Origin of the sequence: Streptomyces fildesensis (genome assembly GCF_016107395.1) — a bacterium.
Lineage (GTDB): Bacteria > Actinomycetota > Actinomycetes > Streptomycetales > Streptomycetaceae > Actinacidiphila > Actinacidiphila fildesensis.
Genome location: NZ_JAAIKO010000033.1, coordinates 1 through 57,671 on the forward strand (window position 1 = coordinate 1; position 57,671 = coordinate 57,671).

General features: G+C 71.8%; 46 protein-coding genes (1 of these 46 running past the window's edge). 16 read left to right on the plus strand and 30 right to left on the minus strand.

Features of this window, described 5'->3' with window-relative positions; all coding sequences use genetic code 11:
- Positions 1 to 188 precede the first annotated feature (188 nt).
- The 3 genes from C6N31_RS30640 to thyX form a co-directional block, all read right to left on the minus strand.
- Entirely contained in the window at positions 189 to 1,874 is a 1,686-nt protein-coding gene (locus C6N31_RS30640; RefSeq protein WP_138357431.1) for a ribonuclease J, read from the minus strand.
- A gap of 157 nt (positions 1,875 to 2,031) precedes the next feature.
- On the minus strand, positions 2,032 to 2,931 hold the full coding sequence (gene dapA, locus C6N31_RS30645) for a 4-hydroxy-tetrahydrodipicolinate synthase (RefSeq protein WP_138357430.1): 900 nt from the start codon (positions 2,929 to 2,931) through the stop codon (positions 2,032 to 2,034).
- Positions 2,932 to 3,104: 173 nt separating this feature from the next.
- Positions 3,105 to 3,842, minus strand: a complete 738-nt coding sequence (gene thyX, locus C6N31_RS30650; RefSeq protein WP_138357429.1) for an FAD-dependent thymidylate synthase — start codon at positions 3,840 to 3,842, stop codon at positions 3,105 to 3,107.
- 157 nt (positions 3,843 to 3,999) lie between these two features.
- On the opposite strand from thyX, the gene C6N31_RS30655 reads away from it, so the two are divergent.
- Both C6N31_RS30655 and C6N31_RS30660 read left to right on the plus strand, forming a co-directional pair.
- Entirely contained in the window at positions 4,000 to 4,242 is a 243-nt protein-coding gene (locus C6N31_RS30655) for a hypothetical protein (protein ID WP_138357428.1), read from the plus strand.
- Positions 4,243 to 4,315: 73 nt separating this feature from the next.
- The gene (locus tag C6N31_RS30660) at positions 4,316 to 4,861 is read left to right on the plus strand and encodes an SCO5741 family PH domain-containing membrane protein (RefSeq protein ID WP_138357427.1); all 546 of its coding nucleotides are present in this window, start codon (positions 4,316 to 4,318) and stop codon (positions 4,859 to 4,861) included.
- Positions 4,862 to 4,892: 31 nt separating this feature from the next.
- Here C6N31_RS30660 and C6N31_RS30665 read toward each other — a convergent pair whose 3' ends face one another.
- From C6N31_RS30665 to rpsO, 5 genes are all read right to left on the minus strand, one after another.
- Positions 4,893 to 5,348, minus strand: coding sequence for a tetratricopeptide repeat protein (locus C6N31_RS30665; RefSeq protein WP_138357426.1), 456 nt, complete (start codon positions 5,346 to 5,348; stop codon positions 4,893 to 4,895).
- A 5-nt stretch (positions 5,349 to 5,353) separates the two neighbouring features.
- The gene (gene dapB / locus C6N31_RS30670; protein WP_138357425.1) at positions 5,354 to 6,124 is read right to left on the minus strand and encodes a 4-hydroxy-tetrahydrodipicolinate reductase; all 771 of its coding nucleotides are present in this window, start codon (positions 6,122 to 6,124) and stop codon (positions 5,354 to 5,356) included.
- A 77-nt stretch (positions 6,125 to 6,201) separates the two neighbouring features.
- The gene (locus C6N31_RS30675) at positions 6,202 to 7,578 is read right to left on the minus strand and encodes a M16 family metallopeptidase (RefSeq protein WP_164298664.1); all 1,377 of its coding nucleotides are present in this window, start codon (positions 7,576 to 7,578) and stop codon (positions 6,202 to 6,204) included.
- Entirely contained in the window at positions 7,575 to 9,791 is a 2,217-nt protein-coding gene (locus tag C6N31_RS30680; protein WP_138357423.1) for a polyribonucleotide nucleotidyltransferase, read from the minus strand. The genes C6N31_RS30675 and C6N31_RS30680 overlap by 4 nt, the downstream gene beginning before the upstream one ends.
- 267 nt (positions 9,792 to 10,058) lie before the next feature.
- Positions 10,059 to 10,346: a 30S ribosomal protein S15 gene (gene rpsO / locus C6N31_RS30685; RefSeq protein WP_138357422.1), complete on the minus strand. Its 288-nt coding sequence runs from the start codon at positions 10,344 to 10,346 to the stop codon at positions 10,059 to 10,061.
- A gap of 506 nt (positions 10,347 to 10,852) precedes the next feature.
- Between rpsO and C6N31_RS30690 the strand changes: the two genes are divergently transcribed.
- The 5 genes from C6N31_RS30690 (at position 10,853) to C6N31_RS30710 (ending at position 18,152) form a co-directional block, all read left to right on the plus strand.
- The gene (locus C6N31_RS30690) at positions 10,853 to 14,251 is read left to right on the plus strand and encodes an SCO5717 family growth-regulating ATPase (protein ID WP_198358627.1); all 3,399 of its coding nucleotides are present in this window, start codon (positions 10,853 to 10,855) and stop codon (positions 14,249 to 14,251) included.
- A gap of 242 nt (positions 14,252 to 14,493) precedes the next feature.
- On the plus strand, positions 14,494 to 15,426 hold the full coding sequence (locus C6N31_RS30695; RefSeq protein ID WP_138357404.1) for an ATP-binding cassette domain-containing protein: 933 nt from the start codon (positions 14,494 to 14,496) through the stop codon (positions 15,424 to 15,426).
- Positions 15,423 to 16,247, plus strand: coding sequence for an ABC transporter permease subunit (locus C6N31_RS30700; RefSeq protein WP_138357403.1), 825 nt, complete (start codon positions 15,423 to 15,425; stop codon positions 16,245 to 16,247). Before C6N31_RS30695 ends, C6N31_RS30700 begins: the two co-directional genes overlap by 4 nt.
- Before the next feature lie 4 nt (positions 16,248 to 16,251).
- Positions 16,252 to 17,490 carry a sensor histidine kinase gene (locus C6N31_RS30705; protein ID WP_417792612.1) on the plus strand — a complete coding sequence of 413 codons (1,239 nt, stop codon included), beginning with the start codon at positions 16,252 to 16,254 and terminating at the stop codon, positions 17,488 to 17,490.
- The gene (locus C6N31_RS30710) at positions 17,487 to 18,152 is read left to right on the plus strand and encodes a response regulator (RefSeq protein ID WP_138357402.1); all 666 of its coding nucleotides are present in this window, start codon (positions 17,487 to 17,489) and stop codon (positions 18,150 to 18,152) included. The genes C6N31_RS30705 and C6N31_RS30710 overlap by 4 nt, the downstream gene beginning before the upstream one ends.
- Before the next feature lie 10 nt (positions 18,153 to 18,162).
- Here C6N31_RS30710 and C6N31_RS30715 read toward each other — a convergent pair whose 3' ends face one another.
- The 9 genes from C6N31_RS30715 to rimP form a co-directional block, all read right to left on the minus strand.
- Positions 18,163 to 19,119: a bifunctional riboflavin kinase/FAD synthetase gene (locus tag C6N31_RS30715; RefSeq protein WP_138357432.1), complete on the minus strand. Its 957-nt coding sequence runs from the start codon at positions 19,117 to 19,119 to the stop codon at positions 18,163 to 18,165.
- A gap of 131 nt (positions 19,120 to 19,250) precedes the next feature.
- Positions 19,251 to 23,255, minus strand: coding sequence for a S1 family serine peptidase (locus tag C6N31_RS30720; RefSeq protein WP_198358628.1), 4,005 nt, complete (start codon positions 23,253 to 23,255; stop codon positions 19,251 to 19,253).
- A 331-nt stretch (positions 23,256 to 23,586) separates the two neighbouring features.
- Complete coding sequence (gene truB / locus C6N31_RS30725) at positions 23,587 to 24,510, minus strand: tRNA pseudouridine(55) synthase TruB (RefSeq protein WP_138356687.1); 924 nt, start codon at positions 24,508 to 24,510, stop codon at positions 23,587 to 23,589.
- Positions 24,507 to 25,007 (minus strand): 30S ribosome-binding factor RbfA, encoded by a 501-nt coding sequence (gene rbfA / locus C6N31_RS30730; RefSeq protein WP_138356688.1) that lies wholly within the window; start codon positions 25,005 to 25,007, stop codon positions 24,507 to 24,509. Before rbfA ends, truB begins: the two co-directional genes overlap by 4 nt.
- A gap of 61 nt (positions 25,008 to 25,068) precedes the next feature.
- Positions 25,069 to 25,362: a DUF503 domain-containing protein gene (locus tag C6N31_RS30735; protein WP_138356689.1), complete on the minus strand. Its 294-nt coding sequence runs from the start codon at positions 25,360 to 25,362 to the stop codon at positions 25,069 to 25,071.
- Positions 25,363 to 25,555: 193 nt separating this feature from the next.
- Positions 25,556 to 28,720 (minus strand): translation initiation factor IF-2, encoded by a 3,165-nt coding sequence (gene infB / locus C6N31_RS30740; protein WP_138356690.1) that lies wholly within the window; start codon positions 28,718 to 28,720, stop codon positions 25,556 to 25,558.
- 152 nt (positions 28,721 to 28,872) lie between these two features.
- Positions 28,873 to 29,172: a YlxR family protein gene (locus C6N31_RS30745; RefSeq protein ID WP_138356691.1), complete on the minus strand. Its 300-nt coding sequence runs from the start codon at positions 29,170 to 29,172 to the stop codon at positions 28,873 to 28,875.
- Positions 29,173 to 29,253: 81 nt separating this feature from the next.
- Complete coding sequence (nusA, locus tag C6N31_RS30750) at positions 29,254 to 30,273, minus strand: transcription termination factor NusA (RefSeq protein ID WP_138356692.1); 1,020 nt, start codon at positions 30,271 to 30,273, stop codon at positions 29,254 to 29,256.
- 2 nt (positions 30,274 to 30,275) lie between these two features.
- Entirely contained in the window at positions 30,276 to 30,827 is a 552-nt protein-coding gene (rimP, locus tag C6N31_RS30755) for a ribosome maturation factor RimP (protein WP_138356693.1), read from the minus strand.
- Positions 30,828 to 31,031: 204 nt separating this feature from the next.
- On the opposite strand from rimP, the gene C6N31_RS30760 reads away from it, so the two are divergent.
- The 3 genes from C6N31_RS30760 (at position 31,032) to C6N31_RS30770 (ending at position 33,056) form a co-directional block, all read left to right on the plus strand.
- Entirely contained in the window at positions 31,032 to 31,568 is a 537-nt protein-coding gene (locus tag C6N31_RS30760) for a hypothetical protein (RefSeq protein ID WP_138356739.1), read from the plus strand.
- Between the two features lie 4 nt (positions 31,569 to 31,572).
- Positions 31,573 to 32,001, plus strand: coding sequence for a ferritin-like domain-containing protein (locus C6N31_RS30765; protein WP_138356694.1), 429 nt, complete (start codon positions 31,573 to 31,575; stop codon positions 31,999 to 32,001).
- Positions 32,002 to 32,111: 110 nt separating this feature from the next.
- On the plus strand, positions 32,112 to 33,056 hold the full coding sequence (locus C6N31_RS30770) for an aminoglycoside phosphotransferase family protein (protein ID WP_138356695.1): 945 nt from the start codon (positions 32,112 to 32,114) through the stop codon (positions 33,054 to 33,056).
- A 13-nt stretch (positions 33,057 to 33,069) separates the two neighbouring features.
- On the opposite strand, the gene C6N31_RS30775 is transcribed toward C6N31_RS30770, so the two are convergent.
- From C6N31_RS30775 to C6N31_RS30805, 7 genes are all read right to left on the minus strand, one after another.
- Complete coding sequence (locus tag C6N31_RS30775; RefSeq protein WP_138356696.1) at positions 33,070 to 34,755, minus strand: proline--tRNA ligase; 1,686 nt, start codon at positions 34,753 to 34,755, stop codon at positions 33,070 to 33,072.
- Positions 34,756 to 34,825: 70 nt separating this feature from the next.
- Positions 34,826 to 35,383, minus strand: coding sequence for a GNAT family N-acetyltransferase (locus C6N31_RS30780; protein WP_138356697.1), 558 nt, complete (start codon positions 35,381 to 35,383; stop codon positions 34,826 to 34,828).
- A 16-nt stretch (positions 35,384 to 35,399) separates the two neighbouring features.
- Entirely contained in the window at positions 35,400 to 36,245 is an 846-nt protein-coding gene (locus C6N31_RS30785) for a GNAT family N-acetyltransferase (protein WP_198358629.1), read from the minus strand.
- A 125-nt stretch (positions 36,246 to 36,370) separates the two neighbouring features.
- Complete coding sequence (gene ispG / locus C6N31_RS30790; protein ID WP_138356699.1) at positions 36,371 to 37,525, minus strand: flavodoxin-dependent (E)-4-hydroxy-3-methylbut-2-enyl-diphosphate synthase; 1,155 nt, start codon at positions 37,523 to 37,525, stop codon at positions 36,371 to 36,373.
- 95 nt (positions 37,526 to 37,620) lie between these two features.
- Positions 37,621 to 38,940 (minus strand): M50 family metallopeptidase, encoded by a 1,320-nt coding sequence (locus tag C6N31_RS30795; RefSeq protein ID WP_138356700.1) that lies wholly within the window; start codon positions 38,938 to 38,940, stop codon positions 37,621 to 37,623.
- Positions 38,937 to 40,184 carry a 1-deoxy-D-xylulose-5-phosphate reductoisomerase gene (gene dxr / locus C6N31_RS30800; protein WP_198358630.1) on the minus strand — a complete coding sequence of 416 codons (1,248 nt, stop codon included), beginning with the start codon at positions 40,182 to 40,184 and terminating at the stop codon, positions 38,937 to 38,939. The genes C6N31_RS30795 and dxr overlap by 4 nt, the downstream gene beginning before the upstream one ends.
- Before the next feature lie 110 nt (positions 40,185 to 40,294).
- A complete protein-coding gene (locus C6N31_RS30805; RefSeq protein ID WP_198358631.1) occupies positions 40,295 to 42,235 on the minus strand; it encodes an acyl-CoA dehydrogenase family protein in 1,941 nt (646 codons plus the stop codon).
- A 225-nt stretch (positions 42,236 to 42,460) separates the two neighbouring features.
- On the opposite strand from C6N31_RS30805, the gene C6N31_RS30810 reads away from it, so the two are divergent.
- The 4 genes from C6N31_RS30810 to C6N31_RS30825 all read left to right on the plus strand — a co-directional run bounded on the left by C6N31_RS30810 (position 42,461) and on the right by C6N31_RS30825 (position 46,198).
- Positions 42,461 to 44,050 carry a molybdopterin-dependent oxidoreductase gene (locus tag C6N31_RS30810; protein ID WP_138356703.1) on the plus strand — a complete coding sequence of 530 codons (1,590 nt, stop codon included), beginning with the start codon at positions 42,461 to 42,463 and terminating at the stop codon, positions 44,048 to 44,050.
- A 77-nt stretch (positions 44,051 to 44,127) separates the two neighbouring features.
- Positions 44,128 to 44,787 (plus strand): fasciclin domain-containing protein, encoded by a 660-nt coding sequence (locus C6N31_RS30815; protein WP_138356704.1) that lies wholly within the window; start codon positions 44,128 to 44,130, stop codon positions 44,785 to 44,787.
- A 68-nt stretch (positions 44,788 to 44,855) separates the two neighbouring features.
- The gene (locus tag C6N31_RS30820) at positions 44,856 to 45,443 is read left to right on the plus strand and encodes a sigma-70 family RNA polymerase sigma factor (RefSeq protein WP_138356705.1); all 588 of its coding nucleotides are present in this window, start codon (positions 44,856 to 44,858) and stop codon (positions 45,441 to 45,443) included.
- Complete coding sequence (locus C6N31_RS30825) at positions 45,440 to 46,198, plus strand: anti-sigma factor (protein ID WP_138356706.1); 759 nt, start codon at positions 45,440 to 45,442, stop codon at positions 46,196 to 46,198. The genes C6N31_RS30820 and C6N31_RS30825 overlap by 4 nt, the downstream gene beginning before the upstream one ends.
- A 101-nt stretch (positions 46,199 to 46,299) precedes the next feature.
- Here the strand turns inward: C6N31_RS30825 and C6N31_RS30830 are convergent, their stop codons facing one another.
- The 3 genes from C6N31_RS30830 to C6N31_RS30840 form a co-directional block, all read right to left on the minus strand.
- Positions 46,300 to 47,745, minus strand: coding sequence for an aldehyde dehydrogenase family protein (locus tag C6N31_RS30830; RefSeq protein ID WP_138356707.1), 1,446 nt, complete (start codon positions 47,743 to 47,745; stop codon positions 46,300 to 46,302).
- A 134-nt stretch (positions 47,746 to 47,879) separates the two neighbouring features.
- Positions 47,880 to 49,478 (minus strand): PucR family transcriptional regulator, encoded by a 1,599-nt coding sequence (locus tag C6N31_RS30835; RefSeq protein WP_138356708.1) that lies wholly within the window; start codon positions 49,476 to 49,478, stop codon positions 47,880 to 47,882.
- Positions 49,479 to 49,697: 219 nt separating this feature from the next.
- On the minus strand, positions 49,698 to 51,719 hold the full coding sequence (locus tag C6N31_RS30840; protein WP_232485857.1) for a type IV secretory system conjugative DNA transfer family protein: 2,022 nt from the start codon (positions 51,717 to 51,719) through the stop codon (positions 49,698 to 49,700).
- Between the two features lie 335 nt (positions 51,720 to 52,054).
- Between C6N31_RS30840 and gabT the strand changes: the two genes are divergently transcribed.
- Complete coding sequence (gene gabT, locus C6N31_RS30845; protein ID WP_138356710.1) at positions 52,055 to 53,386, plus strand: 4-aminobutyrate--2-oxoglutarate transaminase; 1,332 nt, start codon at positions 52,055 to 52,057, stop codon at positions 53,384 to 53,386.
- Positions 53,387 to 53,532: 146 nt separating this feature from the next.
- Positions 53,533 to 54,411, plus strand: coding sequence for a phosphatase PAP2 family protein (locus C6N31_RS30850; protein ID WP_138356711.1), 879 nt, complete (start codon positions 53,533 to 53,535; stop codon positions 54,409 to 54,411).
- 8 nt (positions 54,412 to 54,419) lie between these two features.
- Here C6N31_RS30850 and C6N31_RS30855 read toward each other — a convergent pair whose 3' ends face one another.
- From C6N31_RS30855 to C6N31_RS30865, 3 genes are all read right to left on the minus strand, one after another.
- Positions 54,420 to 55,925 carry a CoA-acylating methylmalonate-semialdehyde dehydrogenase gene (locus tag C6N31_RS30855; protein WP_138356712.1) on the minus strand — a complete coding sequence of 502 codons (1,506 nt, stop codon included), beginning with the start codon at positions 55,923 to 55,925 and terminating at the stop codon, positions 54,420 to 54,422.
- A gap of 204 nt (positions 55,926 to 56,129) precedes the next feature.
- A complete protein-coding gene (locus C6N31_RS30860; RefSeq protein WP_138356713.1) occupies positions 56,130 to 56,582 on the minus strand; it encodes a hypothetical protein in 453 nt (150 codons plus the stop codon).
- A gap of 210 nt (positions 56,583 to 56,792) precedes the next feature.
- Positions 56,793 to 57,671 carry the 3' portion of an NAD(P)/FAD-dependent oxidoreductase gene (locus C6N31_RS30865; RefSeq protein WP_138356714.1) on the minus strand. It continues 516 nt past the right edge of the window, so the window shows 879 of its 1,395 coding nt (coding positions 517-1,395); its start codon lies off the right edge, out of view — the gene reads right to left on this strand; it ends in the stop codon at positions 56,793 to 56,795.

Below are 57,671 nucleotides of genomic sequence, written 5' to 3' on the forward strand. Positions count from 1 at the left end.
CTTTCGGCTTTCCCGCTGCACCCGACTTTACCAGAAGGTTTCTGTCGGATTTCCCAGCCAATTCGAGTCTGCTCTGGAAACACACGTTTCCGCGGCACTCGTCGAGGCGGTTGTGACAACGTACTGGAGCGGGGCACCCGGATGCAAATCGGTTGCCCCGCTCCGGTGACTGTGCATCAGGTCTGTGCTCAGACCTCGACGACGACCGGAAGGATCATGGGCCGGCGGCGGTAGGTGTCGGACACCCACTTGCCGATCGCACGGCGGATGAGCTGCTGCAACTGCCGTACTTCCACGACGCCGTCGGAGGCCGACCTGGCCATCGCTTCCTCGATCTTCGGGATGACCGCGGAGAACGCCTCGTCGTCGATCCCGGAGCCCCGGGCATGGATGTACGGCCCGCCGACGAGCTTGCCGGTGTTGCTGTCCATGACGACGGTCACGGAGACGATGCCCTCTTCGCCGAGGATCCGGCGGTCCTTGAGGGAGGACTCGGTGACATCGCCGACCGAGAGGCCGTCGACGTACACATAGCCGGCCTGCACCTTGCCCGCGATCTTGGCGACACCGTCGATGAGGTCGACGACGACGCCGTCCTCGGCGATGACGCAGCGGCTCTTGGGAATACCGGTGAGCTGTCCCAGCTCGGCGTTGGCGCGCAGGTGGCGCCATTCGCCGTGGACCGGCATCAGGTTCTTCGGCTTGCAGATGTTGTAGAAGTACAACAGCTCGCCGGCCGAGGCGTGGCCCGAGACGTGGACCTTGGCGTTGCCCTTGTGGACGACGTTGGCGCCCCAGCGGGTCAGACCGTTGATGACGCGGTAGATCGCGGTCTCGTTGCCCGGGATGAGCGACGAGGCCAGGACGACGGTGTCGCCCTCGACGATCCGGATCTGGTGGTCGCGGTTGGCCATCCGGGACAGGGCGGCCATCGGCTCGCCCTGCGAGCCCGTGCAGACCAGGACGACCTTGTTGTCCGGCAGGTCGTCGAGCTGCTTGACGTCCACGATCAGGCCCTGCGGCACCTTGAGGTAGCCGAGGTCACGGGCGATGCCCATGTTGCGGACCATGGAGCGGCCCACGAAGGCGACCTTGCGGCCGCGCTGCTGGGCGCAGTCCAGCACCTGCTGGATGCGGTGGATGTGGCTGGCGAAGCTCGCCAGGATGATCCGCTTCTCCGCCTTGGCGAAGACCTGCTCCAGCGCCTGCGAGATGTCGCGCTCCGGCGGGATGAAGCCGGGGACCTCCGCGTTGGTGGAGTCGGAGAGCAGCAGGTCGATGCCCTCGTCCGCCAGCCGCGCGAAGGCGTGCAGGTCGGTCAGCCGGCCGTCGAGCGGCAGCTGGTCCATCTTGAAGTCGCCGGTGTGCACGACCATGCCCGCGGGGGTGCGGATGGCGACCGCGAGGGCGTCCGGGATGGAGTGGTTGACCGCGATGAACTCGCAGTCGAAGGGGCCGATGCGCTCGCGCTGGCCTTCGGCCACTTCGAGGATGTACGGCCGGATGCGGTGTTCCTGGAGCTTCGCCTCGATGAACGCGATCGTCAGCTTGGAGCCGATCAGCGGGATGTCGTCCCGCTCGCGGAGCAGGAACGGGACGGCGCCGATGTGGTCCTCGTGGCCGTGGGTCAGCACGATGCCGACGATGTCGTCCAGGCGGTCCCGGATCGACGAGAAGTCGGGCAGGATCAGGTCGATACCGGGCTGCTCGTCCTCGGGGAAGAGCACTCCACAGTCGACGATCAGCAGCTTCCCGCCGAATTCGAAGACCGTCATGTTGCGGCCGATTTCGCCGAGGCCGCCGAGCGGTGTGATGCGCAGGCCGCCTTCGGGCAGTGCACGGGGCGGGCCGAGCTCGGGGTGCGGGTGGCTCAAAGTTTCTCCTCACCACGCGCGCCGGGGTCCCGTGTGGACCGCTGGTGCGCGTGACATTGCGTTGTGTCGTCGGTTTGCGTGTACGTGCGTATTCAGTTGTGAAGTCTGTGGTGGTGAAGTCTGCGACCCGCGAGCCCGGGGCTGCGGAAGTCTGTGACTACAGGTGTACCCCGCCTGCGGCGAGATCCTGCTTCAGCTGCTCCGTCTCGCTCCCGGACAGCTCCACGAGCGGCAGCCGCAGCGGCCCCGCGGGAAGTCCCAGGAGTTCGAGGGCGGCCTTGGTGGTCATGACGCCCTGTGTCCTGAACATGCCCGTGAAAATGGGCAGCAGGCGCTGGTGGATCTCGATGGCCTTGGCGGTGTCTCCGGCCAGGTGGGCCTGGAGCAGTGCGCGCAGCTCGGGTGAGACGACATGGCCGACGACGGAGACGAAGCCGACCGCGCCGATCGAGAGCAGCGGCAGGTTGAGCATGTCGTCGCCGGAGTACCAGGCGAGTCCGCTGCGGGCGATGGCCCAGCTCGCCGCGCCGAGGTCGCCCTTGGCGTCCTTGTTGGCGACGATGCGGGGGTGCTCGGCCAGCCGGACGAGGGTCTCCGTGTCGATCGGGACACCGCTGCGGCCGGGGATGTCGTAGAGCATCACCGGCAGGCCGGTGGCATCGGCGATGACCGTGAAGTTCTGGTACAGCCCCTCCTGGGAGGGCTTGCTGTAGTACGGCGTCACGGTGAGCAGGCCGTGCGCGCCGGCCTGCTCGGCCTGGCGCGCGAGCTCGACGCTGTGCCGGGTGTCGTTGGTGCCGACTCCGGCGATGACGAAGGCGCGGTCCCCCACGGCTTCCAGGACGGCCCGTACGAGCTGCCCTTTCTCCACGTTGCTGGTGGTCGGCGACTCGCCGGTGGTGCCGTTGACGACCAGGCCGTCATTGCCTGCGTCGACCAGGTGGGCGGCCAGTCGCTGTGCGCCGTCGAGGTCGAGCGCGCCGTCCGCGGTGAACGGCGTGACCATTGCGGTCAGGACCCGCCCGAAGGGGGTCGTCGGTGTGGAGGTCGGAGCCATGGGTCCAACGCTACTCGTTGTATCTCGGCGCGTGTCGCCTCGGGACCTGCGGAAAGGACTCCGGCGGTGCCTGCTCGGGGGTCCAAGCACTGCCGGAGTCCGTTTCAGCAGCCTAGATGAACTTCGCGAATGCCTGCAATCGGAACACTTCGGACAAATGGCTGTGACGAGCGCTACGGAGCGATACGCCCGTTGCCGTTGAAGGCCGCGTGGGTCAGCGGCATGAGCTTCGCCCACTCGGCTTCCATCTTCTCGCCGACCATCTCGATCTCCCGCTGCGGGAAGGACGGAACGGCCGCCAGCTCGTGCTGCGTACGGAGTCCGAGGAAGTGCATGAGCGAGCGCGCGTTGCAAGTCGCGTACATCGACGAGAACAGCCCCACCGGGAGGACCGCACGGGCCACCTCACGGGCGATGCCGGCGGCCAGCATCTCCTGGTACGCCTCGTACGCCTGGCGGTACGAGGCCTCCATGGCCTCGGTCGTCGCCCGGTGCTGGGCGTCCGTACCGTCCACGAACTCGTACTTGCCCGGACGGCCCTGCTGGACGAGCTTCCGCTCCTGCGCGGGAACGTAGAACACCGGCTGCAGCTCGCGGTAGCGGCCGGACTCCTCGTTGTACGACCAACCGACGCGGTGCCGCATGAACTCGCGGAAGACGAAGATCGGGGCGCTGATGAAGAACGTCATCGAATTGTGCTCGAACGGGCTGCCGTGCCGGTCGCGCATCAAGTAGTTGATCAGGCCCTTGGACCGCTCGGGGTCCTTGGTCAGCTCTTCCAGGGACTGCTCTCCCGCGGTGGACACGCGCGCCGCCCACAGCACGTCCGAGTCCGCGGCGCTGTGCTTGACCAGGTCGACGGTTACCTCACCGCGGAACTGGACGGCGGTCTCGGTGGAGGTGTCGCTCACCGTGGGTCCTTCCTGTCGTCTCAAGGGGCGCGCCCAGCCTAGACGCTGGCGCTGACAGCCCTGGTCATCGCCACAAACCCCACCCCGCCCACCGAATGGCGGACGAGGGTTGTTAGATTGGGAGACTTCCAGCAATTCGGACACAGGAGTGTGCTGCATGTTCCGCCGGGGAGAGCCTGTTCCGTTCGCCTTCATAGCCGAGGCGGAGAGCTTCCAGAGCAACGTCGCTCCTCCGCCCAGAACGCGACCGAGCAGGCTCCGGATCGCGGGACGCGCACTGGGAACGGTGCTGGTGCTCGCCGGACTGGTCGCCGCCGCGCTGCTCGGCGCTCCCGCGCTCGATCCGCACCAGCAGGGCTCGGTCGGCTCGCAACACGAAGAGGCGGCCCGGACGCCCTGAGCTGGTCACCGCGTCGGACGGCAGATAACCTCACCGGTCAGAGCCCCACCTCTGCCGGTAAAGGACCACGCACGTGCCCCTGCCTTTCCTCGCCTCCGACAGCGTCCACGACCAGCGCGAGGCGCCCGCGGCGCTGCCGCACACCCCGCAGGACCGGTGGATGCGCCCGTACCGTCCCGGTCCGTGGCGGGTGGCTACGGCCGCGCTGCTGCTGGTGCTCTCCTCGTACGTGCTCTTCGCCGCGATGATCATCGCCGCCACGGGCGCGCTGCCCGGCGCCGGGCTCTGCCTGGGCGGGGGCGTCCTGGTGATCGTCAGCGCGCTGCGGCTGCTGCGGGTCGGGTTCTGGGTCAGCGGACGCGGGCTGCGGCAGTCCGGGCTCTTCTACACGATCACCGTGCCGTGGGACGGCGTCGGCAGTGTGCGCACCGTGCAGCAGCCGGTGAAGGTGCTGGGGCTGCCGCGCACCGTCCAGGGGCAGGCGCTCGTCGTCACCCGCCGGAACGGCCAGGCGCTGCGGCCGCTGATGACCGACCACAACGCCGACTTCCTCGGGCGCACCGAGGCGTTCGACATGGCGGCCGACGCCATAGAGGGCTGGGCCACCGAACTCCGCTGACGCCCTTCCACGGGCAGCCCGGCGAACCGATTCAGCTCGTGCGTACCGGCTTGCCGTCGCGTAGCGCGATGGCGCGCTGCATGGCCTTGCGGGCCCGCGGGGTGTCGCGGGCGTCGAAGTAGGCGATGGCGAGCCGGAACCAGCTGCGCCAGTCGTCCGGGGAAGCTTCCGTCTCGGCCTGGCGCTTCGCGAAGACCGCGTCGGCCGAGTCACGGTCGATCCGGCCGCTGGGGGTGCGGACGAGCTCGTCGACGGGGAGGCCGCCCTCGGCGTCCAGTTCCCGGGAGAGCCGGTTCGCGTGCCGGGCGAACTGGGTGGTCTGCCACAGGAACCAGGCCCCGATGAACGGCAGCACCAGGACGGCGATGCCGAAGGGCACGGTGATCCACGTGCCCTCCTCCAGGAGCAGCACACCCCGGCTGCCGACCAGGACGAAGTAGCAGACCAGCGCCCCGGCCAGGACGAAGTAGGTCACTTTGGCGCGCACGGCGATCAGTCCTGGTCCAGGCTGTGTTCATCGGCAAGGAAGTGCTCGAGGCCGAAGGTCAGGCCCGGGGTTCCGGTGACCTTCCGGGCGGCGAGCAGGATGCCCGGCATGAAACTGCTGTGGTGCAGCGAGTCGTGCCGGATCGTGAGGGTCTCGCCCGTGTCGCCGAACAGGACTTCCTGGTGGGCGAGCAGGCCGCGCAGCCGCACCGAGTGCACCGGCACCCCGTCGACGTCCGCGCCGCGCGCGCCGTCCAGGCCGTGCGTGGTCGGGTCCTGCTGGCGCGGCATCCCGGCCTTGTCGCGGGCGGCCGCGATGAGCTGGGCGGTCCGGGTGGCGGTGCCGCTGGGGGCGTCCGCCTTCTTGTTGTGGTGCAGTTCGATGACCTCGACGGTCTCGAACCAGCGGGCCGCCTGCTGCGCGAAGCGCATCGTCAGGACCGCGCCGATGGAGAAGTTCGGGGCGATGAGCACTCCGGTGGCCGGGGACTCCGCCAGCCAGCCGTTGAGCGCCATCAGACGCTCCTCGGTCCAGCCGGTGGTTCCCACGACGCCGTGGATGCCGTTGCGGACGCAGAACTCCAGGTTCGTCATGACGGCGTCCGGGTGCGTCAGCTCGACGGCGACCTGCGCGCCGGCGTCGGTGAGCGCCGTCAGCGGGTCGTTCCTACCGAGCGCGGCGACCAGTTCCAGGTCGTCGGCCGCCTCGACGGCCCGCACGGCCTCGGAGCCGATCCGGCCGGTGGCGCCGATGACGGCCACACGGAGCTTGCTCATGCTGATCCGTTCCTCCGGTTGTGCGCCGCGGTCGCGTGCTGCGACCGCGGCGCGGGGTACGACCCGTCGCGCGTGGGTTACGCGACCGATTCGTGCAGACGCGAGGCCTGCTTGTCCTTCAGCGGGCCGATGACGGCCAGCGAGGGACGCTGTCCCAGTACATCGCGGGCGACCGCGCGCACGTCGTCCGGGGTGACGGCGGCGATGCGCTCCAGCATCGAGTCCACCGACATCTGCTCGCCCCAGCACAGCTCGCTCTTGCCGAGGCGGTTCATCAGCGCCCCGGTGTCCTCCAGGCCCAGCACCGTCGAGCCGGACAGCTGGCCGATGGCGCGCTGCAGCTCCTCGTCGGTCAGACCGTGCTCGGACACGTTGTTGAGCTCGTCGCGGCAGATCTTGAGCACCTCGGGGACCCGGCGCGGCTGGCAACCGGCGTAGACGCCGAACAGCCCGCAGTCCGCGAACGACGAGGTGTACGAGTACACCGAGTACGCCAGGCCGCGCTTCTCGCGGACCTCCTGGAACAGCCGTGAGCTCATGCCGCCGCCCAGCGCGGTGTTGAGCACGCCGAGCGCCCAGCGGCGCTCGTCGGTACGGGCCAGGCCCGGCATGCCGAGCACGACGTGCGCCTGCTCGGTCCTGCGGTCCAGCAGCTCGACGCGGCCGGCGGTGCGCAGCGTGCGGGCGCCGGAGCGCGGGTCCATCGGGACGGCGTCGGTGTCGCGCAGGGAGCCGGCGTTCTCGAACGCCTTGCGGACCTGACGGACGACCGTGGCGTGGTCGACGTTCCCGGCCGCGGCGACGACGAGGTGCGTCGGGTCGTAGTGCCGCTTGTAGAAGCGGGCGACCTGGTCGCGGGTGAGGGCGTTGATGGTCTCGACGGTGCCGAGGACCGGGCGGCCCAGCGGGGAGTCACCGAGCATCGCCGTGGTGAACAGGTCGTGGACCTGGTCGCCCGGATCGTCCTCGGTCATCGCGATCTCCTCGAGGACGACGCCGCGCTCGGCGTCGATGTCCTCCTGGCGGATCAGCGAGCCGGTGAGCATGTCGCACACCACGTCGATGGCGAGCGGCAGGTCGTTGTCGAGGACACGTGCGTAGTAGCACGTGTACTCCTTGGCGGTGAACGCGTTCATCTCGCCGCCGACCGCGTCGATCACCGAGGAGATGTCGAGCGCGCTGCGCCGCTTGGTGCCCTTGAAGAGCAGGTGCTCCAGGTAATGGGTGGCGCCGTTCAGCGCCGGGGTCTCGTCGCGGGAGCCGACGCCGACCCAGATGCCGAAGGTCGCGGAGCGGACCGTCGGCAGGGTCTCGGTGACGACGCGCAGACCGCCGGGGAGCACGGTCCTGCGCACGGTGCCGATGCCGTCGGTGCCGGGAATCAGGGTCTGTGTGCGGACGGCCCGCCCCTTGGTGGAGGGACGGGCCGTCACGACAGTGGTGCGAGAGGTCACGAGCCGGACTCGTCCTCGGGGTCGCCCGCTTCTTCACCCTCGATGACCGGGATCAGCGAGAGCTTGCCACGGGCGTCGATCTCGGCGATCTCGACCTGGACCTTGGAGCCCACGGCGAGGACGTCCTCGACGTTCTCGACGCGCTTGCCGCCGGCGAGCTTGCGGATCTGCGAGATGTGCAGCAGACCGTCCTTGCCCGGCATGAGCGAGACGAAGGCACCGAAGGTGGTGGTCTTCACGACGGTGCCGAGGTAGCGCTCGCCGACCTCGGGCATCGTCGGGTTGGCGATCTGGTTGATCACCGCGCGCGCGGCCTCGGCCTGGGAGCCTTCGGTCGCGCCGATGAGGACCGTGCCGTCATCCTCGATGGAGATGTCGGCGCCCGTGTCCTCCTGGATCTGGTTGATCATCTTGCCCTTGGGGCCGATGACCTCGCCGATCTTGTCCACGGGGATCTTGATGCTGATGATCCGCGGTGCGTTCGGGGACATCTCGTCCGGAACGTCGATCGCCTCGTTCATCACATCGAGGATGTGGAGGCGGGCGTCGCGAGCCTGCTTCAGCGCGGCGGCCAGGACCGAGGCGGGGATGCCGTCGAGCTTGGTGTCGAGCTGCAGCGCGGTGACGAAGGTCTTCGTACCGGCGACCTTGAAGTCCATGTCGCCGAACGCGTCTTCCGCACCGAGGATGTCGGTGAGGGCGACGTAGTGCGTCTTGCCGTCGATCTCCTCGGAGATCAGACCCATGGCGATACCGGCGACGGGGGCCTTGAGCGGCACACCGGCGTTCAGCAGCGACATGGTGGAGGCGCAGACCGAGCCCATGGACGTCGAGCCGTTGGAGCTCAGCGCCTCGGAGACCTGGCGGATCGCGTACGGGAAGTCCTCGCGGGACGGCAGCACGGGCAGGATCGCCCGCTCGGCCAGCGCGCCGTGACCGATCTCGCGGCGCTTCGGCGAACCGACGCGGCCCGTCTCACCGACGGAGTACGGCGGGAAGTTGTAGTTGTGCATGTAGCGCTTGCGCGTCTCGGGCGCCAGCGTGTCCATCTGCTGCTCCATGCGGAGCATGTTCAGCGTGGTGACACCCAGGATCTGGGTCTCGCCGCGCTCGAACAGGGCGGAACCGTGGACGCGCGGGATGGCCTCGACCTCGGCGGCCAGCGTACGGATGTCCGTCACGCCACGGCCGTCGATGCGGACCTTGTCCTTGATGACGCGCTCGCGGACCAGCTTCTTGGTCAGCGAACGGTACGCGGCGGAGATCTCCTTCTCGCGGCCTTCGAACTTCGGGAGAAGCTTCTCGGCGGCGATGGCCTTGACGCGGTCCAGCTCGGCCTCGCGGGCCTGCTTGCCGGGGATCGTCAGGGCCTGGGCGAGCTCACCGGTGACGGCCTCGGACAGGGCGGCGAAGACGTCGTCCTGGTAGTCGAGGTAGCGCGGGAACTCGGCGGTCGGCTTGGCGGCCTTGGCCGCCAGCTCGGACTGCGCCTTGCACAGGGCCTTGATGAAGGGCTTCGAGGCTTCGAGGCCGGCGGCCACGATCTCCTCGGTCGGCGCCTCGGCGCCACCCTCGACGAGCGCGATCGTGCGGGCGGTGGCCTCGGCCTCCACCATCATGATCGCGACGTCGCCGTCCTCGAGGGCGCGGCCGGCCACGACCATGTCGAAGACGGCGTCCTCGAGCTGGCTGTGACGCGGGAAGGCGACCCACTGGCCCTTGATCAGTGCGACGCGGACGCCGCCGATCGGGCCGGAGAAGGGGAGACCGGCGAGCTGCGTCGAGGCGGAGGCGGCGTTGATCGCGACCACGTCGTACAGGTCATCGGGGTTGAGCGCCATGATCGTGCAGACGACCTGGATCTCGTTGCGCAGGCCCTTGGCGAAGGACGGGCGCAGCGGGCGGTCGATCAGACGGCAGGTGAGGATCGCGTCCTCGGAGGGGCGCCCTTCGCGGCGGAAGAACGAACCGGGGATCCGGCCGGCCGCGTACATGCGCTCCTCGACGTCCACCGTGAGGGGGAAGAAGTCGAGGTTCTCCTTGGGGTGCTTCGAGGCACTGGTGGCCGACAGCACCATGGTGTCGTCGTCCAGGTAGGCCACGGCGGAGCCGGCGGCCTGACGGGCCAGACGGCCCGTCTCGAAGCGGATGGTGCGGGTGCCGAAGGAACCGTTGTCGATAACGGCCTCGGCGTAGTGGGTCTCGTTCTCCACTATGGGGATTCTCCTCATTCATGTCCCAGGGCGTATCCCGGGGACCTTCGGTGAGGGGAAGCGTCCCGCCAGGGGCCGGTCTTCGATCGAAGCCTTCGGGGAGTCCTGCTGCCCGGAGGCCACTACCGAGGACCGGCGTTCGTGGCTCATTAGGAGGACGCTCCTCCTCGTGTGTTACAGCGTGCTCACACCAGACTACAAAGAATCGCCGGTCGAGTACGCAAAGGGAGCGGCTCCCGGGTGGGAACCGCTCCCCCGCACAACGTCCTACTTGGCGCCGGCCGCACCGCGGCGGATGCCGAGGCGCTCGACCAGGGCGCGGAAGCGCGTGATGTCCTTCTTGGCCAGGTACTGCAGCAGACGGCGGCGCTGGCCGACGAGCAGCAGCAGACCACGGCGGGAGTGGTGGTCGTGCTTGTGCAGCTTGAGGTGCTCGGTGAGGTCCGAGATACGGCGCGAGAGCATCGCGACCTGCACCTCGGGGGAGCCCGTGTCGCCCTCCTTGGCACCGAACTCGGCGATGATCTGCTTCTTCGTCGCGGCGTCGAGCGGCATACGAACTCCTCAGGTGTTGGTTTGCCTCCGAGTGCCCCTGGACTGGAATCACAGGCGATCTTGGATAACTCTGGAGGCGAGGACGCGGGTTCTTACACACACATCCGTCAGCCAGGGTACCAGCCGCACGGGCGACGCTTCGCCGCGCGGGTCCGGGGGCCGAACGGGAGCGCCGGCCGGGGCCGGCCGGGAGTGCGGGCCGGAGGGGACGGCGAGTGCGGGCCGGAGGGGCGGGCCTGCCGTGGAACTGCCGCCGATGATTAGGCTGTCCCTCAGAGCGGCAGGAGCAGATAGCGGGCGGACAGCCCGAGCGGGGCACGGAAAGGCTGCTGCGGCACGCGGGGGAGGGGATCGACGATGAAACACGCCGGGTTCTCCGGCTCCGTCCGTCGCGGGGATCGTCACACGTTCGACGACCGGTTCCGGGCCGCAGCAGGCCGTCAGCGCTCCACCGACCGTGCGTCCCTGTCGTTCGGATGCGTTTCAGAGATATACCAGGAGGCATTGTGAGCAGCGATCGGGACGAGAACCGCGTGGGCGGGGCCGCCCCTGTCGAGGAGCAAGGCGACGCCGACTACACCGGTGAGTTCACCTTCGACTACACGCCGCCCGCCTGGTACATGCAGAACGCCGGTGGGGACGACAGCGGTGACAGCGGCGACGACCCGGATACGGGCTCCGGTGCCGATGACGCTCCGGCTCCCGCGGCGGTGGAGGAGTCCCGGCCCGAGCCTGAGATCGAGGCCCGGGTGACGCCTCCGGTGGCGCCCGCTCCTCCTGCTCCGCTGCCCTTGAACCCGGTTTCGTCGCCTCCCGCACCGCCGGCTGCGCCGTTCGCGGCGCCGTCACCGGCTCCTGAGGCCGCGAGCGAGCCGTCCTGGTCGGCGACATCGGTGCCGTTCGTTCCGGCGCCCGCACCTGCTCCTGCTCCTGCTCCTGCTCCTGCTCCTGCTCCTGCTGCGGCAGCGGCTCCGGAACCGGCTGCCGCCGAGGCTGCGGCGCCCGCGCCCGCCGCTTCCGCTGTTCCGGCGTTCCCGACGCTCAAGCCGAGCGTCGGCGAGGACCGTCCCGCGGACGCCCCCGTGGCGGTGCCCGAGCGGGACGACGACGAGCTGCCGGGCGCGGTGCGGAGCGAGTCGACGGTGCGGATCGCGCCCGGGTCGCTGCGCGCGCGGCCCGGAGCGGGTACGGCCGAGACCCCGTCGGCGCCCGTGGAGCCGGAGCCGAAGCCGGCACCGGTGGTGGACGCTCCGCCGTCCGAGGGTCCGGTGTGGGTGCCGACGCCGCCGCCGGCCCCGGTCGCGCCGTGGTCGCCGGCTCCTCCGCAGAGCGCGGTCCCGCCGCTGCCGCCGCACTTCCAGGCCGCGGACGCCCCCGCGCCGCCGCTCCCCGACGACCGGGCCACCCCGCCCACGGGTGCGCCCTGGCCGGCTCCCGCGCAGTCCGCGCCGACGCCTCCTGGTGCCGACTACACGTTCGCTCCCCCGGCGCCGTCCGACACCGTCGAGCCCGCCGCTCCGCCGGCCGGCTACGGCTTCCCGCCGGCCCAGCCGGGACCGGGCACGCCGAACCTCCCCGCCCCGCGCGCGGCGGCGCCGCTGCCGCAGGGCGGATACGGCTTCCCGCGGCCCGCCGACGCACCCGTAACCGCGCCCGCGCCGGCGCCCGTCCCGGAGGACCGGCAGGAAGACCGCACTCCCCCGCCGCAGCCGGCGTACGGATTCCCGCAGACGGGAGCGCAGCGACCGCCGCTCGCGCAGGACGGCTACGGGTTCCCGCGACCCGCCGCCGACGCGCCCGCCCCTGCGCCCACACCGGCTCCGGCTCCGGCTCCGCAGGACTCCGCACCGGCGCCCGCGCCGGAGGACCGTACGCCGCCGCCCGCGCCCTGGCCGGCCCCCGCCCCGGCACCGGCCCCCGCGCCGCAGCCCGAGTACGGGTTCCCGCCGGCCGGAGCGCAGCCCCAGCCCCAGTTGTCGCAGCAGCCGCCGCAGGGTGGGTACGGGTTCCCGCAGCCCGCAGACGCTCCCCCGGCGCCGCAGGTGCCCGAGGACCGCGCTCCCGCGCCGTCGGCCGCCCCGTGGCCGAGCCCCAATCCGCCGGCGCCGCAGCCTGGTTACGGGTTCCCGCAGAGCGGTCAGCCGCAGCCGGGCACGTACGCGCCGCTGCCGCAGCCCGCTCCGGAGGACCGCGCCGCTCCGCCCACCGGCGCGCCCTGGCCCAACCCGGCGCTGCCCCCGGCCGCCCCCGCCCAGGCCCCGGCGCCGGCGCCCCAGCAGGGTTACGGATTCCCGCAGAGCGGAGCTCCGCAGCCGCCCGTCGCGCCCGGTCCTGAGGCGTCCGCGCCCATGCCGCCGGCCGGCTACGGATTCCCGCCGCCCGCGGCGCCGTTGCCGCCGGAGGCCAACCCCGGTGCGGCGTTGCAGCCGCTGCCGCCGCACGGCGGGTACGGATTCCCGCCGCCGGGACAGCAGCCGCAGGCCCAGCCGCCGGCCCCGCAGCAACAGCAGCCGCCGCAGCCCCAGCAGTACGCGCCGCCGCAGGCCCAACCGCAGGTCCAGCCGCAGCACCCGGCTCCGGCGGAGGACCCGTCGGCCGATCCGCGTACCGGTGGCTGGCCGACGGTGACGCCGGACCAGCGGCAGCGTTCGGTGCAGGGCGCGCCGCTCGGCTACACCGCGGCCGTCGAGCTGTCGTCGGACCGGCTGCTGAAGAACCAGCCGAAGCCGAAGCGGCCCGGTGCCAACGCGACGCCGTCGCGGTTCAAGCTCGGCGGCAAGAAGGAGGAGGCGGAGCGGCAGCGGAAGCTGGAGCTGATCCGTACTCCGGTGCTGTCCTGCTACCGGATCGCGGTGATCAGCCTCAAGGGCGGCGTCGGCAAGACCACGACGACCACCGCTCTGGGCTCGACGCTGGCGACCGAGCGCCAGGACAAGATCCTCGCGATCGACGCCAACCCGGACGCCGGCACGCTCGGCCGCCGGGTCCGCCGGGAGACCGGTGCAACCATCCGTGACCTGGTGCAGGCGATCCCGTACCTCAACAGCTACATGGACATCCGGCGGTTCACCTCGCAGGCGTCCTCCGGGCTGGAGATCATCGCCAACGACGTGGACCCGGCCGTGTCGACCGCGTTCAACGACGAGGACTACCGCCGGGTCCTCGACGTGCTGGGCAAGCAGTACCCGATCATCCTCACCGACTCGGGTACCGGTCTGCTCTACAGCGCGATGCGCGGCGTGCTCGACCTGGCCGACCAGCTGATCATCGTGTCCACACCGTCCGTCGACGGCGCGAGCAGCGCGAGCACCACGCTGGACTGGCTGTCGGCGCACGGCTACGCAGAACTGGTGCAGCGCAGCATCACGGTCATCTCCGGGGTCCGCGAGACCGGAAAGATGATCAAGGTGGACGACATCGTCGCCCACTTCCAGACGCGCTGCCGCGGGGTGATGGTCGTCCCGTTCGACGAGCACCTGGCCGCGGGCGCCGAGGTCGACCTCGACATGATGCGTCCCAAGACCCGGGAGGCGTACTTCAACCTCTCGGCGATGGTCGCCGAGGACTTCATCCGCGCGCAGCAGGCGCAGGGGCTGTGGACCGCCGACGGGAACCCGCCGCCGCACCTGGCACCGCCGGTCCCCGGCCAGCAGCAGGGTCCGCAGCAGGGCCAGCCGCAGTACCAGCAGCAGCAGCCGCCTCCGCCCGGGTTCCACGGCCAGCCGCCCCAGGGTCCGGGCCAGCCGTATCCGCAGGCACCTCAGCCGCCGCAGCAGTACCAGCCGCAGGCGCCGCAGCCGTACCAGCCGCAGCCCCAGCAGGGCTGGCCGCAGCAGCCGCCGCAGCAGCAGGCACCGCCCGAGCAGCCGCCGGGCTACGGCTACCCGCCGCCGCCTCAGCAATAGCTCGGAGCAGTAGCGCGGAGCAGTAACCACAGCACCACTCCGGAGGGTCCCGCCGCACCAGCGGCGGGACCCTCTTCGCGCAGGGGAACGGACCGCGGCGTACATCACCGGGTGTAGTCCCGTTCCATCCCGGGATGCAGCCGGGCGCCCGGGAGTTCCGCCTGTGGGTCATCGTGCGCGCCCTGGTCGGCGGCCTAGCGTTGGGGCATCCCCCGATCGCTGCCGGCCACGAGGACCTTCCGATGATCGAAGCCCACGCACTCACCAAGCGCTACGGCGAGCGCACCGCCGTCGAGGACCTCAGCTTCACCGTGCGGCCGGGCGCCGTCACCGGTTTCCTCGGCCCGAACGGCGCCGGGAAGTCCACCACGATGCGGATGATCCTGGGCCTGGACGCCCCGTCGGCCGGCCGGGTCACGGTGAACGGCCGCCACTACGCCGACCACCGGGCCCCGCTGCACGAGGTCGGCGCGATGCTGGAGGCCCGTGCGATCCACACCGGGCGCTCGGCGTACCACCACCTCCTGGCGCTCGCCGTCACGACGGGCATTCCGCGCGGCCGGGTCGACGAGGTGATCGACCTCGTGGGTCTGCGCGAGGTCGCGAGGAAGCGCGCGGGCGGCTTCTCGCTCGGTATGGGGCAGCGCCTCGGCATCGCGAGCGCGCTGCTCGGCGACCCTGCGACGCTGCTCCTGGACGAGCCGGTGAACGGCCTGGGCCCCGAGGGCATCCTGTGGATCCGCAATCTGCTGCGGAGCCTGGCCGCCGAAGGACGTACGGTCCTGGTCTCGTCGCACCTGATGTCCGAGATGGCGCTGACCGCCGAGCACCTGATCGTCATCGGCCGCGGCCGGCTGATCGCCGACACCTCCGTGGCGGAGTTCGTCCGCGGCGCGGCGGGCACCTCGGTACGGGTGCGGACCGATGACGCGGAGCGGCTGCGGAGGCTGCTGGCGGGTCCCGAGGTGACCGTGGCGTCGGAGGCGGCGGGGGTGCTGGAGGTAACCGGTCTGACCAGCGACCGGATCGGCAGGATCGCCGCCGACCACGCCATCGCGCTGGCGGAGCTGACCCCGCAACAGGCCTCCCTGGAGCAGGCGTTCATGGAACTCACCCGGGACGCCGTGGAGTACCAGGCGCCTCCCGTCGCAGATCACGAAGGACGTGCGGCATGACCACTCTCCCCGCCCGCCCGGCCGCCGCGAGCGGCCCCGCCGTCCGCGGCCACGTCACCCAGCTCCGGGTGCTGCACTCCGAGTGGATCAAGCTGCGCACCCTGCGGTCCACGCTCGTCACGCTGACCGCCGCCGTGGTCGTGATGATCGGCCTCGGACTGCTCTTCTGCGCGGTCAGCGCGAACCGCTGGCCGCATATGGACCGGGGTGAACAGCTCAGGTTCAGCGCGGCCGGGGTGAGCGTGCGTGGCTTCCTGCTCGCGCAGCTCGCCGTCGCGGTCCTCGGTGTCCTCGTCGTCTCCGGCGAGTACGCGACCGGCATGATCCGCGCGACGCTCTCCGCCGTCCCGCGACGGCTTCCGGTGCTGTGGGCGAAGGCCGCCGTGTACACGGCGGTGACGTTCCTCGCGATGACGACGGCGTCGCTCGTCGCGTTCCTGGCCGGCCAGGCGATCCTGTCGTCGCAGCACATCGGTACGTCCCTCGGCGCGCCCGGCGCCGCCCGCATGGTGTTCGGCGCCGGCCTGTACCTCACCGTCGTCGGCCTGCTGAGCGTGGCGCTCGGCACCCTCATCCGCAGTACGGCGGGCGGCATCGCCACCGTCTTCGGGCTGCTCATGGTGCTGCCGCTGCTGACCGAGGCGCTGCCGACGACCTGGTCCATCAGCGAGTACCTGCCGAGCAATGCGGGACAGGCGCTGCTGGCGGCCCACCGGGAGCCGCATATCTTGGCCCCATGGACCGGCTTCGCAGTCTTCTGTCTCTACACGGTCGTCGCCCTGGCAGCGGCGGCGGCAGCGCTCAAGCGCCGGGACGCGTGAGGCGGTGACGCCCGCCGCGCCCGCGCTCCGGCGGACGGTGCGGTCCTGGCGCGCCCACCTCGGGCGCGCCAGGCTGCTGGTGCGGGCGAAGCTGCCGCCGGTCGCCGTCGACGCGGTGCTCACCGCGGCGCTGCTGTTCGCGACGGCGGGCCTGGCTCACCGTGATCTGTCCCGCTCGACATCCCTCGTGGTCTTCCAGTGGCTGCTGCTGATCCCGCTGGTGTGGCGGCGCCGGGCCCCGCTGGCCGTCTTCGGTGCCATGGCGGCGGTCGCGTTCCTCCAATGGCTGGCGGGAGCCCCGCTGCCCGCCGATGTCGCGCTGCTCATCGCGCTGTACACCGTGGCCGCCCACTCCTCCCGGCTCCGGACGCTGTCGGCCGTCGGCGTGCTCGAACTCGGCGCTCTGCTGGCCTCGTTGACCTGGGCGACGCACGGACGCACCACCCAGTCGTTCATCGCGCTGTCGGCGATGGTGATCGCCGCCGCCGTGACCGGGGTCAACGTGCGCACCCGGCGCGCCTACCTCGCCGCGCTGGAGGACCGGGCCGGACGGCTGGAGCGGGAGCGCGACCAGCAGGCGCAGCTCGCGGTGGCCGGTGAACGAGCCAGGATCGCCCGCGAGATGCACGACATCGTCACGCACAACCTGTCGGTGATGGTCGCGCTCGCCGACGGCGCGGTCTTCGCGCAGGAGCGGCACCCGGAGAAGGCGGCCGCCGCGATGCGGCAGGTGTCCGGGACCGGCCGGCAGGCCATCACCGACATGCGCCGGTTCCTCGGGGTGCTGCGCGCCGACGAACCCGACGCGCTGCGCCATCCCATGCCCGGCATCGCCCAGTTGGAGCCGCTCGCCGAACAGGTGCGCGCCGCCGGACTGCCGACCCGTCTGAGCGTCAGCGGAAACCCGGCCGCGGCCACCGCGGCGGCCCAACTCACCGTCTACCGACTGGTACAGGAAGCCTTGACCAACACCCTCAAGCACGCCCCGGCCGGCACCCGTGCCGAGGTCCGGGTGCGCTGCTCCCCCGATTCCGTCCGGGTGGACATCACCGACGACGGCCCCGCCGCGCCCGCGACCGCGGATCCGTCCCCTACCGCGTCCGGGCACGGGATTCCCGGGATGCGCGAACGGGCCGCCGCGTACGGCGGGCAGCTCGACGCGGGCCCGCAGCCGGACGGCGGCTGGCGGGTCTCGGCCGTGCTCACCCTGAATCCTCCCCAGGACGGGGACGGTGCGCTGTGACGATCCGGGTGCTTCTCGTCGACGACGAACCGCTGCTGCGGATGGCCTTCACGATGGTCCTCGACGCCCAGCCCGACATGGAGCCGGTCGGCGAGGCCGCCGACGGCGCCGAGGCCGTCCGCCTCACCCTCGCGCTGCGGCCCGATGTGGTGCTGATGGACGTCCGGATGCCCGGCACGGACGGGATCGAGGCCACCGGCCGGATCGTCGATTCCTGCCCGGAGACCCGGGTGCTCATCCTGACCACGTTCGACCTGGACGAATACGCCTTCGCGGGGCTGCGGGCGGGCGCCTCCGGCTTCCTGCTCAAGAACGCGCTCCCCGAGGAGCTGCTCGCCGCGATCCGCTCGGTCGCCGCGGGCGACGCCGTCGTCGCGCCACGGATCACCCGCCGCCTGCTGGAGAACTTCGCCCACCAGCTCCCGGCCGGAACCGGTGCGGCGGACGGTGACGAGCGCCTGGGCCGGCTCACCGCCCGGGAGCGCGAGGTCCTCGTCGAGGTCGGCCGCGGGCTGTCCAACACGGAGATCGCCGCGGGTCTGCACCTCGCCGAGGCGACGGTGAAGACCCATCTGAGCCGGATCCTGGTCAAGCTCGGGCTGCGCGACCGCGTACAGGCGGTCGTCTTCGCGTACGAGACCCGGCTGATCAGACCGTCCTAGGCCGACGGCGCTACTCGGGTGTCGGCGCCGCGTCGATCAGTTCGCGGGACTGCTTCACGTCCTCCGCCATCCGCACCAGCAGCGCGTCGATCGAGTCGAACTTCTCCATCCCCCGCAGATACGCGAGGAAGTCGACGGCCACGTGCAGCCCGTACAGATCCAGCCCGACGCGGTCGATCGCGTACGCCTCGACCGTGCGTGCCGTGCCGTCGAAGGTCGGGTTCGTGCCGACCGAGATGGCGGCGGGCATCGGCTCGCCGTCGACGTGCAGCCAGCCGGCGTACACGCCGTCCGCGGGGATCGCCGTGTGCGGCAGCGTCTCCACGTTCGCCGTCGGGAAGCCCAGCTCGCGGCCGCGCTGCGCGCCCCGGACGACGACGCCCTCGACGCGGTGCGGACGGCCCAGGATCTCCATCGCGCCCGCCACGTCGCCCTCGGCGACCAGCCGGCGCGTCATCGTCGAAGAGAACGGCTCGCCGCCGCCCGCGGAGCCGCGCACGTACAGATCCACGACGTCGACCTCGTAGTCGTACTTCAGGCCCATCGCGGAGAGGAACTCGACGTCACCGGCGGCCTTGTGCCCGAACCGGAAGTTCGGGCCTTCGACGACGAGCTTCGCGCGCAGCGCGTCGACGAGCACCGTCCGCACGAAATCGCCGGGCGACAGCTTCGAGAACTCCGCGGTGAAGGGAAGGATGAGCAGCGCGTCGACGCCCAGTCCCGCCATCAGCTCGGCACGGCGGTGGTGCGCGGACAGCAGCGGCGGGTGGCTGCCCGGCCGGACGACCTCGCTCGGGTGCGGATCGAACGTGACGACCACCGACCGGACACCCAGCTCACGGGCGCGGTCGACAGCGCGCCCGATGATCAGCTGATGCCCCCTGTGCACGCCGTCGTAGGAGCCGATGGTGACGACGCTGCGTCCCCAGTCCCCGGGAACGTCCTCCAAGCCCCGCCAGCGCTGCACCTTGACGCTCCGCTTCATCGTCGTACCGAATAGCTGTGTATGCCTGTACGGGTCCAAGCCTGCCATGTCCCCGTGCCGGGCTCAGCCACCGGCCCCGCCGCCGCGCCCGCGGCACGGGCCGCGACCTGCCCCTACGGGGTGGACGGTACGGCGAGTTGTTCGCACAGCCGGCGGGCGCTGGGGCCGATGACGGCGTCCCAGGCGCCGTCGGAGTCCAGCCAGCCGCGGACCAGCCGGGCGAAGCACGGGGAGGCGGCGGCGAGCTGGACGAGCCGCCGGTCGAAGTGCGCGGCGCCTTCGGGGGTGCGCCCGAGCAGCAGGCCGAGACGGTGCACGAGATCGCGGGTGAGCAGCGGCGGGCGGCGGGCGCAGCCGTCCGCTGCGGCGCCGAGCAGCGCGTCCAGGACGTCGGCGTCCCGTTCGCGTTCCAGGGCCACGTCGAGCAGTTCCTGGCGCATCGGCCGGGAGATGTGGCTGCCGGGCGCGGCGAGCACCGGGGCGACCGCGCGCCGCACCTCCGGCGGGTGTTCCCGCAGCAACTCCACTACCAGCGGAAACACCACCGCGCGGGCGGAGGCGCCCTGCTCGAGCCGCCGGTCGAGGAACTCCGCCGCATGGACGGCGCCCTCCGGCCGGTGCCGCAGATGGTCCCGTACGAGGCCGGCCGCGCGGCGGGCCAGCGCGGGAGTGGTCACCGCCGCCAGCTCGCGCAGCACCTCGCCGGCGCCGGCGCCCGGCTCCCGCAGCCGGGCCTGGAACGCGGCGAGCACCGGTTCCGGATGCGAGGCGAGCGCGGCGGCGAGGGCGCCGGCCGGCAGCTGTGGATCGCCCGCGGCGAAGTGGGTGAGCGCGGCCGGCAGGTGCCGGGAGCGGGTCGCGGGGTCGCGGACGAGGAGGGCCAGCGCCGCTCCGTGCAGCGTGCAGTCCTCGGTGCGGGCGAGCATCGCCAGCGCCGCGTACCGCAGCAGTTCCCGGTCGGCGTCGGACCGTACGTAGGGCGCGGCGCGCACCCCGTACGCGGCGGCGGCGACGTGCCGGGCGGGCCGTTCCTCGTGGGCCCAGCGGTCGACGGCGCGGCAGACCGCCGACGGTTCGTCCTCCGCGAGGGCTGCCAGCAGTTCATCGGCGCCGGGGTGCGCGGCTTCGACCAGCGCCTCGGTCAGATCGTCCACGGCGCGGTGCCGGTGGGTGTGCAGCAGCGCCTGGACGGCGGCGGCCACGGTCGGGCGCGGGCCTTTGAGCGCCGTGTCCGTCTGCAGCGGCCGGTCGTCGCCGAACCAGCCGCAGATCACGGGCAGCGCGGCGCGCGGGGCGTCGCAGAGCAGTTCCCCGACGGTCGGGAGGAAGCGCTCGGCGGGACCCGGCGAGCCCGGGACGCCGTGCACGTTCTGCGGATGCGGGTTCTGCGGGTTCTGCGGGTTCTGCGAGGGTGGGCCGTCGGCGGGCAGGAGCAGCCGCAGCAGGTCGAGCCGCTCCCCCAGCGGCAGCTCCAGCCGCCGCCAGAACCACGGACCGAACTCCGCCAGGCCGCCGAGGCCCTGCGGACCGAACCCGCCGCGTTCGATCGACCGCACGGTGATCCGCTCCGCCAGCAGCCGCAGCACACCCCGGTACTGGCCGGCGTCCGGCACCCGCAGCAGGACCTCGCCCAGCAGATGCGCCGCCCACCACACGGCGTCCGCCCGCCGGGCCGCCTCCGGCGCGGGCAGGGGTGGCCGTGACTCTCCGCTCGGACCGGCTTCGGGGGCCGCCGCCGGGGCCGGCCCCGGCGCGACCGGACTCCGGGGCGGCGGTACCGCCGCGCGCCCCGCACCGGGCCGCCGGTTGGGGACGGTGTCCGCGTCGAGATCCGCCTCGTCCGCCGGCGGATCGTCGAACGCGGGTCGGTCCATGAGGCGGTCCATCAGGGCGGGAGCCGGGGCGGCTGCCGCGTCCGGCTCCCCCTCCGACGCTCCCTCCGGCTCCCCGACCACAGGTGGCCAGGGCGGTGTCCGGGGTGGCGTCTGCGGCTTTGGCGGGGCGGCGAGGCGGCTCGGTTCCGCGGCCTGCTGGTCGAGGGCGTGGATCAGCGTTTCGAGATGCCGGGCGAGCGCGGTGGGGCCGGACTGGCGGGCGGTGAGCAGCAGGGACTGGATGACGGGGCCGATGCGGTGGCGGGGCACCGGAAGCGAGTGCGGAGCGGCGGCGGGGCCGACCGGAGGGGCCGGCGGCACGGTGTGCCCGGGGGCGTGACCGGCGCGGGCCCCGGGGCGCGACGGCAGCCGGACCGGGGCCTCCGCGGCGCCCGCCGGGGCGGCGAACCACCGGTGGACGAGGGCGAACAGGGCCTCGTCGAGGTCAAGGTGCAGCCCTTGCAGCCAGTCGGCGAACTCCTCGTGCGCGAAGCGGTATCCCGCTCCGGCCGGGACGACGAGGCCTTCGGTGAGGACGGCCGAGGCCCAGCCCGTACGCCAGGGGAAGAGGTCCTCGAAGGACTCCCGGTCCAGCTCGCCCTGGCCGGGCCCCAGACAGCGCCGCGCCGCCTCGTGCACCTGCCCGGCGACCCGGGCGGCCAGCCGCCGGACGGCAGTCCCCCGGGCGGGGCTCTCGGCGCCCGCCGTCAGCCGGACGGCGATCCGCAGGCACACCAGGTCCAGATAGGCCGAGAAGATCTCCGCACGGCCGGGCACGGCGTCCTCAGCGGCGGGCGTTCCCACCGGGTCGGGCACCGCCGGTTCCGGGAGGGCCGCGCGGATCTCGGCGAACAGCCGCAGGGCCAGCGGATGGGCGGCGTCGGTCGCGGCCAGCGCCCCGGGCGGGATGCCGTACCGGGCCCTGGCGCGGACGGCCTGCCGCTCCGGGAGGTCGCCGAGCCGGACGCAGAACGGCAGCGCGCGGGCCGGGGCGCCGGGCGGTACGGCCGGCGCCTCCTCGGGCACATGGAGCATCCCGGCGGGGAACAGGGCGCCCGCCTGCTCCCAGTACTCGGGGCGGCACGCCACGACCAGCCGGACGCCGCCCGCCCGCAGCCAACTCGCCGTACCGGCCGTCCAGTCGGGCAGCGCGTGCGCCAGAACGGGCGGCATCTCCTCCGGACCGTCGAGCAGCACGAGCAGCGGGCGGCCCGCCGACCGGGCCAGGTCCGCGACCGCGTCCGGGGACGCGACGGGCGCCTCGCCCCTGCTGTCGCCGGCCGCCGCCGAGACGATCCGCGCGGCGGTGCGCAGCGAGCGTTCCACCGCGTCCTTCAACCCGCCGTCGCCCGGCCGCAGTTCGGCGCCGCGCAGCCATACCGTCGGGGCGGGCTCCGCGCCCCGGGCGCGGCGTGCGGCGAGCGCCGCCAGTTCGGTGGTGCGCCCGCAGCCGGGGTCGCCGACCAGACCCAGGACGAGCGGTCCGCGGTCCCCTCCCCCGCTGAGGAAGTCGCGCAGCTCGTCCTCGGTCCCCGGCCTGGCGACCGGCTCACGCCATTCGCGCGGTACGGCCGCGGAACCGACCGAGGTGGCCGTCAACTGCAGCGCGCCGGCGAGGTTGAGGTGCGGCCCGTAGGCGGGCACGGTGGCGGCGTTGCGGGCGAGCAGTTCCGCCAGCGGCCCCGACCCGGCCCGCAGCGGGACGGCGAAGCCGCCGGCCCGGTGCCCGGCGTGCAGTGCGGTGGCGATGACGGCCAGCACCGCTCCGGTCTCCGCGTCGATCACGGGGCTGCCGGACGCCTGCGGGTGGACCCGCAGCACCTCCGGGCTGTCGAGGGCGAGTTCGTAGACCTCGTCCAGGAGATGGAATCGGTCGGTCGCGGTGTACGTCACGGACGCGGTGCCGACGACGACGGCGTCCGTCCAGCCGCGGGCCCGCAGCCGCACCCGGCGTTCGGAGTGCGCGGGCCCGGAGACGGCGACCGGCAGCGGCCGCAGACTGATGCCTTCGGTCGCGACGAGCGCGAGTCCCAGTTCCGGCAGCGGCGTGATCGCGTCCGCACCGACGAGGCAGACCTGGTCGCCGGGGGCGTGCAGCACCAGCCGGGCCAGTCCGTCGACGGCTTCGTGACTCGTCAGGAGAGTGCCGCCGAGATCGGCGAGGAATCCGGTACCGCGCGGCCGCCCGGCCAGATCGCACACCCGCACCAAGGCATCGTCACCGTCGCAGGGCCGCACCGCCATCCGCGCACCTCCCCGCTGGTCAACCGCCTTCCACGGTATGCCCACGGTGATCGCCCGCTATTGATCGCGCACCCAACGCGCCCCCGTACACCCCGAAGTTCACTCCGAGCGCCCACCCGTTGGGGTGAATTCCGGGTGTGAGGAGGATAGGTATACGAGCAGGAGGGGGATCGTGGAGCGGGCGTCCGCGCGGGGACACGGACGCCCGCTCCACGATGGGGGCCTGACCGTGCCCTAGGGGAGCGCGACGACTGCGGATACCGAGGATCCGGACCCGCTCGATGGCCGGTCCGGATCCCGTCAGGTCACGCACGCGCGTCACGCACTCGCGTCAGACGAGGACCGCGAGGATCTTCGTCTGGCCGTCGCGGTCCTCGACGAGGGCCAGGAAGCGGCCGTCGGGGTCGAAGGCCGCGTGAGTGCCGGGGCCCATGCCGTCGGTCTTGAGGCGGACGCCGTTGACGAGCAGGCGGGCCTGGTCGGCGTCCACGTCCCAGCGGGGGAACGCCGCGGCGGCGGCCTCGCCGATCGGCATGACCTGGAAGGCTTCCGCCCCGTCGGCCTGGTACGTCGCTTCGAGCTCGTCCACGGTGCGGGCGCTGCTCAGGTCGTACGGGCCCACCCGGGTGCGCCGCAGCGCGGTCAGATGGCCGCCGGTGCCCAGGTCCGCGCCGAGATCGCGGGCCAGGGCCCGGATGTAGGTGCCGGAGGTGCACTCGACGGTGACGTCCAGGTCCAGGACGGCCGTGCCGTCCTCCGCCGTCGCGGTGCGGTCCTCGTGCAGCACGAAGGAGGAGATGGTCACCGGGCGGGAGGCCAGCTCGAACTCCTCGCCCTCCCGGACCCTGGTGTACGACCGGACGCCGTTGACCTTGATGGCGCTGACCTTGGACGGCACCTGCATGATGTCGCCGCTGAGCTTGGCGATTCCGTCCTGGACGGCCGTCAGCTCGACACCGGCCGCGCCGGCGCTCTCCGTGACCTCGCCCTCGGCGTCGTCCGTCACGGTGGTCTGGCCGAGCCGGATCGTCGCGACGTACTCCTTGCGCGTGAGCGCGAGGTGGCCGAGGAGCCGGGTGGCCTTCTCGACGCCGATGACGAGCACTCCGGTCGCCATCGGGTCGAGGGTGCCCGCGTGCCCGACGCGCCGGGTGCCCGCGAAACGGCGGATGCGGGCGACCACGGCGTGCGAGGTGAGCCCGGCCGGCTTGTCGACGATCACTAGGCCGTCCGGGCCCTGGCCTTTGCGCTTCATGCGGTCGCGGAGCCCTTGTCGTCGTCCTTCGCGGTCTTCGCCGCGTCGGCGTCGGCGTCCGTGTCGTCGTCCTCGTCCTCCACCGGCTTGCGGTACGGGTCCGCGTCGCCCGCGTACGAGGCGTCGGTGGCGGCCTTGCGCACCTGCTCGTCCGAGGCACGGGCCCTGGCCAGCAGATCGTCGATGGTCTTCGCGTTCTCCGGGAGGGCGTCCGCGACGAACGTCAGCGTCGGGGTGAAGCGCACCCCGAGCTGCCGACCGACCTCGGAGCGCAGGATGCCCTTGGCGCTCTCCAGTGCGGCGGCGGACGCCGCACGGTCCTCGTCGTCGCCGTAGACCGTGTAGAACACCGTCGCGTCCTGCAGGTCACCCGTGACCCGGGTGTCCGTGATCGTCACGTAGCCGAGCCGCGGGTCCTTGATCCGCCGCTGCAGCGTTTCCGCGACCACGACCCGGATGCGGTCGGCCAGCTTGCGCGCCCGCGAGGTGTCGGTCACTTGTCCGTCTCCTTCTTCGTTACTGCTCTGGTCTTCCAGGCGCCGGCCGACCGCCGATCGGTCAGTCGTCGTCGCCGTGGATCCGCTGCCGTGCCGACAGCAGTTCCACCTCGGGCCGGGCGATCATCCATCGCTCGCACCGGTCGAGTACGTCCTTGATGTGTCCGAGATCCCCGGACACGACCGCGATGCCTATCTCGGCCCTGCGGTGAAGGTCCTGCTCGCCCGTCTCCGCCACACTGACCGCGAACTTGCGGTGCAGCTCGGCGATGATCGGGCGGACGACGGACCTCTTCTCCTTGAGCGAATGTACGTCGCCGAGGAGGAGGTCGAAGGACAGCGTTCCTGCATACATGGGCGACAGGGCTAGCCGCCCTGGGAGGCCTCGTCGTTACGCCCCTGGTGACAGGCGCGATCCATGATGTGAACGGTACACGCAACGGCCGGGGCCGATCGACGGAATATCTCCGCCGACCGGCCCCGGTGAAATGCACTGCCCGTGCGCAGCACGGCCCACCAGGGGTGGTGGCCGGGCGGCGGGTGGGCGATCAGCCGCGCGGCTTCTCGCGCATCTCGTACGTCGCGATGACGTCGTCGACCTTGATGTCGTTGTAGCTGCCGAGGTTGATACCGCCCTCGTAGCCTTCCCGGATCTCGGTGACGTCGTCCTTGAACCGGCGCAGACCCTCGATGTTGAGGTTCTCCGCGATGACCTTGCCGTCGCGGAGGAGTCGCGCCTTGGTGTTGCGCTTGACCTCGCCCGAGCGGATGAGGACACCGGCGATGTTGCCCAGCTTGGAGGAGCGGAAGACGTCGCGGATCTCGGCGGTGCCGAGCTCGACCTCTTCGTACTCCGGCTTGAGCATGCCCTTCAGGGCCGCCTCGATCTCATCGATGACCTGGTAGATCACCGAGTAGTACCGGACGTCGACACCCTCGCGCTCGGCCAGCTGCGTGGCGCGGCCTTCGGCGCGCACGTTGAAGCCGATGACGATGGCGTCGGAACCCGATGCCAGGTTGATGTCCGACTCGGTGACCGCACCCACACCGCGGTGCAGGATGCGCAGGTCGACCTCGGCACCGACGTCCAGCTGCATGAGCGAGGACTCGAGCGCTTCGACCGAACCGGACGCGTCGCCCTTGATGATGAGGTTGAGCTGCTGCACCAGACCGGCCTGCAGGGCCTCGTCCAGGTTCTCCAGGGAGAACCGGACACCCTTGCGGGCGAACGCCGCGTTCCGCTCACGAGCGGCACGCTTCTCGGCGATCTGACGGGCCGTGCGGTCGTCGTCGACAACGAGGAAGTTGTCGCCGGCGCCGGGCACGTTGGTGAGACCGAGCACCATGACCGGAGTCGAGGGGCCCGCTTCTTCCAGCGTGTTGCCACGGTCGTCGAGCATCGCGCGGACCCGGCCGTACGCGTCGCCGACCACCATGGTGTCGCCGATGCGCAGGGTGCCGCGCTGTACGAGCACGGTCGCCACGGCGCCACGGCCACGGTCGAGGTGAGCCTCGATCGCGATGCCCTGTGCGTCCTGCTCCGGGTTGGCCCGCAGGTCGAGCGAGGCGTCCGCGGTGAGGACCACGGCCTCCAGCAGGCTGTCGATGTGCAGACCCTGCTTGGCGGAGATGTCGACGAACATGGTGTCGCCGCCGTACTCCTCGGCCACGAGGCCGAACTCGGTCAGCTGACCGCGCACCTTGACGGGGTCGGCGCCCTCGACGTCGATCTTGTTGACCGCGACCACGATCGGCACGCCGGCCGCCTTGGCGTGGTTCAACGCTTCGATCGTCTGCGGCATGACACCGTCGTTGGCCGCCACCACGAGGATCGCGATGTCGGTCGACTTGGCACCACGGGCACGCATGGCGGTGAACGCCTCGTGACCGGGGGTGTCGATGAAGGTGATCTTGCGCTCTTCACCGTTCACCTCGGCCGCGACCTGGTAGGCACCGATGTGCTGGGTGATGCCACCGGCCTCGCCCGCGATCACGTTGGTCTTGCGGATCGCGTCGAGGAGGCGGGTCTTACCGTGGTCGACGTGACCCATGACGGTCACGACCGGCGGACGGGAGACGAGCTCTTCCTCGCCGCCCTCGTCCTCGCCGAACTCGATGTCGAAGGACTCGAGCAGCTCGCGGTCCTCCTCCTCCGGGCTGACGATCTCCAGGACGTAGTTCATCTCGTCGGCGAGCAGCTGCAGCGTCGCGTCGGGAACCGACTGCGTCGCCGTGACCATTTCGCCGAGGTTCAACATCACCTGGACGAGCGACGCCGGGTTGGCGTTGATCTTCTCGGCGAAGTCGGTGAGAGAGGAGCCGCGACGCAGTCGTACGGCAGCACCGTTACCGCGGGGCAGCAGCACGCCGCCCACGGACGGAGCCTGCATGCTCTCGTACTCCTGGCGACGCTGGCGCTTCGACTTGCGGCCACGGGCCGGACGGCCGTTCGGGCCACGGCCGAAGGCACCCTGCGTGCCACCACGGGCGTTGGGGCCGCCGGGACGGCCGCCGAAGCCGCCGGGACGGGGACCGAAGCCACCGCCACCGCCGGGAGCACCACCGGGACGCGGGCCGCCGAAGCCGCCGGGACGCGCACCGGGACCGGCCGGACGGCCGGCGAAACCGCCGCCGCCACCACCGGGACGAGCACCGGGACCACCGCTGCCACCACCGGGACGAGCACCGGGACCGCCACCGGGACGGGCGCCGGGTCCGCCGGAGCGGCCGCCGGGACCACCGGACGGGGCGGGACGCTGCGGCATCATGCCCGGGTTCGGGCGCGGGCCGGAGCTCTGCGGGCGGGGCATCCCACCGGGAGCCGGACGACCGGCACCGCCGGGACCGCCCGCACCACCGGGACGCGGGGCGCCGCCGGGACGCGGAGCGCCACCGGGACCACCCGTGCCGGCCGGACGAGCGGGACGCTCGCCGCCGGGAGCACCCTGGCCGCCACCGCCGGGACGCGGGGCGCCACCGGGGCGCTGCATCCCGGTGGAGCCACCGGAGGTGAAGGGGTTGTTGCCCGGACGGGGACCCGCCGGACGGGCGCCACCGGGACGCGGGGCGCCACCGGGCGCACCCTGGCCGGCCGGACGGGCCGGACGGTCGCCACGCGGCGCGGCGTCACGCTGACCGCCGTCACGGCGCTCTTCGCGCTGTGCCGGGGCCGGACGTGCCGGACGGGGGCCGGGAGTGGCACCCGCGGGACGCGGCGCGGAGGACGGAGCCGCCGGGGCGGAGGCCGCCGGCGCCTGCGGGGCCTGCTGCGCCTGCTGGGTCGGAGCCGGGGCGGAGAACTCCGCGACCGGGACCGGAGCCGCCGGAGCGGGCTTGACCGGGGCCGGCTTCGGACCCGGACGGGGGCCGGCCGGCGTGGAGCCGGTGCCCGTGGCGGCCGGAGCCGCCGGAGTTACGGGGGCGTCCGCGGCCGGCTTGGGAGCCGGCGCAGCGGGACGGGCCGGCGCACCCGGAGTGGGGGCGCCAGGCTTGGCAGACGTCGCCTTGCGGGGCGCGCCGGGCTTGGCAGCGGGCTTCGCGGCGTTTCCGCCACCGGGCCCCTGCAAAGCGTCAGTCAACTTGCGAACAACCGGCGCCTCGATCGTCGAGGACGCCGAACGTACGAATTCACCAAGTTCTTGGAGCTTGGCCATGACGACCTTGCTCTCAACTCCGAACTCCTTGGCGAGTTCGTATACCCGGACCTTAGCCACTTCGCTCCTTTTAGGTCCGGGGTGATCGTCCGCCGGACCGTCGCTACTTCATGCTCGTACTCATCGCGTACTCATCGAGTGGTGCTCATCGCAATCTCGACCTACTTCCGACTCGCGAGGTACCTGACCGCACGGATACCCGTGCCGTTCACTTACGGTGCCGCCACTTCGACGGGCTTGGTGTTCTGCTCGACGTACCGGCGGAGTTCCGCGGTGTCGAACGTCTCCTTGGACCTGAAGGCCCTGGAGAAGGCCCGGCGGCGAACCGCCAGGTCGAAACAGACCAGGTCAGGGTGCAAGTGAGCACCCCGACCGGGCAGCGTACCGCGAGGATCGGGGACGCACGCGTCACCGCTCACCGCCACACGCAGCAGATCGTTCTTGGCCACCCGTTCCCGGCAACCCACACAGGTTCGCTCAGGGCACGCAAGGGAACGCGTCCGGCCAGACACTGCTCAGTCTACCTCCCCGCGCCGACCTCACCCCTTCGGGTTATTCGACGCACGGTTGTTCGGTCAGTCGTGGGTTGACATTCAGGCGCGTGAAGTGTCCGATTCGCCGGACTCCTCGGCGCCCTCCGGCTCGATGTCCGGACGGATGTCGATCCGCCAGCCGGTCAGCCGGGCGGCGAGGCGGGCGTTCTGCCCTTCCTTGCCGATGGCGAGCGACAGCTGGTAGTCCGGCACGGTCACCCGGGCGGAGCGGGCCGACAGGTCCACGACCTCGACGCGGGACACCCGGGCCGGCGACAGGGCGTTCGCCACCATGTCGGCCGGGTCGTCCGACCAGTCCACGATGTCGATCTTCTCGCCCTGCAGCTCGGCCATGACCGCCCGCACGCGGGAGCCCATCGGGCCGATGCAGGCGCCCTTGGCGTTCAGCCCGGAGCGGGTGGAGCGCACCGCCATCTTCGTCCGGTGGCCGGCCTCGCGGGCGATCGCCTCGATGACGACCGAACCGTCCGCGATCTCCGGGACCTCCATCTTGAACAGGGCGCGCACCAGGTTGGGGTGCGAGCGCGACAGCGTCACCGACGGTCCGCGCACGCCCTTGGCGACGCGGACGACGTAGGAGCGCAGCCGCACACCGTGCTTGTAGTCCTCGCCCGGCACCTGCTCCTGCACCGGCAGGATGGCTTCCATCTTGCCGATGTCGACCAGCACGTTCTTGGCGTCCATGCCCTGCTGGACGACACCGGAGACGATGTCGCCCTCACGGCCGGCGTACTCGCCGAACGTGATGTCGTCCTCCGCGTCCCGCAGCCGCTGCAGGATGACCTGCTTCGCCGTGGAGGCGGCGATCCGGCCGAACCCGGAAGGGGTGTCGTCGAACTCGCGGGGCTCGGCGCCCTCGGCGACCTCGGACGGGTCCTCCTTCGCCCACACCGTCACATGTCCCGACGACTTGTCGAGCTCCACCCGGGCCCGGCGGTGGCTGCCCGGCTCCCGGTGGTAGGCGATGAGGAGCGCGGACTCGATCGCCCCGACCAGCAGGTCGAACGAAATCTGCCTCTCCTGCACCAAACCCCGTAGGGCCTTCATGTCGATGTCCACGGCTACGCCTCCTCAATGCTCTCGTCGCTGTCGGTGTCGGCGTCGGCCGTATCCGCTGCGTCGACGTCGTCGTCCTTGTTCTTGCGGTTGAACTCGATCTCCACCCGGGCCTTCGCGATCTCCGCGAACTCCACCCGGCGCGGCTTGGGCTTGCGCCCCTTGATGCCGGGGACCTCCAGATCGAGGCCCGCCTCGTCCAGCGCCATGATCCGCGCGGTCAGCTCTTCGTGGTTGTTGAGCGTCAGCTTGACCAGCCGGCCCTCGTTGCGGCGGAAGTGCCGGGGCGTGGTCAGCGGCCGGTCGGTACCCGGGGAGCTGACCTCCAGGACGTACTCGCCCTGGCCCATCGCGTCCGTGTCGTCGAGCACCTGGGCGATGTCCCGGCTCAGCTCGGCGACCGCGTCGAGCTGCACGCCGTCATCGGAATCCACCACGACCATCAGCTGCCGGCGGCTGCCCGCCGCGGTCACTGTGACCTCTTCCAGATCCAGACCCGTCTTGGCGACGAGCGGCTCCAGCAATCCGCGCAGCCTCTCGCTCTGGGTGGTGCTCATCCGGGTGACTCCTCGGCCGCGTGTGCTGTTGTATGGAAGGTCGCGTGTCGCCCCAAAGCCTATCGGTTCCGACACCGGATCGACGATTCGGCGTGGCTCGCCCCCCAGCGCTGCCCTGCGGCGGAGCCGGCCGGCCACCGTCGCCCGGGCCGCGCCCGGCCGCCGCCCGGTACGCTCTGGTCGGTGATCACGGGAGGGGGCGCGGTGACAGGCAGAGGGACGCCGGGCAGACGGACGGTACTGGCCTCGGCCGCCGGTGTGCCGCTGGTGGCCGGCGCGGGCGGGCTGGCGGCGCTGGCCGGACTCGCCACGGGCTGTTCCGGCGGGACCCCGGCCGCGGCGGACACCCTGAAGGACACTCCCCCGGCCGTGCCGGGTGCCGCGCTGCGGGCGCGGGCGGCCGCGGACAGCACCGCACTCCTCGCGCACTACGACGGTCTCCTCGCGGCCCGGCCGGACCTCACCGCGCGGCTGGCGCCGCTGCGGGCCGAAGTCGCCCGGCACGCCCAGGCGTTCGGCGCCACGGTGCCGAAGCCGGCCCCCGCCGGAACGCCGGGTGCCACCGGCACCACCGCCGCCACCGCTCCCCCCACGCTCGGGGCGCTCGCCGCCGCCGAACGCCGGCTCGCGGACGCCCGCGCTACCGCGCTGCTCGACGCACCGCCCGAGCTCGCCCGGCTGCTCGCCTCAGTGGCCGCCGCCGGGGCGGCGCACGTCGTCCTGCTGACGGGGAAGGGCTGACGAGATGACACAGCGGACCCTGGACGCGGTCCAGGCGGCGCTCGCCGCGGAACACGCCGCGGTTTACGCCTATGGGGTGATAGGTGCGCGGGTCGCGAAGCCGCGCGCCTCCGACGCCCGCGCTGCCTACGACTCGCACCGCGCCCGCCGCGACGCGCTGAGTCGCACCGTGCGGGACCTCGGCGCGGAACCGGTGCCGGCGGACGCCGGGTACGCACTGCCGTTCCCGGTCACCGACAGCGCGGCGGCCGTACGGCTGGCCGCCGTGATCGAGGACCGGGTCGCCGGTGTGTACGGGGATGTGGTGCGCGCGGCCACCGGGGAGCCGCGCCGGGACGCGGCCGGAGCGCTGCGTGAGGCGGCGGTGCGTGCCGTGCGGTGGCGCGGCGGCAGCGTAGCCTTCCCCGGGTTGGCCGAGCGGAGCGCACCGTGAGAGCCGCACCGCAAGGAGCCGTGTCAGGGCTGTAGGACACGGCAGAACGGGAAGGCATCCCCCCGCGGGGACGCCCGCCCGCGAAAGATCCACGGAGGGACAGCACAACCATGGCTTCAGCACCGCAGCCCGGCGGCCCCGGCACCATTCCGCTGGACCCGCCCGACCGGCTGGTCCGCACGATCGGGGCCTGGGAGGGCGACGCCGGCCGGGAGTGGCTCGCGGCGCTGCCGGGCCGGGTGGCCGGAACGCTGGAGCGGTGGGAACTGCGGCCGGAGCGGGTGTTCACCCCCGGCGGCCAGATCAGCATGATCGTGCTCGTCCGGACGGCGGACGGCACCCCCGCCGTGCTCAAGCTGGGCATGGTCACCCCCGAGACCGAGCACGAGCACGCCGCGCTCGCCCACTGGGACGGCCGCGGCGCGGTCCGGCTGCTGCGCGCGGAGCCCACCCTGGGCGCGATGCTGCTGGAGCGGCTGCAGGGCGAGGTGTCCCTGCGCTCCCTCCCGGAGCCCAAGGCGATGCTCGAGGCGACGGCCACCTTGCAGCGGCTGTGGGTGGCGCCGGCCGAGGGCCATCCGTTCACCTCGGTCGCCGACTGCACCGCCGGTCTCGCCGACCACCTGCGGGAGCGCCGTGAGCAGCCCTGGGCGGCGGAGGTGCGCCCGCTCATCGACGAGGCGCTGGCGCTGCGCGAGCAGCTGCTGGCCGGTCCGGCCGAGGACGTGCTGCTGCACGGCGACTACCACCACGGCAACGTCCTGGCCGCCGAGCGCAGCCCGTGGCTGGCCATCGACCCCAAGCCGCTGGTCGGCGAGCGGGCGTACGACCTCGCCTGGCTGGTCCGGGACCGGGTCGAGACGCTGGCCGCGTCCCCTGGCCCGCAGGCGGCGGCCCGCCGCCGGGTCGCCAAGCTCGGCGCCGCGCTCGACGTGGACCCGGAGCGGCTGCGCGGCTGGAGCCACTTCCGGGCCGTCGAGGCGGGCGTCTGGGCGCTGTCGGTCGGCGACAGCCAGGCCGGCGAACTCCTGCTGGAGTTCGCCAGCTGGCTCTAGTCCGTGTCGTCGGTCAGCCGGTCAGCCGGGCGAGCGCCTCGTCGACCGTCAGCTCGACCCGCTCGCCCGACCGGCGGTCCTTCAGTTCCACGACGCCCTCGGCCGCGCGGCGGCCGACGACGAGGATCTGCGGGACGCCGATGAGTTCCGCGTCGGTGAACTTCACGCCCGGCGAGACCCCGGCGCGGTCGTCGAGCAGCACCCGGACACCTGCGGCGTGCAGCTTCTCCGCGACCTCCAGCGCCAGCTCGGTCTGCAGGGCCTTGCCGGCCGCGACGAGGTGCACATCGGCGGGGGCGACCTCGCGCGGCCAGCACAGGCCCTGGCCGTCGGCGGTCTGCTCGGCGAGGGCGGCGACCGCACGGGAGACGCCGATCCCGTAGGAGCCCATGGTCACCCGCACAGGCTTGCCCTGCTGGCCGAGTACGTCGAGCTGGAAGGCGTCGGCGTACTTGCGGCCGAGCTGGAAGATGTGACCGATCTCGATCGCACGGTCCAGCCGCAGTCCGGCGCCGCAGCGCGGGCAGGGGTCGCCGGGCCGCACGGTGACGACGTCGAGGTAGCGGTCCACCTCGAAGTCCCGGCCGCAGACGACGTTGCGGGCGTGCTTGCCGCTCGTGTTGGCGCCCGTGATCCAGGCGGTGCCGGGGGCGATGCGCGGATCGGCGATGTAGTCGATGCCCAGGCCCTGCGGTCCCACATAGCCGCGGACGAGCTCCGGGCGGCCCTCGAAGTCCTCGGCGGTGACCAGCTCGACGACGGCCGGGGCGAGGTGCTCGCCGAGCTTGCCGAGGTCGACCTCGCGGTCACCGGGGACGCCGACGGCGGTGATCTTGCCGTCGACCTTCACCAACAGGTTCTTCAGCGTCGCGGACGCCGGGACGCCCAGGTGCGCGGCGAGGGTCTCGATGGTCGGGGTGTCGGGGGTGTCGAGTTCCTCGACGGGGCCGTGCTCCACGCCCTCGACGGGCGGCACGACCGTGGTGACGGCCTCGGTGTTCGCCGCGTACTCGCAGGCCGGACAGTCCACGAAGGTGTCCTCGCCGGCCGCGGCCGGAGCGAGGAACTCCTCGGACGCCGAGCCGCCCATCGCGCCGGAGACCGCGGAGACGATGCGGTAGTCGAAGCCGAGCCGCGTGAAGATCCGGATGTACGCGTCACGGTGCGCCCGGTACGCCTCGGCCAGCCCCTCGTCCGTGGTGTCGAAGGAGTACGAGTCCTTCATCTGGAACTCACGGCCGCGCAGCACGCCGGAGCGCGGGCGGGCCTCGTCCCGGTACTTCGTCTGGATCTGGTAGAGGATCACCGGCAGGTCCTTGTAGGACGTGCACTGGTCCTTCACCACCTGGGTGAAGATCTCCTCGTGGGTCGGGCCGAGGACGTAGTCCGCGCCCTTGCGGTCCTTGAGCTGGAAGAGCAGGTCGCCGTACTCGCCCGCGCGGCCGGTCGTCTCGTAGTTCTCCCGCGGCAGCAGCGCGGGCAGCAGCACTTCCTGGCCGCCGATGGCGTCCATCTCCTCGCGGACGACGCGGGAGACGTTCTCCAGGACCCGCTTGCCGAGCGGCAGCCAGATCCAGACGCCCGCCGACGAGCGGCGGACGAAACCGGCGCGGACCAGCAGCTTGTGGCTGGCGGTCTCGGCGTCGGCCGGGTCGTCGCGCAGTGTCTTGAGCATCAGACGGGACATGCGCAGGACCATGGTGGCTCTCCAGGGGCTTGACGGGGATTCCCGCGAGGATATCCAGCCCGTCCGGCGGCACGGAAATGCGTTATGCCGGATCCCGGGGCCGGTCCGGGCGGCGCAGCGGCAGGGGCGCGCCCATCACCGCGTACGGGCTCGTCGCGCTGGGGAAGTGCACGGGACGGGCCAGGTCCTGGTAGCCGAGCGCCCGGTAGAGCCGGCGGGCGGGGCTCTCGACGTCGATCGCGGAGAGGATGCTGCGCGGTTCGGTGGCCGTGTCGGTGATGGTGGTGATCAGCTGCCGTCCGATGCCCAGCCCCTGGAAGGCGGGCAGTACGTGCAGCTCCGTGATGACGAAGGAGCCGTCGAGCCACTGCTCGGTGCCGCGGTGCCGCAGATACGGCTGGACGACGGTGGACCACCAGTGCGCGCGGTCGTTGGGCATGCCGTAGACGAAGCCGACGAGCCGTCCGTCCTCGGTGGTGGCACCGAGGGCGCGGGCGCCGGGGCAGGCGAGATGCCGCACGACGATCTGGCGGCGGATGGCGATCTCGTCGTCGTCGAGACCGAAGGCGAGGGCCTGTACGGCGAGCGCCTCGTCGACCCGTTCCTCGAGGTCCAGACGGCCGACCACGACATCTTCCATGGGACGGGACATTACGTCAGAACAGCACGCTCATGAAGGCTCCGACCTCGGTGAATCCCACCCGGCGGTAGGAGGCACGGGCGGGTGCGTTGAAGTCGTTGACGTACAGGCTGGCGACCGGGGCCACATCCCGCAGCGCGTAGTGCAGCACGGCGGCCATCCCCGCCTCCGACAGGCCCTGTCCCCGGTACTCCGGCGCCACCCAGACGCCCTGGATCTGGCAGGCGTGCCGGGTGACGGCGCCGATCTCGGCCTTGAAGACCACCCGGCCGTTCTCGATGCGGGCGAACGACCGTCCGGCGGTGACGAGTTCGGCGACCCGGGCCTGGTAGAGCAGCCCGCCGTCCCCCGCGAGCGGGGAGACGCCGACCTCTTCGGTGAACATGGCCACGCACGCGGGCATGATCACATCCATCTCGTCACGGCGGACGCGCCGGACGAGGGGGTCGGGGGTGATGCCGGCGGGCAGCGCCCGGGTGGTCATCAGCGGCTGACGGCTGCGGATCTCCCGGGCCGGGCCCCAGTTGGGTTCGAGCAGCGACCACAGTTCGGTGGTGGGCTCGGCGGGTCCGACGATCGACGAGCAGCGGCGGCCCGCCCGGCGGGCCCGCTCGGCGAAGGCGCGGACGGCTTCCGGGCCCGCGCAGATCGGCACCAGATTGGCGCCGGCGTAGCACAGGGAGGCGAGCCGGCCGCCGGAGTACCAGCCCCACATCTCGCCGCCGAGGCGCCAGGGGTCGAGGCCCGCGACGTTCACACGGGAGGCGACGAACGCGTTGGACACGGGGTCGCGGTCGAGCACTTCGAGGGCGGCGTCGAGTTCGCCGGCCTCCAGGACCTTCGCGGTCGTCGTCGTCAACACGTGTGCGCCTCACCTACAGGCCGCGGGGGGCGGGGGTACCCCCGGCCACACGGCCGGGGGTAGATCTTCGCACTTTACCTCGCGGAGGGGAGTTTCGCGGAGGTGGCCTCAGCGGCCTTCCCCGGTCAGCTCACGTTGACCTGGGGCTCGCCGGACGCGATGCCGTCCGCTTCCATCTGCTCGGCGATCTTCATCGCCTCTTCGATCAGGGTCTCCACGATCTTCGACTCCGGCACGGTCTTGATGACCTCGCCCTTGACGAAGATCTGGCCCTTGCCGTTGCCGGACGCGACACCGAGGTCGGCCTCGCGGGCCTCACCGGGGCCGTTCACGACGCACCCCATGACGGCGACGCGCAACGGCACCTCCATGCCCTCAAGGCCGGCGGAGACCTGGTCGGCGAGCTTGTAGACGTCGACCTGGGCACGGCCGCAGGACGGGCAGGAGACGATCTCCAGGCGGCGCTGCTTGAGGTTCAGCGACTCCAGGATCTGCAGGCCGACCTTGATCTCCTCGACCGGCGGGGCCGAGAGCGAGACGCGGATGGTGTCGCCGATGCCCTCGGACAGCAGCGCGCCGAACGCGACGGCGGACTTGATGGTGCCCTGGAACGCGGGACCGGCCTCGGTGACACCGAGGTGGAGGGGGTAGTCGCACTTGCCGGCGAGCAGCCGGTAGGCGTTGACCATCACGACCGGGTCGTTGTGCTTCACCGAGATCTTGATGTCACGGAAGCCGTGCTCCTCGAACAGCGAGCACTCCCACAGCGCGGACTCGACCAGCGCCTCGGGGGTGGCCTTGCCGTACTTCTCCATCAGCCGGCGGTCCAGCGAGCCCGCGTTGACGCCGATCCGGATCGGGGTGCCGACCGAAGCCGCCGCCTTCGCGATCTCCTTGACCTTGTCGTCGAACTGCTTGATGTTGCCGGGGTTGACGCGGACGGCCGCGCAGCCGGCGTCGAGCGCCGCGAAGACGTACTTCGGCTGGAAGTGGATGTCCGCGATCACCGGGATCTGCGACTTCTTGGCGATGGTGGCGAGCGCGTCGGCGTCGTCCTGCGTGGGGCAGGCCACCCGCACGATCTGGCAGCCGGAAGCGGTGAGCTCGGCGATCTGCTGGAGCGTCGCCCCGATGTCCGCCGTCACCGTCGTCGTCATGGACTGGACCGAAACCGGCGCGTCCCCGCCCACCGCGACCGACCCGACCTGGATCTTGCGGCTGTGGCGGCGGTCGGCGAGCTTGATCGGAACGTCGGGCATTCCGAGCGAAATCGCGGTCATGTGCTTGGCATCCCCAAGGGTGTGGAACAAGGTCCCGGCGTGGGCGGGCTCCGTTTACCGAGGTTACGGCAACCCGCCCACGTCTCCCGCATCCGTCAGGAGAGCGTCACCGGATTGACGACATCGGCGACGAGCACCAATGCCGTGAAGCAGATGAAGATGCCCGCGACGACATAGGCGACCGGCATCAGCTTGGCCACGTCGAAGGGGCCCGGGTCCGGGCGCCGGGTCAGCTTGGCCAGCCTGCGGCGCAGCGACTCCCACAGGGCGCCGGCGATGTGACCGCCGTCGAGCGGGAGCAGCGGCAGCATGTTGAACAGGAACAGCGACAGGTTCACCCCGGCGAGCAGGTTGATCATGACGCCGATCTGCTGCGTCGCGGGAATCTTCAGCGAGAAGACCTCGCCGCCGATCCGGGCGACACCGACCATGCCGACGGGCTGGTCGACGGTGCGCTCCTTGCCCTGGAAGGCCGATCCCCACAGCGCGGGGATCTTCGAGGGGATGTCGGCGATACCGCGGATCGAGTTCTTGGTCATCGAGACCATGCGGTCGGTGGACTCGGCGAAGGTCAGCGTCCTGACGCCGTTGGCCGGGCTGAAGCCGAGGAATCCGGCGTCGACGTACTGGCCCTTGATCGGGAAGCCGTCGCTGTCCTTCTTGTTCACCGTGTTCTTGACCAGGGTCGGGTGCAGGGTGAGCTGCTGCCCGTTCCGGAGGACGCCGACGGTGGCCGGGCCGATGGTGTCGCGGATCTGGTCCGACAGGTCGTCCCAGTCGCTGACCGGCTTGCCGTTGAAGGAGACGATCTTGTCCCCGGCCTTGAAGCCGGCGGCCTTGGCGGGCGGGGCCACGGCGTTCTTCGGGCAGACATCGGCCTTGGTGGCCTTGTCGGTCGCCGCGGAGGCCTTGACCACACACTCCGAGACGCTGCCGATCGACGTGGTCGTGACGTTTCCGCCGATCCCCATCAGGGAGACCGCGAAGAGCGCCACCGCCAGGATCAGGTTCATGAACGGCCCGGCGAACATGACGATGACGCGCTTCCACGGCTTACGCGTGTAGAACATCCGCGTCTCGTCGCCCGGCTGCAGCTCCTCGTAGGCGGCCGAACGGGCGTCTTCTATCATGCTGCGCCACGGCGAGGTGGAACGGGCGCTGACCTTGCCGTCCGCGCCGGGCGGGAACATGCCGATCATGCGGATGTAGCCGCCGAGCGGGATCGCCTTGAAGCCGTACTCGGTCTCGCCCTTGTGCCGCGACCAGATCGTCGGCCCGAAGCCGACCATGTACTGCGGCACACGGATCTTGAAGAGCTTGGCGGTGGAGAGATGGCCGAGCTCGTGCCAGGCGATGGAGAACAGCAGGCCGACGACGAAGATGACGATCCCGACGCCCCACATGAGTGCCGTCATACCCGTGCAGCCTCCGTAGCCAGTTCCCGTGCGCGGGCCCGTGCCCACGCTTCCGCTTCAAGGACGTCCTCGACGGTCAGCCGAGTTCCCGGATCCGGATGGCCGTGTTCCTCGACCACCCGGGCGACGGTGTCCACGATCCCCGTGAAGGGCAGCCGGCCGGCGAGGAAGGCATCGACGCATTCCTCGTTCGCCGCGTTGAACACCGCGGGTGCGGTGCCACCGAGGCTACCTACATGTCGCGCCAAAGCCACCGCTGGGAACGCGTCGTCGTCCAACGGGAAGAATTCCCACGTCGACGCCTTCGACCAGTCGAACGCGGGTGCGGCATCCGGCACCCGCCGGGGCCAGCCGAGGCCGAGCGCGATGGGCATCCGCATGTCGGGCGGGCTCGCCTGGGCCAGGGTCGAGCCGTCGGCGAACTCCACCATCGAGTGGATGTGCGACTGCGGATGGACGACGACCTCGATCCGGTCGAAGGGGATGTCGTAGAGCAGATGTGCCTCGATGACCTCCAGACCCTTGTTGACCAGGGTCGCGGAGTTGATCGTGATGACCGGGCCCATGTCCCAGGTCGGATGCGCGAGTGCGTCCTTGGGGGTGACGCCGGCGAGCTCCTCCTTGGTGCGGCCGCGGAACGGGCCGCCGGAGGCCGTGACGATCAGCTTGCGGACCTCTTCGCGGGTGCCGCCCATCAGCGCCTGGAAGAGCGCGGAGTGCTCGGAGTCCACCGGGATGATCTGCCCGGGCTTCGCGAGCGCCTTCACCAGCGGACCGCCGACGATCAGCGACTCCTTGTTGGCGAGGATCAGCACCCGGTCGGCTTCCAGGGCCGCCAGCGTCGGGCGGAGCCCGATCGAACCGGTGATGCCGTTGAGGACCGAGTGGCACTCGCTCGCGGCGAGCCGGGTCGCGGCGTCGGGGCCGGACAGGATCTCGGGGAGCGTCCCGCCGGCGCCGTACTGCCGGCCGAGCGCCTGCCGCAGCGGCTCGACGGCGTCCTCGTCCGCCACGGCCACGGTCCGTACCCGCAGCTGGTGGGCCTGCTCGGCGAGCAGCTCGATCCGGCCGCCGGCGGCGGACAGCGCCACCACGCGGAAGCGGTCGGGGTTGCGCAGCACCACGTCGATGGCCTGGGTGCCGATCGAACCGGTGGAGCCGAGGATCACGATGTCCCGGGGCCCGTCGGTGTCGGCGGCGGCCGCGAATTCGCGGTGATGCGGGTCTGCGAGGGAGTCCGTCATCCTCCCATTGTGGCCGCATCCCCTGTCCGCTCGGACAGGGGATGCGGGTGTCGGGTCCCGGGCGGGTCCGCGGGCGGAGCGGTACGCGGGAGCCGGGTCAGCGGATGGGCTCAGCGGATGGGGCGGTGGACGTTCTCGGTCGTGGCGGGGCCGGGGGTGGCGTCGGCGATCCAGGGGCCGTCGCCGCTGAGGTCGACGATGCCCGCCTCCAGCCAGGTGTAGGTACCGCCGAGCACGCCGTCGACGACCTTGCGGTCCAGGTCGTCGGTGTTGGACCACAGCCGGGTGAAGAGCTCCTCGACACGGATCCGGGACTGCCGGCAGAACGCGTCGGCGAGCTGGTACGCGGCCCGGCCCTCCTCGCCGGACGAGCGCAGCATCTCGGCGCGTACGCAGGCCGCGCTCATCGCGAAGAGCTCCGCCCCGATGTCGACGATGCGGCCGAGGAAGCCCTGCTTGGTCTCCATCCGGCCCTGCCAGCGCGCCATGGCCAGGAACGTCGAACGGGCGAGCTTGCGCGCGCTGCGCTCGGTGTACCGCAGGTGGGTGGCCAGGTCCGGGTAGCCGTCCGGGTGGAACTCGGCGTACGACGTGGGCAGTTGGCCGGCGCCGGCGACGAGCTTGGGGAGCCAGCGGGCGTAGAACCCGCCGGCCCTGGCGCCGGCCTTCGCCTTGTCGCCGAGGCTCTTGTCGGGGTCGATGAGGTCGCCCGCGACGGACAGATGGGCGTCGACCGCCTCGCGGGCGATCAGCAGGTGCATGATCTCCGTCGAGCCCTCGAAGATGCGGTTGATGCGCAGATCGCGCAGCACCTGCTCGGCGGGGACGGCGCGCTCGCCGCGGGCGGCGAGGGACGCGGCGGTCTCGAAGCCGCGGCCGCCGCGGATCTGCACGAGTTCGTCGGCCATCAGACAGGCCATCTCGCTGCCGTAGAGCTTGGCGAGGGCGGCCTCGATCCGGATGTCGTTGCGGTCCTCGTCGGCCATCTGCGACGACAGGTCGAGAACCGCTTCGAGGGCGAACGTGGTCGCCGCGATGAAGGCGATCTTCGAGCCGACCGCCTCGTGCTTCGCGATGGACTTGCCCCACTGCTCGCGCTCCAGCGACCATTCGCGGGCGATCTTCAGACACCACTTCCCGGCGCCGACGCACATCGCGGGCAGCGAGAGGCGGCCGGTGTTCAGGGTGGTGAGGGCGATCTTGAGGCCGGCGCCCTCGGGGCCGATGCGGTGGTCGGCGGGGACGGTGACCTGGTGGAAGCGGGTGACCCCGTTCTCCAGGCCGCGCAGCCCCATGAAGGCGTTGCGGTGCTCGACGGTGACGCCCTCGGAGCCCGCTTCGACGACGAAGGCGGTGATGCCGCCCTTGTGCCCCTCCGACTTCGGCACCCGGGCCATGACGACCAGCAGGTCGGCGACGACGCCGTTGGTCGTCCAGAGCTTGACGCCGTCCAGGACGTAGGCGGAACCGTCCTCGGTGGGCACCGCGCTGGTCGCCAGCCGGGCCGGGTCGGAGCCGACGTCGGGTTCGGTGAGCAGGAAGGCGCTGATGTCGGTGCGCGCGCAGCGCGGGAGGAAGGTCTCCTTCTGCTCCGTGGTGCCGAACATCTTGAGCGGCTGCGGTACGCCGATGGACTGGTGCGCGGAGAGCAGCGCGCCGATCGAGGCGTTGGCGGAGCCCACGAGCGCGAGGGCCTTGTTGTAGTACACCTGGGTGAGGCCCAGGCCGCCGTACTTCGTGTCGATCTTCATACCGAGGGCGCCGAGCTCCTTGAGCCCGTTGATGACCTCGTCGGGGATCTGCGCCTCGCGTTCGATGCGGGCCCCGTCGATCTTCGTCTCGCAGAAGTCCCGGAGCTTGGCGAGGAATTCCTCGCCGCGCTGGACGTCGTCGGGCGCCGGCATGGGATGGGGATGGATCAGATCGAGCCTGAAGCGGCCCAGGAACAGCTCCTTGGCGAAGCTGGGCTTCCGCCAGTCCTGTTCGCGGGCGGCCTCGGCCACCTGCCGGGCCTCGCGTTCAGAAACGTTGTGTGCGGATGGTGCGGTCAAGAGGGCTCACCTCGCCGCGGAGTCGGGATGTACGGGCGCGGTCGGCCGCCGGGAGACCCGGTCAGCGAGCTACCGGGGTCGCCGGGTTACCGATCGGTGCTACTTGCCCGTATCTACCCCAATTCCCGTGCGGCCACCACCCCCCGCGCAGCACCGGCCGGGAGCACGGGCACGTCGGCTCACCCGATCGGGTGAGGGACCAATCCGGCTCACCACCCGCTCCGAATGCCCTGTGTGAAACGGAACTGGATGCGCGAGCTGCTGCTCGGCGCGGTGAGCGGAGAACTGGCGGCTGCCGTCTCGCTCGCCGCCGCCGAGCTGGTGGCCATCGCCGTCGGACCACAGGCGTCGCCGGTGACGGCGATCGGCGGAACGGCGATCGACGCGACTCCGGTCGAGGTGAAGAACTGGGCGATCCGGCACTTCGGCACCTCCGACAAGCTGGTGCTGCAGTTGGGCATCGTGGCCGCGCTGGCGTTGTTCGCCGCGGTCATCGGCGTGATCGCCGTCCACCACCGGCCGGCGGGAGTCGCCGGTGTGGCGGTCTTCGGCGCGGTCGGCGCGGTGACGGCGGTCCGGCGGCCGGTGGGGGTGTGGACGGACGCGTTTCCCTCGCTCGTCGGCGCACTGGCCGGGGCGGCGGTGCTGTGGGTGCTGGCCGGCCGGATCCACGGCCAGGGCCCGCCTGCCACGGACGACGCCGGGAGCCCAGTGCGGCCCGTCGGTGCCTTCGACCGGCGCGGGTTCCTGGTCGCCGCGTCCGCGGCCGCCGCGTTCTCCGCCGTCGGCGGCACCGTCGGACGGCGGCTGAACTCCACCGATGCCGCGGCCGTCGCGTCCCGCGACTCCGTGAAACTGCCCGCCCCGCAGTCGGCGGCGGGGCGGGTACCCGCGGGCGCCGATCTCCGGATCCCCGGGATGCAGCCCTTCACGACACCCAATCCGTCCTTCTACCGGGTGGACACCGCCCTCACCGTTCCCCAGGTGAATGCCGACACCTGGCGGCTGCGGATCCATGGGAAGGGCGTCACCGAGCCGCTGGAGTTCAGCTATCAGGACCTGCTGCGGCGCCCGCTGATCGAGCGGGACATCACCCTGACCTGTGTGTCCAACGAGGTCGGCGGACCGTACACCGGCAACGCCCGGTGGATCGGGGTGCCGCTCGCCGCACTCCTGAAGGAGGCCGGGGTCCGTCCGCCGTCCGCCGGCGGACCCGCCGATCAGCTGGTGGCGCGCTCGGTGGACGGGATGACGCTCGGCAGCCCGGTCGAGACGGTCCTCGACGGCCGGGACGCGATGCTCGCGGTCGGGATGAACGGCGAGCCGCTGCCCTTCACCCACGGTTTCCCGGTCCGGATGCTCGTCCCCGGACTCTACGGCTACGTGTCGGCCTGCAAGTGGCTGACCGACCTGGAACTGACCACCTTCGCCGACTTCGACGCCTACTGGGTCCGGCGCAGCTGGTCCCCGCAGGCCCCCATCAAGACGTCGTCCCGGATCGACACCCCCCGGCCCTTCGCCTCCCTGAAGGCGGGACCCGTGCCCGTCGCGGGCGTCGCCTGGGCCCAGCACCGGGGCATCGACAAGACGGAGGTGCGGATCGACGGGGGTGCGTGGCAGGCCGCCAGGCCCGCCACGGAGGACACCGCCGACACCTGGCGCCAGTGGTCGTACCTCTGGGACGCCAAGCCCGGTTCGCACCGTATCGAGGTCCGCGCGACGGACCGCACCGGCCGGACCCAGACCGGCGACCGGCAGGGCACCGTGCCCGACGGTTCGACGGGCTGGCACTCGGTGGTGGTCACCGTGGAGTGAGCTCCACGCACCACGTCACCGGCACTTCCACCCATCACCACCCGGTCCCACCGGGAACCCTCATGAGGAGATCTGTCATGTACACCACCACCCGTATCCGTCGTATCGCCCTCGTCTCGGCCGCGGCCGCTGTCCTCGCCGTCACTGCGTCCGCCTGTTCCGACAGCGGCAGCGGTAGCGCCGGCGACAAGAGCAGTGCCGCGCAGACCACAACGGCCATGCCGCCGTCGTCCTCCGCGGGCGACACGACGAACGCGTCCGCTCCCTTCGGCCCGGCCTGTGCCGGTGTGCCGAAGGAGGGCAACGGAAGCTTCGACGGTATGGCGAAGGACCCGGTGGCCACCGCCGCGTCGCACAACCCGGCGCTGTCCACCCTAGTCACCGCGGTGACGAAGGCCGGTCTCGTCGACACCCTCAACAGCGCGCAGAACATCACCGTCTTCGCGCCCACGAACGACGCCTTCGCCAAGATCCCGAAGGCCGACCTGGACAAGGTGCTGAACGACAAGGCCACGCTCACCAAGATCCTCACCTACCACGTGGTCGGCCAGCCGCTGACCCCGAACCAGCTCAACAGCGGTATGTTCCCCACGCTGGAGAAGCAGTCCCTCATGACCAAGGGTTCCGGCGAGTCCTACAAGGTCAACGACACGGCCAACGTGGTCTGCGGCAACGTGAAGACCTCGAACGCCAACGTCTACATCATCGACACCGTCCTGATGCCGCCGGTTTCCTGACCGGAACGGCCAATCCGCCGGGGCCCCGGCTACGAATCAATGGTGACAACCATTGCTCGGAGGTGCGCATGCACGCGGTAGCCCGCGACAACGGACCCGTGGCGCCGGGCCCCGGAAGCCTGGAGACCCTGCTCGAACGGGTCTCCAGGGGGGACCAGCAGGCGTTCGACAGCGTCTACACAGCCGTTGCCGGTTCCGTTCTCGGGCTGGCCCACCGCGTGCTGCGCGATCCCGCGCAGTCCGAGGAGGTCACCCAGGAGGTACTGATCGAGGTGTGGCGCAGCGCCGCCCGCTTCGACGCCGGCCGGGGCAGTGCCATGGCCTGGATCATGACGCTCGCCCACCGGCGGGCGGTCGACCGGGTGCGCTCGGCACAGGCCTCCGCCGACCGCGAGCAGCGGGCCGCGGCCCGCGACCACTCCCCCGCCTTCGACGAGGTGTCGGAGCAGGTCGAGCGGCGGCTGGAGCGCGAACAGGTGCGCCGCTGCCTGGGACAGCTGACCGAACTCCAGCGTGAGTCGGTGAACCTGGCCTACTACCGGGGATATACCTACCGGGAAACCGCCGATGTGCTGGGAACGGCACTCGGCACGGTCAAGACCCGTCTCCGGGACGGGCTCATCCGTCTGCGGGACTGCTTGGGGGTGACGTCGTGAACGATTCCGCCGATCTGCACACACTGACCGGCGCCTACGCGTTGGACGCCCTCTCCCCCGCGGAGGCGGCGGAGTTCGCCCGGCATCTCGCCGAGTGCCCCGCCTGCTCCCAGGAAGTGCGTGAGCTGCGGGAGACCGCGACCCGGCTGGCCTTCGCGGTGGCGCAGGTGCCGCCGCCAGGGCTGCGGGACCGCGTCATGTGGTCGCTGCCCGAGGTACGGCAGCTGCCGCCGCTGGTCGTCGAACCCGTCGTGGTGCCGTTGCGCGGCCCGCGCTGGCGGCAGCGGCTGCCCTATCTGGCCGCCGCGGCCTGTCTCGCCATCGCCGCGGGCGCCGGGGTCTGGGCCGTCCAGGCCCAGCGGGACGCCGACCGGGCACGGGACGGCAACATCCAGGCGGAGCAGCGCGCCTCCGACCTGGAGACGCTGATGGCGGCGCCCGATGCCACCCTGCGGACCGGCTCGATGCGGGGCGGCGGCGGGGCGACCGTGGTCTCCTCCCAGCGGCTCGGACGGACGGCGTTCGTCTACCACGACCTGCCGCCGCTGGGCACTGCGCGGGTCTACCAGCTCTGGTACAGCCAGAACGGCTCGATGATCCCGGCCGGTCTCGTCACTCCGGGCCGCACCGACGGCGCACAGCTCCTGGCGGGCGGCCCGAGGGGCGCCGACGCGGTCGGGGTGACGGTGGAACCGTCCGGCGGCTCACCGACCCCGTCGGGACCGCCGGTGATGGTCGTACCGATCCCTTCCTGACCGGATCGGACCGGAACGGGGCAGGGCAGGGCAGGGCAGGAAAAAACCGGCCGGGGCGCACCGCACATGCGCCCCGGCCGGTGGAGGGTGGTCCGTCGGTCTCAGAGGTCCAGGCCGGTCAGGACGAGGACCCGCTCGTAGGTGTAGTCGGCCATGGCGTACGAGACGCCCTCACGGCCGACACCGGAGTCCTTCACGCCGCCGTACGGCATCTGGTCCGCGCGGTAGGAGGGCGCGTCGCCGATGATCACGCCGCCGACCTCCAGCTCGCGGTGGGCCCGGAAGGCGGTCTGCAGGTCGTGCGTGAACACGCCGGTCTGCAGGCCGTAGTTCGAGTCGTTGACGGCCGCGAACGCCTCGTCGGCGCCGTCGACCTTCTGCAGCGACAGGACCGGGCCGAAGACCTCCGCGGTGGCGAGGATCGCGTCCGCGGGGATCTCGGTGAGCACCGTCGGGGCGTACGAGGCGCCCTCGCGGGTGCCGCCGGTGAGCAGCTTGGCGCCCTTGGCGACCGCGTCGTCGACCCAGGACTCGACGCGCTTCGCGGCGTTCTCGTCGACCAGCGGGCCCACGTCGGTGGCGTCGTCGGACGGGTCACCGGTGACCTGGGCCGCGACCTTGGCGACGACCTTCTCGGCGAGCACGTCGAAGACCGACGCGTCGGCGATGACCCGCTGCACCGAGATGCAGGACTGGCCGCCCTGGTAGTTGGCGAAGGTGGCGATACGGGTGGCCGCCCACTCCAGGTCCTCCTCGGAGGACCAGTCGGCCAGCACCACGGCCGCGGCGTTGCCGCCCAGTTCGAGGGTGGTGTGCTTGCGCGGCACCGAATCCATGATCTGGTAGCCGACCTTGTCGGAACCGGTGAAGGAGATCACCGGCAGCCGCTTGTCCTGCACCAGGGCCGGCATCCGGTCGTTGGGGACCGGAAGGACGCTCCAGGAGCCGGCCGGCAGACCCGTCTCGGCGAGGATCTCGCCCAGCACCAGGGCCGACAGCGGGGTCGCCGGGGCGGGCTTGAGGATGATCGGCGCGCCGACCGCGATCGCCGGGGCGACCTTGTGGGCGACGAGGTTCAGCGGGAAGTTGAAGGGCGCGATACCGAGCACGGTGCCGCGCGGGAAGCGCCGGGTCAGCGCCAGCCGGCCGACGCCGCCGGCGTCGGTGTCCAGCCGCTGCGCCTCGCCGCTGTTGAAGCGGCGGGCCTCCTCGGAGGCCCAGCGGAACACCGACACGGCCCGGCCGACCTCGCCGCGGGCCCACTTGATCGGCTTGCCGTTCTCGGCGGTGATCAGCCGGGCGATCTCCTCGGTGCGCTCCGCGAGCCGCTGGGCGACGAGGTCGAGCGCGGCGGACCGCACGTGGGCCGGGGTCGCGGCGAACTCGGCCTGGACGGCCTCGGCGGCCGCGACGGCCTCTTCGACCTGGGCCTCGGTGGGAACGCTGACCGTGCCGACGACCCGGCCGTCCCACGAGTTGGTGACGTCGAAGCTGTCCTCGCCGGTCGCCTTGCGGCCGGCGAGCCAGAATGCGGTGGGGGTGCTCACAGCGGCCCGGCCCTTCCGATGGGGTGGTGATCCCGATGGGTGGTGATCGATCACGTACGTCCACGGTAGGCCGGGCGGGGCGCGGGGGCGTTTGTCCACTGCGGAGTACCGCTCGTGGCGGGTACTCCGTTGTGTCACTCGCCGGGCGGCAGCGTCTTCATCGCCAGCCACAGCTCCATCCGGACGTCGGGATCGTCGAGCGAGCGGCCGAGGATCTCCTCCACGCGGCGCATGCGGTAGCGCAGGGTGTGCCGGTGAACGCCCAGGTCGGACGCGGCCGCGTCCCACTGGCCGTGCCGCGAGAGCCATGCCTGGAGGGAGGCGACGAGGTCGCCGCGGCTGGTCGCGTCGTGCTCGCGCAGCGGGCGCAGCAAGCCCTCGGCGAACGCCCGGACCGCGTCGTCGCCGAGCAGCGGGAGAACCGATCCTGCACCGACCTCGCCGTGCTCGACCAGGTTGCGGCCGCGCCGCAGCGCGACGGCCAGCGCCCGTTCCGCCTGCCGGTTGGCGTCCGGCAGCTCCGCCACCGGGACGGCCCCGGACAGCCCGGCGGCCAGGGTGTCGTCGGCCTCGGCGAAGTCGGTGCAGGCCTTGAGCACGGCCGAACCGTCGGCGGCGAGCACCACCAGCCGGGGGCCCTCCCGTACGGCGATGACCGGCTCGCCCGAGCGGGCGCCGGCGGCCTCCGCGCGCTCGGCCAGCAGCGCCACCGAGTCCAGCGCCACCGCCGGGCGGCCGGTACGGGCGGCGGGCCTGGCCGTCTTCACGGGCTTGGCGGTGAGTTCTGCGGGCTCCACGACGAGCAGCCGCACCGGCTGCGCCAGCAGGTCGCCGTAGAGCCGGCCCGCGACGGTACGGGCGTGCTCGCTCTCCCCGGTGAGCAGCATCCGCAGCAGGGCGGCCGCGAGCCGCTGCTCGGTGTCCTGGAGCGCCCGCGACTGCTCCAGGGAGAGCGTGAGCAGCGCGACGGCGGCGTGCACGACATAGCGGGCGGGGGTGTCGAGGCGCTCCTCGGTGCCGACGGCGAGAAACCCGCGGGCCCGGCGCGCGGTGCCCAGCGACTGCAGTTCGACGCGGTCCTCGGTGCCCGCGGGGCCCGCCACGGCCGCGCTGGCGGGCGCCGGTTTGTCCCGCAGCCGGTCGATCTCGCCGGTCAGCCGGGCGGCGCGGCGGCCCGCCCACTCGGGGGCGGCGGCGAGCACCGCGCCGGACGCGTCGTAGAGCGCGGCCCAGCCGTTGAGGTGGTGCGCGAGCCGGCCGAGCAGCGCGGAGGTGCCGTCCGGGGCGAGGGCCGCCCGGGTCAGATCGCGCTGGGCCTCGAAGCCGGCGGTGACGGCCTGGTACTGGTCGGCCGCGACCGCCGCCGACACGGCCTTGCTGATCGCGATGAACGGCGTGCGGCGTGGCACTTCGAGCAGCGGCAGATCCAGTTCCGCCGCGGCGTCGACCAGCGCGGGCGGCACCGCGTCGTGCCCCACCCCGACGCCGAAGCCGAGCCCGACCACCCCGGCGTCCGCCAGCCGCCGCACGTAGCCGCGCAGGCTGTCCGGGTCGTCGACGGCAAGTTTGAGTCCGGTGGTGAGCAGCAGCTCGCCGCCTTCGAGATACGGTCCCGGGTCGTCCAGCTCGCTGGTGTGCACCCAGCGCACGGTGGCGTCCAGATGGTCGCCGCCGGCCAGGACCACGAGCTTGAGTGCCGAATGGTGGACGAGAGAGGCGAGAGTGAGGGGCATGACGCGCTGTCGCCTCCGGCGGGGGGCTTCCGGCGGCGCCGGCGGGGTCGCGGGGACCCACCGGGCCCGGAAGGCCCAAAGGACTCGGGTTTTGGCCGACCGGTAGTGGTGACCGGTTCCGATTCTGCCTCACCGTCCAGATCCCGGCATCAGGCGTCCGATATCGGACGTGCGATGTCAGGAATCAGGTGTCGGACAGCCGGGAGCAGGCGTCAGGCGTCAGCCGCGGAGGTCGACCAGTATCGGCGGGGCGTGCTCGCCGTCGGTGGCGGTGAGCGAGACGACGGCATGCCCGGCCGGCACCGAATGGGCCAGCTCGGAGGCGGACCAGCGCTCACGCTCGACGCTGCGGACGGTCACCGACTCGGTGGTGACGGCCTCCCCGGTGAACAGCCGCCGCACCCCGCGGTTGAGGCGGCGCAGCAGACCGCCGGACTGGTCGGGCGTACGCGTCACGTCCCGGGTCTCGACCCAGGTGGTGCCCCAGGCCTCGGCGAACCGCTTCCCGTCCCACGTGGTGATCCCGGACAGCGCCATCCGGCAGCCGACCGCGCCGAGCAGCGCGGTGCGCAGCGCCTCGGGGACGTCGTCGAGCGTCCGCAGCGCCAGCACGGCCCCGGCGTTGGCGGACCGCAGCCGCTGCAGTCCGCGCACCGACTCTCCGGTGATGGTGTGCGCGGCGTCGTCGAGGACCAGGCAGGCGAAGAGCGACCGGTCGCGGCGGCCGGTGACCGCGGCGGTGAACTGGGCCAGCACGAGCCGCGCGAGGATCCGGGACGCCTCGGCGTGACCGCGTTCGGGCAGGTCGATACGGACCCGCAGCGGGTGCTCCAGGGTGTGCATGGAGAACGGCCGGGTCCGGCCGGTGACGTCGAAGAAGCCCGCGAAGGCCGGCCGGTCGAGCAGCGCGATCCGGTCGGCGAGCAGGGTGCCGATGTCGTCGGGCCGCCCCGCCTGCCGCTGCCGTGCCTCCAGCTCACGGACCGGACCCGGCTCCCCGGCCAGGTCCAGCGCGCCGCGCAGCGCGGCGAACGCGTGCGGGATGCCGTCGAGCAGCTCGCGCAGCTCGGTCACGGCGGGGAAGCGCCCGTGGGCGGCGCGGTAGGGGCCGAGCAGCTGGGAGAGCGCGGTGGCGGCCCGCCGGATGTCGGCCTCGTGCGTGGGGCCGTCGTCGATGAGCGCCTCGGCGAGGGTGCTCCCGGCCGCGTCCGGGTCGGGGCTGCCGCCGTACAGGTCCAGGTCGTAGCGCGAGGAGGGGTCGCCGAGCGAGATGACGACGTCGAACGCGTCGGCCGGTCCCAGGTCGGTGCCCGCGGAGCCCACGGCGATCACCGCGGCGGTGCCGGACAGCGCCTGCAGGCACAGCGACTCGACGACCGGCCGGACCAGCTGCCGGGTCTTCCCCGAGCCGGGCGGGCCGACGGCGACCAGGCCGGTGCCGAGCAGCGACGGGTCGAGCGCCAGCCCCGCGCCCCGGTGCTGGTACGGATTGCGGTCGTCGGCCGGCGCCAGGCCGATCCGCACCTGGCCGCCGAGCAGATCGTGCGTCGCGGAGCGGAACGGCAGATCGCGCGCGCCGGAAGGATGCAGACACGCCGCGGCGCCCTGCCGCAGCACGGTGTCGGCGAACGCGTCGATCCGCCGCGGGTCCGCCAGTACCGACGTCCAGGCCCGCTGGATCCGCGTGTAGTCGACGTCGTTCATCCGCCCGCTGCGGATCTCGCCCGCGAGCCGGTCCGCCACCGCGTGCTGCCCGGCCGCCCGCAGCTCGGGCCACTGGACGGGATCGTCCTCGACGGGCTGCCCGTCGGGCCGCAGCCCCGGCTGCGCCGGCTCGTCCCACAGCCGGCTCAGAGCGGGCGCGGCATACCGGCGCCAGACGTCCGGCCAGTGCCCGGCCCGGCCGAACACATAGGCCAGCAGACCGATCCAGATCAGGTAGTAGGTGTTGGAGACGATCGTGTAGGCGACCCGGTCGCCGGTGTACGCCCAGTCGTCCGGGATGAGCCAGAACATCGGCTTGAGCCAGAGGCTGCCGAAATAGTTCCAGAGCAGCGACCAGACCAGCAGCCCGCACAGCAGGGCCAGCAGCGCGCCGCCGATCAGCCGGCGGCCGGCGAGCCGGCCCGGGTCCTCCGGGGGACGCGGGACGTGGCCGTACGCGAAGATCCCCGGGGCGTCGTGGTGGCGCGGGGTGCGCAGCCAGGTCTCCAGCGCGGACACCGGTGGCGCCTGTGGCATCGGCGGCGGTCCCGCCGGCCTCGGTACCGGGGTCGCCGGCGCGGCCTTCCGGAATCCCTGCGTACCCTCGATATCCACTACCGGCCGCCCCTCAGCCTCGTCGCCAGCGACGGAACCCAATGTAGTGGAGCGGACACCGGTCCATAAGGATCATGGCGCTTCGCGAGGCGCGGGTGCCGAAATCGGCCGCCAGGACTACGGTCTGCCGGGAAGCGGACTGTCCGCCGTGTCGAATGATCACCCGCCACTGCGCCCTATCGGAGTAAGCGGGTCCGCGCGGCCCCCGCTTAGCCTGCGGGAAAAGCCCGTGGACATATAAGAGGAGTACGCCCGCCATGACCGAACTGTCCCAGGAGCGCCGGCTCGTCACCTCGATCCCCGGCCCGAAGTCGCAGGAGCTGATGGCCCGCAAGGTCGCCGCGGTCCCCAACGGCATCGGCGTCACCCTCCCCGTCTTCGTGACGCGCGCCGGCGGCGGCGTGCTCGAGGACGTGGACGGCAACTCGCTCATCGACTTCGGCTCCGGCATCGCGGTGACCTCGGTCGGCAACAGCGCCGAGGCCGTGGTGCGGCGGGCGACCGCGCAGCTCGCGGACTTCACCCACACCTGTTTCATGGTGACCCCGTACGAGGGTTACGTCGAGGTCGCCGAGCAGCTCAACGAGCTGACCCCGGGCGACCACGACAAGCGCACCGCACTGTTCAACTCCGGCGCCGAGGCCGTCGAGAACGCGGTGAAGATCGCCCGCTCGTACACCAAGCGCACCGCGGTCGTCGTCTTCGACCACGGCTACCACGGCCGCACCAACCTGACGATGGCCCTCACCGCCAAGAACATGCCGTACAAGGAGGGCTTCGGGCCGTTCGCACCCGAGGTCTACCGCGTACCGCTGGCCTACGGCTACCGCTGGCTGACCGGCGCCGAGAACTGCGCCGAGGAGGCGGCGGCCCAGGCGATCGACATGATCACCAAGCAGGTCGGCGCCGAGAACGTGGCCGCGATCGTGATCGAGCCGATCGCGGGCGAGGGCGGCTTCATCGAGCCGGCCAAGGGCTTCCTGCCGAAGATCGCCGAGTTCGCGAAGGCGAACGGCATCGTGTTCGTCGCGGACGAGATCCAGACCGGCTTCTGCCGCACCGGCCAGTGGTTCGCCTGTGACGACGAGGGCGTCGTCCCGGACCTGATCACCACCGCCAAGGGCATCGCGGGCGGTCTGCCGCTCGCCGCCGTCACGGGCCGCGCCGAGATCATGGACGCCGCGCACGCGGGCGGCCTCGGCGGCACCTACGGCGGCAACCCGGTGGCCTGCGCCGCGGCGCTCGGCGCGATCGAGACCATGAAGGAGCTCGACCTCAACGCCCGCGCGCGGCGCATCGAGGAGGTCATGAAGGGCCGTCTGCACGCGATGCAGGAGAAGTTCGACGTGATCGGTGAAGTACGCGGCCGCGGCGGCATGATCGCCGTCGAGCTCGTGGAGCCGGGCACCAAGACCCCGAACGCCGCGGTGACCGCCGCCCTGGCGAAGGCCTGCCACGCCGAGGGCCTGGTCGTTCTGACCTGCGGCACCTATGGCAACGTGCTGCGTTTCCTGCCGCCGCTGGTCATCGGCGAAGATCTCCTGAACGAGGGCCTGGACATCATCGAGGAGGCCCTCACCCGGGTGTGACTCCCGGTGTAACTCTGGGTAAGGGGGCGGCATCGGTGAAGAAGGTGTGCGGGCCTGATGGCGGAGGGGTAATCGCTCTCCCGGCAGCCTCGCCGGTGACGTACGGTTTCCGCAGATACACCGCACCATCCCGCTCGTGGGTGACCATGGGCGACACCGCGCCGGCGACCCCCCATTGCCGGCACAGCAGTGCCCTCGCGCACGACAGCGCCGGAACGAAGCGTTTCGGCACTCTTCGCCGATCGATCGACCGCTCGTCCCAAACCCCCCGGGCCGAGCGGCACGGAGATCGACCTGGCCGCCTCGGAACTCTCCCCCCTGTTCCGGGGCGGCCGATTTTTGCCCTGAACCTGGTCCTGGCCGTCAGCCTGCTGCTCTTCGCGCTGATCACCTGGCAGGTCGTCGCCGGTGGCCCGTTGGTGGACGCCGACCGGTGGCTGCTCCGGCGTTTCCAGCACGCCGCCGCGCGGCACCGGAGCCTGCACGGCACCGGGCAGTTCTTCTGCGACCTCGGCAACGCGCAGATCGCGGTGCCGCTCCTCGCCGCCGCCATCGGCGCAAGCGCCTGGCGCGGCCGCCGGGCCGGGCTGTCGCGGTGGTGGGCGCGCCCGCTGGCCGCGGCGCTGGCCATGGCCGCGGTCCCGCTGATCGTCAGCGTCACCAAGACCCTCGTCGCCCGCCCCTCCCCCGGCCACCGCCGCCTCGGCCCCGGCTCCTACCCCGGCTTCTTCCCGTCCGGGCACACGGCGTCGGCGTCGGTCGCCCTCGGCGCCGCCGCCCTTCTCGTACTCCCGCTCGTCCGGAACGCCGCCCTGCGACGGCTGCTCGCCGCCGCGGTCCTGCTGGTGGTGGCCGCCGTCGGGGTGTCGCTGGTGTGGTGCGGGTACCACTGGCCGCTGGACGTCCTGGGCAGCTGGTGCCTGTGCGCGGCGCTGCTGTCGGGAGTGGCCATGACCCCGGCCGGCTCATCCGACAGCAGCGCCGGCCAGGCCCGGAGGACGGACCTGCCCGGCGCTGACGGCTAGCGAGCGGTTCAGCTGTTCGTCGGGAAGCCCAGGTTGATGCCGCCGTGGCTCGGGTCCAGCCAGCGCTGCGTCACCGCCTTGCCGCGGGTGAAGAACTTGACGCCGTCCTCGCCGTAGGCGTGCGTGTCGCCGAAGAGCGAGCTCTTCCAGCCGCCGAAGGAGTAGTAGGCGACCGGGACCGGGATCGGGACGTTGATGCCGACCATGCCGACCTCGACCTCGTACTGGAAGCGGCGGGCCGCGCCCCCGTCGTTGGTGAAGATCGCGGTGCCGTTGCCGTACGGGCTGCTGTTGATGAGCTCCAGACCCTCGTCGTACGAGTCGACCCGCACCACGGACAGCACCGGGCCGAAGATCTCGTCGTCGTACACGGACATGCCCGGCTTGACGTTGTCGAAGATCGTCGGGCCGAGCCAGAAGCCATCGGCGGTGTTTTCGCCCGAGATCGGGTGCTTGCGGCCGTCGACGGTGAGCGTGGCGCCGTCGGCGAGGCCCGCGTCGAGGTAGGAGGTGACCTTGTCGCGGTGCACGCCGGTGACCAGCGGGCCCATCTCGGAGTCGCCGTTGCAGCCGGGGCCGACCTTCAGACCGGCGATGCGCTCCTTGATCTTCTCGACGAGCTCGTCACCGACCGGGTCGACGGCGACGAGGACGGAGATGGCCATGCAGCGCTCGCCTGCCGCGCCGAACCCGGCGTTGACGGCGGCGTCGGCCGCGAGGTCGAGGTCCGCGTCGGGCAGCACCAGCATGTGGTTCTTGGCGCCGCCGAGGGCCTGGACGCGCTTGCCGTAGCTGGTGCCGGTCTCGTACACGTACCGGGCGATCGGCGTGGAGCCGACGAAGGAGACCGCCTTGATGTCCGGGTGCTCCAGCAGGCGGTCGACGGAGACCTTGTCACCGTGCACGACGTTGAAGACGCCGTCCGGCAGACCGGCCTCCTTCCACAGCCCCGCGATGAAGTTGGCGGCCGAGGGGTCCTTCTCCGAGGGCTTGAGGACCACCGTGTTGCCCGCGGCGATGGCGATGGGGAAGAACCACATCGGCACCATGGCCGGGAAGTTGAACGGGGAGATGATCGCCACCGGGCCGAGCGGCTGGCGGATCGAGTAGACGTCGACACCCGTGGAGGCCTGCTCGGTGAAGCCGCCCTTCGACAGCTGCGGGATGCCGCACGCGTACTCGACGACCTCGATACCGCGGGCGATCTCGCCCAGCGCGTCCGAGTGCACCTTGCCGTGCTCGGAGACGATGATCGAGGCCAGCTCGTCACGGCGGGAGTTGATCAGCTCGCGGAAGGCGAAGAGCACCTGGCTGCGCTTGGCCACCGACGCGCTGCGCCAGTCGGGGAACGCCTCGACAGCGGCGCTGACGGCCTGGTCGACCTCACGGATCGACGCGAAGTCCACCTGTCCGGTGACCGCCCCGGTGGCCGGGTCGTACACATCGCCGCGCCGCTCCGCGGTGCCGGTCCATGCCTGGCCGGCGATCCAGTGGGTGATGTTCTTGGTGGACACGGGGGGACCCTTCTCTCGTAAGCCTGCTGCCAGTCTTGCGAGGGCATGGCGAGGCGTACAAGCAGCAACGTGTCGGCGGCGCGTCGCGGGGCCTTACAGATCGTCGGACAGCCGGTGTCCGCGGAAGGATTCCGGGCCGGTTCCGGAGGGAACCCGAGCGGAGTCCAGGGGGAACCCAGGGGGGAATCCGGGGATCCCGGCGGGTCAGCCGTCACCCGCGAGCTGCGCGACGGCCTCGTGCATCGCCAGTTCCAGAATCACCGGATCGGTGAGGTGCCCGGTGCCGTCGGGCGGGATGAGCCAGCGGACGCCGCCGGTGGCCCGGCCGGGGTAGGGGACGACGATCCAGGTGCCGCGGCCCGCGCTGCGCACACCGGTGGCGATCCAGCGGGCGGCCGTTCCCGGAGGTACGAAGAACCCCATGCGGGAGTCCCCGAAGTCGGACAGGACCGGCCCGGGCCGGTCGACGAGCCGGGTGAGCACGTCCAGGGTCGGATAGCCGAGCTCGCCCGCCAGGATCAGAACGTCCCAGAGCCTGCCGGCGGGCAGCAACGTCACCCCGAGGGGGTTGCGTTCCCAGTCCCACCGGCAGGCCTCCGGATCGGGTGCCGCGGATACCAGCCATTCGACCGCACTCTTCGCACCGGCGCTGCCCATGCCGGTTCCTCCGTTCCGTGAAGCTGATACTGCTGACACGGAAGAGAGGGCCGGAAGCGCGGATCATTACGCGGGTTCGGCTACTGATTGGTAGTGCGGCGGCTCACGGCCTCCGGGCAGGGGTGCGCCTGGGGGGCGCGAGGCGCACACGACGAGTGCCCCCGGGCGCACTCCCCCAGGTCGTGTCGTCGAATGACCCGACGACGGTCCCTAGCTGTCGAAGCCCAGTCCCGCCTTGTCCATCGCCTTCAGCCACAGGTTGCGCCGGCCTTCGTTGCGGTCGGCGCGGTCCAGCGACCACTTCGTGAGGCCGATCCCGACCGAGGTGAACGGCTCGGGCGGGAACGGCATCGGCTTGCTGCGGACCATCTTCAGTTCGGTGCGTTCGGTGCGTTCGCCGGACAGCAGGTCGAGCATGACGTCCGCGCCGAAGCGGGTGGCACCGACGCCCAGGCCGGTGTATCCCGCCGCATAAGACACCTTTCCGCCGTGGGCGGTTCCGAAGAACGCCGAAAAGCGCGAACAGGTGTCGATGGCGCCGCCCCAGGTGTGGGTGAAGCGCACGTCCTCCAGCTGCGGGAAGCAGCGGTAGAAGTGCTGGGCGAGCTTGAGGTTGGTCTCCGGGCGCTGGTCGCGCTCGGCGGAGAGCCGGCCGCCGTAGGGGTAGATGGCGTCGTAGCCGCCCCACAGGATCCGGTTGTCGGCCGAGAGCCGGAAGTAGTGGAACTGGTTGGCGCTGTCGCCCAGTCCCTGGCGGTTCTTCCAGCCGATGGAGGCGAGCTGCTCCTCGCTGAGCGGCTCGGTCATCAGCGCGTAGTCGTACACCGGGACGATGTACGGCCGTACCCGCTTGACCAGCGACGGGAACACGTTCGTGCCGAGCGCGACCTGCCGGGCGAAGACCCGGCCGTACGGGGTGCGGACGGCCATGCCGGCGCCGTTCGCGGTGAGCGCGGTGGCGCGGGTGTGCTCGTGGATGCGGACACCCAGCCCGAGGCAGGCGCGCTTGAGGCCCCAGGCGAGCTTGGCCGGGTGCACCATGGCGACGCCGGTGCGGTCCCACAGCCCGCCGAGGAACGTCGGGGAGTC

Bases quoted from the DNA above. Each gene is read 5' to 3' on its own strand.
- dapA (WP_138357430.1), bottom strand. From the start codon at position 2,931: ATGGCTCCGACCTCCACACCGACGACCCCCTTCGGGCGGGTCCTGACC.
- C6N31_RS30655 (WP_138357428.1), top strand. From the start codon at position 4,000: ATGTTCCGCCGGGGAGAGCCTGTTCCGTTCGCCTTCATAGCCGAGGCG.
- dapB (WP_138357425.1), bottom strand. From the start codon at position 6,124: ATGAGCAAGCTCCGTGTGGCCGTCATCGGCGCCACCGGCCGGATCGGC.
- rpsO (WP_138357422.1), bottom strand. From the start codon at position 10,346: ATGCCGCTCGACGCCGCGACGAAGAAGCAGATCATCGCCGAGTTCGGT.
- C6N31_RS30695 (WP_138357404.1), top strand. From the start codon at position 14,494: ATGATCGAAGCCCACGCACTCACCAAGCGCTACGGCGAGCGCACCGCC.
- C6N31_RS30700 (WP_138357403.1), top strand. From the start codon at position 15,423: ATGACCACTCTCCCCGCCCGCCCGGCCGCCGCGAGCGGCCCCGCCGTC.
- C6N31_RS30720 (WP_198358628.1), bottom strand. From the start codon at position 23,255: ATGGCGGTGCGGCCCTGCGACGGTGACGATGCCTTGGTGCGGGTGTGC.
- truB (WP_138356687.1), bottom strand. From the start codon at position 24,510: ATGAAGCGCAAAGGCCAGGGCCCGGACGGCCTAGTGATCGTCGACAAG.
- C6N31_RS30735 (WP_138356689.1), bottom strand. From the start codon at position 25,362: ATGTATGCAGGAACGCTGTCCTTCGACCTCCTCCTCGGCGACGTACAT.
- rimP (WP_138356693.1), bottom strand. From the start codon at position 30,827: ATGAGCACCACCCAGAGCGAGAGGCTGCGCGGATTGCTGGAGCCGCTC.
- C6N31_RS30765 (WP_138356694.1), top strand. From the start codon at position 31,573: ATGACACAGCGGACCCTGGACGCGGTCCAGGCGGCGCTCGCCGCGGAA.
- C6N31_RS30770 (WP_138356695.1), top strand. From the start codon at position 32,112: ATGGCTTCAGCACCGCAGCCCGGCGGCCCCGGCACCATTCCGCTGGAC.
- C6N31_RS30775 (WP_138356696.1), bottom strand. From the start codon at position 34,755: ATGGTCCTGCGCATGTCCCGTCTGATGCTCAAGACACTGCGCGACGAC.
- C6N31_RS30780 (WP_138356697.1), bottom strand. From the start codon at position 35,383: ATGGAAGATGTCGTGGTCGGCCGTCTGGACCTCGAGGAACGGGTCGAC.
- ispG (WP_138356699.1), bottom strand. From the start codon at position 37,525: ATGACCGCGATTTCGCTCGGAATGCCCGACGTTCCGATCAAGCTCGCC.
- C6N31_RS30795 (WP_138356700.1), bottom strand. From the start codon at position 38,940: ATGACGGCACTCATGTGGGGCGTCGGGATCGTCATCTTCGTCGTCGGC.
- dxr (WP_198358630.1), bottom strand. From the start codon at position 40,184: ATGACGGACTCCCTCGCAGACCCGCATCACCGCGAATTCGCGGCCGCC.
- C6N31_RS30810 (WP_138356703.1), top strand. From the start codon at position 42,461: ATGCCCTGTGTGAAACGGAACTGGATGCGCGAGCTGCTGCTCGGCGCG.
- C6N31_RS30815 (WP_138356704.1), top strand. From the start codon at position 44,128: ATGTACACCACCACCCGTATCCGTCGTATCGCCCTCGTCTCGGCCGCG.
- C6N31_RS30820 (WP_138356705.1), top strand. From the start codon at position 44,856: ATGCACGCGGTAGCCCGCGACAACGGACCCGTGGCGCCGGGCCCCGGA.
- C6N31_RS30835 (WP_138356708.1), bottom strand. From the start codon at position 49,478: ATGCCCCTCACTCTCGCCTCTCTCGTCCACCATTCGGCACTCAAGCTC.
- C6N31_RS30840 (WP_232485857.1), bottom strand. From the start codon at position 51,719: ATGCCACAGGCGCCACCGGTGTCCGCGCTGGAGACCTGGCTGCGCACC.
- gabT (WP_138356710.1), top strand. From the start codon at position 52,055: ATGACCGAACTGTCCCAGGAGCGCCGGCTCGTCACCTCGATCCCCGGC.
- C6N31_RS30850 (WP_138356711.1), top strand. From the start codon at position 53,533: ATGGGCGACACCGCGCCGGCGACCCCCCATTGCCGGCACAGCAGTGCC.
- C6N31_RS30860 (WP_138356713.1), bottom strand. From the start codon at position 56,582: ATGGGCAGCGCCGGTGCGAAGAGTGCGGTCGAATGGCTGGTATCCGCG.